Annotated in this window: 54 protein-coding genes (1 of these 54 cut by a window edge); 23 read left to right on the top strand and 31 right to left on the bottom strand. The window is 64.5% G+C overall.

From position 1 onward, the window contains the following. Positions 1–242: the end of an FMN-binding negative transcriptional regulator gene (locus G8O24_RS01790; protein WP_188095907.1), read on the top strand. 400 nt of this gene lie to the left of the window's left edge; only the last 242 of its 642 coding nucleotides appear in the window; its start codon lies beyond the left edge, outside the window; the stop codon is at positions 240–242. A gap of 47 nt (positions 243–289) precedes the next feature. Beyond that, positions 290–1,114 (top strand): pyridoxal kinase, encoded by an 825-nt coding sequence (pdxY, locus tag G8O24_RS01785; RefSeq protein WP_188095905.1) that lies wholly within the window; start codon positions 290–292, stop codon positions 1,112–1,114. 95 nt (positions 1,115–1,209) lie between these two features. On the opposite strand, the gene G8O24_RS01780 is transcribed toward pdxY, so the two are convergent. After that, the gene (locus tag G8O24_RS01780) at positions 1,210–2,544 is read right to left on the bottom strand and encodes a M15 family metallopeptidase domain-containing protein (RefSeq protein WP_188095903.1); all 1,335 of its coding nucleotides are present in this window, start codon (positions 2,542–2,544) and stop codon (positions 1,210–1,212) included. A gap of 304 nt (positions 2,545–2,848) precedes the next feature. Here G8O24_RS01780 and G8O24_RS01775 point away from each other — a divergent pair, with 304 nt between their 5' ends. The 3 genes from G8O24_RS01775 (at position 2,849) to G8O24_RS01765 (ending at position 3,916) form a co-directional block, all read left to right on the top strand. Continuing rightward, a complete protein-coding gene (locus G8O24_RS01775) occupies positions 2,849–3,019 on the top strand; it encodes a Flp family type IVb pilin (RefSeq protein WP_188096170.1) in 171 nt (56 codons plus the stop codon). Between the two features lie 199 nt (positions 3,020–3,218). Next, the gene (locus G8O24_RS01770; protein ID WP_188095901.1) at positions 3,219–3,473 is read left to right on the top strand and encodes a hypothetical protein; all 255 of its coding nucleotides are present in this window, start codon (positions 3,219–3,221) and stop codon (positions 3,471–3,473) included. Between the two features lie 50 nt (positions 3,474–3,523). Beyond that, positions 3,524–3,916 carry a hypothetical protein gene (locus tag G8O24_RS01765; protein ID WP_188096183.1) on the top strand — a complete coding sequence of 131 codons (393 nt, stop codon included), beginning with the start codon at positions 3,524–3,526 and terminating at the stop codon, positions 3,914–3,916. A gap of 27 nt (positions 3,917–3,943) precedes the next feature. On the opposite strand, the gene G8O24_RS01760 is transcribed toward G8O24_RS01765, so the two are convergent. Together G8O24_RS01760 and G8O24_RS01755 are read right to left on the bottom strand one after the other, a co-directional pair. Then, positions 3,944–4,294: a zinc ribbon domain-containing protein YjdM gene (locus G8O24_RS01760; protein WP_188095899.1), complete on the bottom strand. Its 351-nt coding sequence runs from the start codon at positions 4,292–4,294 to the stop codon at positions 3,944–3,946. A gap of 45 nt (positions 4,295–4,339) precedes the next feature. Then, on the bottom strand, positions 4,340–4,513 hold the full coding sequence (locus G8O24_RS01755; RefSeq protein WP_188095898.1) for a hypothetical protein: 174 nt from the start codon (positions 4,511–4,513) through the stop codon (positions 4,340–4,342). 136 nt (positions 4,514–4,649) lie between these two features. Here G8O24_RS01755 and G8O24_RS01750 point away from each other — a divergent pair, with 136 nt between their 5' ends. After that, positions 4,650–5,009, top strand: a complete 360-nt coding sequence (locus G8O24_RS01750) for a c-type cytochrome (RefSeq protein ID WP_188095896.1) — start codon at positions 4,650–4,652, stop codon at positions 5,007–5,009. A 13-nt stretch (positions 5,010–5,022) separates the two neighbouring features. On the opposite strand, the gene G8O24_RS01745 is transcribed toward G8O24_RS01750, so the two are convergent. Then, entirely contained in the window at positions 5,023–5,862 is an 840-nt protein-coding gene (locus G8O24_RS01745) for a PhzF family phenazine biosynthesis protein (protein WP_188095894.1), read from the bottom strand. A 135-nt stretch (positions 5,863–5,997) separates the two neighbouring features. Between G8O24_RS01745 and G8O24_RS01740 the strand changes: the two genes are divergently transcribed. The 4 genes from G8O24_RS01740 to G8O24_RS01725 all read left to right on the top strand — a co-directional run bounded on the left by G8O24_RS01740 (position 5,998) and on the right by G8O24_RS01725 (position 9,215). Next, the gene (locus G8O24_RS01740; RefSeq protein ID WP_188095892.1) at positions 5,998–6,804 is read left to right on the top strand and encodes an FkbM family methyltransferase; all 807 of its coding nucleotides are present in this window, start codon (positions 5,998–6,000) and stop codon (positions 6,802–6,804) included. Positions 6,805–6,917: 113 nt separating this feature from the next. Further along, positions 6,918–7,199 carry a hypothetical protein gene (locus tag G8O24_RS01735; RefSeq protein WP_188095890.1) on the top strand — a complete coding sequence of 94 codons (282 nt, stop codon included), beginning with the start codon at positions 6,918–6,920 and terminating at the stop codon, positions 7,197–7,199. Positions 7,200–7,488: 289 nt separating this feature from the next. After that, complete coding sequence (locus G8O24_RS01730) at positions 7,489–8,508, top strand: acyl-CoA desaturase (RefSeq protein ID WP_188095888.1); 1,020 nt, start codon at positions 7,489–7,491, stop codon at positions 8,506–8,508. Positions 8,509–8,654: 146 nt separating this feature from the next. Continuing rightward, a complete protein-coding gene (locus G8O24_RS01725; protein ID WP_188095886.1) occupies positions 8,655–9,215 on the top strand; it encodes a type 1 glutamine amidotransferase domain-containing protein in 561 nt (186 codons plus the stop codon). 27 nt (positions 9,216–9,242) lie between these two features. On the opposite strand, the gene G8O24_RS01720 is transcribed toward G8O24_RS01725, so the two are convergent. The 3 genes from G8O24_RS01720 to G8O24_RS01710 all read right to left on the bottom strand — a co-directional run bounded on the left by G8O24_RS01720 (position 9,243) and on the right by G8O24_RS01710 (position 10,402). Then, positions 9,243–9,458, bottom strand: coding sequence for a hypothetical protein (locus G8O24_RS01720; protein WP_188095884.1), 216 nt, complete (start codon positions 9,456–9,458; stop codon positions 9,243–9,245). 126 nt (positions 9,459–9,584) lie between these two features. Then, positions 9,585–9,797 (bottom strand): hypothetical protein, encoded by a 213-nt coding sequence (locus tag G8O24_RS01715; RefSeq protein WP_188095882.1) that lies wholly within the window; start codon positions 9,795–9,797, stop codon positions 9,585–9,587. A gap of 89 nt (positions 9,798–9,886) precedes the next feature. Then, on the bottom strand, positions 9,887–10,402 hold the full coding sequence (locus G8O24_RS01710) for a ParB N-terminal domain-containing protein (protein WP_188095881.1): 516 nt from the start codon (positions 10,400–10,402) through the stop codon (positions 9,887–9,889). Between the two features lie 227 nt (positions 10,403–10,629). On the opposite strand from G8O24_RS01710, the gene G8O24_RS01705 reads away from it, so the two are divergent. Beyond that, entirely contained in the window at positions 10,630–11,082 is a 453-nt protein-coding gene (locus G8O24_RS01705; protein ID WP_188095879.1) for a pyridoxamine 5'-phosphate oxidase family protein, read from the top strand. 365 nt (positions 11,083–11,447) lie between these two features. Here G8O24_RS01705 and G8O24_RS01700 read toward each other — a convergent pair whose 3' ends face one another. Together G8O24_RS01700 and G8O24_RS01695 are read right to left on the bottom strand one after the other, a co-directional pair. Continuing rightward, positions 11,448–12,230: an ImmA/IrrE family metallo-endopeptidase gene (locus tag G8O24_RS01700; protein ID WP_188095877.1), complete on the bottom strand. Its 783-nt coding sequence runs from the start codon at positions 12,228–12,230 to the stop codon at positions 11,448–11,450. Between the two features lie 235 nt (positions 12,231–12,465). Continuing rightward, the gene (locus G8O24_RS01695; RefSeq protein ID WP_188095875.1) at positions 12,466–16,233 is read right to left on the bottom strand and encodes a vitamin B12-dependent ribonucleotide reductase; all 3,768 of its coding nucleotides are present in this window, start codon (positions 16,231–16,233) and stop codon (positions 12,466–12,468) included. 767 nt (positions 16,234–17,000) lie between these two features. On the opposite strand from G8O24_RS01695, the gene G8O24_RS01690 reads away from it, so the two are divergent. Continuing rightward, entirely contained in the window at positions 17,001–17,897 is an 897-nt protein-coding gene (locus G8O24_RS01690; RefSeq protein ID WP_188095873.1) for a DMT family transporter, read from the top strand. A gap of 26 nt (positions 17,898–17,923) precedes the next feature. Here G8O24_RS01690 and G8O24_RS01685 read toward each other — a convergent pair whose 3' ends face one another. Continuing rightward, positions 17,924–19,063: a helix-turn-helix transcriptional regulator gene (locus G8O24_RS01685; RefSeq protein ID WP_311972271.1), complete on the bottom strand. Its 1,140-nt coding sequence runs from the start codon at positions 19,061–19,063 to the stop codon at positions 17,924–17,926. Positions 19,064–19,511: 448 nt separating this feature from the next. Here G8O24_RS01685 and G8O24_RS01680 point away from each other — a divergent pair, with 448 nt between their 5' ends. Beyond that, positions 19,512–20,462, top strand: a complete 951-nt coding sequence (locus G8O24_RS01680) for a helix-turn-helix transcriptional regulator (RefSeq protein ID WP_188095871.1) — start codon at positions 19,512–19,514, stop codon at positions 20,460–20,462. A 19-nt stretch (positions 20,463–20,481) separates the two neighbouring features. Here G8O24_RS01680 and G8O24_RS01675 read toward each other — a convergent pair whose 3' ends face one another. From G8O24_RS01675 to G8O24_RS01665, 4 genes are all read right to left on the bottom strand, one after another. Then, on the bottom strand, positions 20,482–22,734 hold the full coding sequence (locus G8O24_RS01675) for a CHASE3 domain-containing protein (RefSeq protein ID WP_188095869.1): 2,253 nt from the start codon (positions 22,732–22,734) through the stop codon (positions 20,482–20,484). After that, positions 22,731–23,150 (bottom strand): response regulator, encoded by a 420-nt coding sequence (locus tag G8O24_RS01670; RefSeq protein WP_188095867.1) that lies wholly within the window; start codon positions 23,148–23,150, stop codon positions 22,731–22,733. The genes G8O24_RS01675 and G8O24_RS01670 overlap by 4 nt, the downstream gene beginning before the upstream one ends. Before the next feature lie 193 nt (positions 23,151–23,343). Beyond that, positions 23,344–23,466, bottom strand: a complete 123-nt coding sequence (locus G8O24_RS45090; RefSeq protein ID WP_283815480.1) for a hypothetical protein — start codon at positions 23,464–23,466, stop codon at positions 23,344–23,346. Between the two features lie 60 nt (positions 23,467–23,526). Next, the gene (locus G8O24_RS01665) at positions 23,527–24,162 is read right to left on the bottom strand and encodes a BA14K family protein (RefSeq protein WP_188095865.1); all 636 of its coding nucleotides are present in this window, start codon (positions 24,160–24,162) and stop codon (positions 23,527–23,529) included. Positions 24,163–24,409: 247 nt separating this feature from the next. Here G8O24_RS01665 and G8O24_RS01660 point away from each other — a divergent pair, with 247 nt between their 5' ends. Then, complete coding sequence (locus G8O24_RS01660) at positions 24,410–24,817, top strand: NADH:ubiquinone oxidoreductase subunit NDUFA12 (RefSeq protein WP_188095863.1); 408 nt, start codon at positions 24,410–24,412, stop codon at positions 24,815–24,817. A 412-nt stretch (positions 24,818–25,229) separates the two neighbouring features. Here G8O24_RS01660 and G8O24_RS01655 read toward each other — a convergent pair whose 3' ends face one another. Further along, complete coding sequence (locus G8O24_RS01655) at positions 25,230–25,916, bottom strand: DJ-1/PfpI family protein (RefSeq protein WP_188095862.1); 687 nt, start codon at positions 25,914–25,916, stop codon at positions 25,230–25,232. 91 nt (positions 25,917–26,007) lie between these two features. On the opposite strand from G8O24_RS01655, the gene G8O24_RS01650 reads away from it, so the two are divergent. Next, positions 26,008–26,946, top strand: coding sequence for a GlxA family transcriptional regulator (locus G8O24_RS01650; RefSeq protein WP_188095860.1), 939 nt, complete (start codon positions 26,008–26,010; stop codon positions 26,944–26,946). Positions 26,947–26,974: 28 nt separating this feature from the next. Here G8O24_RS01650 and G8O24_RS01645 read toward each other — a convergent pair whose 3' ends face one another. Continuing rightward, a complete protein-coding gene (locus tag G8O24_RS01645) occupies positions 26,975–27,988 on the bottom strand; it encodes a Na+-dependent transporter (RefSeq protein WP_188095858.1) in 1,014 nt (337 codons plus the stop codon). A gap of 209 nt (positions 27,989–28,197) precedes the next feature. Between G8O24_RS01645 and G8O24_RS01640 the strand changes: the two genes are divergently transcribed. Beyond that, positions 28,198–29,247, top strand: a complete 1,050-nt coding sequence (locus tag G8O24_RS01640; RefSeq protein WP_188095856.1) for a DUF2155 domain-containing protein — start codon at positions 28,198–28,200, stop codon at positions 29,245–29,247. 8 nt (positions 29,248–29,255) lie between these two features. Here G8O24_RS01640 and aat read toward each other — a convergent pair whose 3' ends face one another. From aat to G8O24_RS01590, 10 genes are all read right to left on the bottom strand, one after another. Next, the gene (aat, locus tag G8O24_RS01635; protein ID WP_188095854.1) at positions 29,256–29,936 is read right to left on the bottom strand and encodes a leucyl/phenylalanyl-tRNA--protein transferase; all 681 of its coding nucleotides are present in this window, start codon (positions 29,934–29,936) and stop codon (positions 29,256–29,258) included. 61 nt (positions 29,937–29,997) lie between these two features. Then, positions 29,998–31,101, bottom strand: a complete 1,104-nt coding sequence (locus G8O24_RS01630; RefSeq protein ID WP_188095852.1) for a sensor histidine kinase — start codon at positions 31,099–31,101, stop codon at positions 29,998–30,000. Then, positions 31,098–31,538 (bottom strand): response regulator, encoded by a 441-nt coding sequence (locus G8O24_RS01625; RefSeq protein WP_188095850.1) that lies wholly within the window; start codon positions 31,536–31,538, stop codon positions 31,098–31,100. The genes G8O24_RS01630 and G8O24_RS01625 overlap by 4 nt, the downstream gene beginning before the upstream one ends. Further along, the gene (locus G8O24_RS01620) at positions 31,535–33,052 is read right to left on the bottom strand and encodes a sensor histidine kinase (protein ID WP_188095848.1); all 1,518 of its coding nucleotides are present in this window, start codon (positions 33,050–33,052) and stop codon (positions 31,535–31,537) included. Before G8O24_RS01620 ends, G8O24_RS01625 begins: the two co-directional genes overlap by 4 nt. Before the next feature lie 101 nt (positions 33,053–33,153). Then, positions 33,154–34,512, bottom strand: a complete 1,359-nt coding sequence (gene accC, locus G8O24_RS01615; RefSeq protein ID WP_188095846.1) for an acetyl-CoA carboxylase biotin carboxylase subunit — start codon at positions 34,510–34,512, stop codon at positions 33,154–33,156. Positions 34,513–34,545: 33 nt separating this feature from the next. Continuing rightward, entirely contained in the window at positions 34,546–35,037 is a 492-nt protein-coding gene (gene accB / locus G8O24_RS01610) for an acetyl-CoA carboxylase biotin carboxyl carrier protein (protein WP_188095844.1), read from the bottom strand. 36 nt (positions 35,038–35,073) lie between these two features. After that, the gene (gene aroQ / locus G8O24_RS01605; RefSeq protein WP_188095842.1) at positions 35,074–35,541 is read right to left on the bottom strand and encodes a type II 3-dehydroquinate dehydratase; all 468 of its coding nucleotides are present in this window, start codon (positions 35,539–35,541) and stop codon (positions 35,074–35,076) included. A 229-nt stretch (positions 35,542–35,770) separates the two neighbouring features. Further along, positions 35,771–36,595, bottom strand: a complete 825-nt coding sequence (locus G8O24_RS01600; protein WP_188095840.1) for a DUF1236 domain-containing protein — start codon at positions 36,593–36,595, stop codon at positions 35,771–35,773. A gap of 222 nt (positions 36,596–36,817) precedes the next feature. Continuing rightward, entirely contained in the window at positions 36,818–37,585 is a 768-nt protein-coding gene (locus tag G8O24_RS01595; protein ID WP_188095838.1) for a DsbA family protein, read from the bottom strand. A 109-nt stretch (positions 37,586–37,694) separates the two neighbouring features. Beyond that, a complete protein-coding gene (locus tag G8O24_RS01590) occupies positions 37,695–39,101 on the bottom strand; it encodes a M48 family metalloprotease (protein ID WP_188095836.1) in 1,407 nt (468 codons plus the stop codon). 176 nt (positions 39,102–39,277) lie between these two features. Between G8O24_RS01590 and G8O24_RS01585 the strand changes: the two genes are divergently transcribed. The 3 genes from G8O24_RS01585 to G8O24_RS01575 all read left to right on the top strand — a co-directional run bounded on the left by G8O24_RS01585 (position 39,278) and on the right by G8O24_RS01575 (position 42,528). Beyond that, the gene (locus tag G8O24_RS01585; protein WP_188095835.1) at positions 39,278–40,465 is read left to right on the top strand and encodes a pyridoxal phosphate-dependent aminotransferase; all 1,188 of its coding nucleotides are present in this window, start codon (positions 39,278–39,280) and stop codon (positions 40,463–40,465) included. 87 nt (positions 40,466–40,552) lie between these two features. Continuing rightward, complete coding sequence (locus G8O24_RS01580) at positions 40,553–41,110, top strand: biotin transporter BioY (protein ID WP_188096166.1); 558 nt, start codon at positions 40,553–40,555, stop codon at positions 41,108–41,110. An 83-nt stretch (positions 41,111–41,193) separates the two neighbouring features. Continuing rightward, positions 41,194–42,528, top strand: a complete 1,335-nt coding sequence (locus tag G8O24_RS01575) for a dicarboxylate/amino acid:cation symporter (RefSeq protein WP_188095833.1) — start codon at positions 41,194–41,196, stop codon at positions 42,526–42,528. 28 nt (positions 42,529–42,556) lie between these two features. Here G8O24_RS01575 and G8O24_RS01570 read toward each other — a convergent pair whose 3' ends face one another. After that, positions 42,557–43,441, bottom strand: coding sequence for an SDR family oxidoreductase (locus G8O24_RS01570; protein WP_188095831.1), 885 nt, complete (start codon positions 43,439–43,441; stop codon positions 42,557–42,559). Positions 43,442–43,532: 91 nt separating this feature from the next. Between G8O24_RS01570 and G8O24_RS01565 the strand changes: the two genes are divergently transcribed. Then, the gene (locus tag G8O24_RS01565; RefSeq protein WP_188095829.1) at positions 43,533–44,366 is read left to right on the top strand and encodes a helix-turn-helix transcriptional regulator; all 834 of its coding nucleotides are present in this window, start codon (positions 43,533–43,535) and stop codon (positions 44,364–44,366) included. Here the strand turns inward: G8O24_RS01565 and G8O24_RS01560 are convergent. From G8O24_RS01560 to G8O24_RS01550, 3 genes are read right to left on the bottom strand one after another with little or no spacing between them, the layout of a single operon-like run. Beyond that, positions 44,363–45,595 carry an NAD(P)/FAD-dependent oxidoreductase gene (locus tag G8O24_RS01560; protein WP_188095827.1) on the bottom strand — a complete coding sequence of 411 codons (1,233 nt, stop codon included), beginning with the start codon at positions 45,593–45,595 and terminating at the stop codon, positions 44,363–44,365. The genes G8O24_RS01565 and G8O24_RS01560 overlap by 4 nt on opposite strands. 16 nt (positions 45,596–45,611) lie before the next feature. After that, entirely contained in the window at positions 45,612–46,826 is a 1,215-nt protein-coding gene (locus G8O24_RS01555; protein WP_188095825.1) for an MFS transporter, read from the bottom strand. A gap of 59 nt (positions 46,827–46,885) precedes the next feature. After that, positions 46,886–48,382, bottom strand: a complete 1,497-nt coding sequence (locus tag G8O24_RS01550) for an amidase (protein WP_188095823.1) — start codon at positions 48,380–48,382, stop codon at positions 46,886–46,888. Positions 48,383–48,589: 207 nt separating this feature from the next. Between G8O24_RS01550 and G8O24_RS01545 the strand changes: the two genes are divergently transcribed. Next, entirely contained in the window at positions 48,590–49,270 is a 681-nt protein-coding gene (locus G8O24_RS01545; RefSeq protein WP_188095821.1) for a helix-turn-helix domain-containing protein, read from the top strand. Positions 49,271–49,334: 64 nt separating this feature from the next. Here the strand turns inward: G8O24_RS01545 and G8O24_RS01540 are convergent, their stop codons facing one another. Continuing rightward, entirely contained in the window at positions 49,335–52,463 is a 3,129-nt protein-coding gene (locus G8O24_RS01540; protein ID WP_188095819.1) for an Rne/Rng family ribonuclease, read from the bottom strand. A gap of 706 nt (positions 52,464–53,169) precedes the next feature. On the opposite strand from G8O24_RS01540, the gene G8O24_RS01535 reads away from it, so the two are divergent. Both G8O24_RS01535 and G8O24_RS01530 read left to right on the top strand, forming a co-directional pair. Continuing rightward, positions 53,170–54,468 (top strand): N-acetylmuramoyl-L-alanine amidase, encoded by a 1,299-nt coding sequence (locus G8O24_RS01535; protein ID WP_188095817.1) that lies wholly within the window; start codon positions 53,170–53,172, stop codon positions 54,466–54,468. Between the two features lie 215 nt (positions 54,469–54,683). Continuing rightward, positions 54,684–55,320: transglycosylase domain-containing protein (locus G8O24_RS01530; protein WP_188095815.1), on the top strand; the 637-nt coding region annotated here is incomplete at its 3' end.

Genomic DNA, 55,320 nt, shown 5'->3' with positions numbered 1-55,320 from the left:
AGCAGCCCTGGGATCTCGCGCAGATGGAGCCGGGCAAACGCGAGAGCATGCTGGCCGCGATCCGCGTCGTCGATCTCGTAGTTGATCAGGTCGAGGGGCAGGCCAAGCTCAATCAGCACAAGAGCGACGCCGACCATGTCGCAATCGTCGATCAATTGACGCATTCGGACGAGAGCGGGCACCGGAGGCTGGCGCGGGCGATGCGGGCCCTGCGGCCGGGGCTCGACTACGACATTTCGTGATCGGGCTGCGCTTGCGCCGCAACGCGATTGCTTTTACGGACCACTGCATGCTCGTCATCTCCATTCAAAGCCAGGTGGTCCACGGCCATGTCGGCAACAGCGCGGCGGTCCACGCCATGCAGGCCGAGGGCGTCAGCGTGGCCGCGGTGCCGACGACGCTGCTGTCCAATCATCCGCGCTACCCGACCTTGCGTGGGCGGGTGATCGATGCCGAGCTGCTCGCCGACCTATTGAAGGGCGTCGAGGAGCGGGGTCTCGTCGACGAGGCGGCCGTGCTCGTCACCGGCTATCTCGGTTCGCCCGACAATGCCGTCGTCGTCGCCGATTTCGTCGAGCGTGCGCTGTCGCGCAATTCGAAGCTCGTCTATCTCTGCGATCCCGTCATCGGCGACGACGGCCGCGTCTATGTCGCGGACGGCATTCTGGACGTCGTGCGGCATCGGTTGTTACGCGCGGCGCACCTGATTACGCCGAACCAGTTCGAGCTCGCGCTGCTCTCCGGCGTCAAGATTGCCGACACGGATGGCCTGCGCGCCGCGGCGGCTGCGCTTGCAGGCCAGCACCGGATCGACGTTGTCGCAACCGGCTGCACGCTCACCGATACGCCGGCAGGGCAGGTGGAAACGATTTTGTACGCGGATGGGCAATTGTCGCGCTTTGCGACGCCGCTTCTGCCGATCCGCCCCTACGGCACCGGCGATCTCCTCACCGGTCTCATCGCGGCACACCTTGCCAAGGGGCGGGCGATCGAGGCAGCGGTGCGACTTGCGGTCGGGACCGTCTTTGCGGTGCTCGTTCGCACCCAGCAGGCAGGGTCGGCCGAGATGCGCCTCGTGCCGCTGCCGGCGTCAGGCGCGTCAGACAGCGGCTAAAGCATGATCCGGAAAAGTGCGAAGCGGTTTTCCGAAAGATCATGCTCAAACAAAAACTAAAGCGCGATGGCGATTTATCCTAATCTCATCGCGCTTTAGGTCGCTCGCTTCGCCGCGGATTGCGCGGACTTCTGCGGCTTTGCCTGGCTCTTTTGCTCGCGTGCGGCCTGGGCCTTCGGCGGCTTGGCGCTGGCGACAGCGCGTGCTTTCTTCGGCTTGGCGTTGGCGGCTTCCTTGCGATCCGTCGCGCCGCCGCGCTTCGAGATATATTCCTGCCCGTCGATCGGACCGACATGCGGCGGGTCGTGGCCGAGATAGGGCCGGCCGATGCCGAGGGCCTTGCCGTTGGCGTCGACCCACTTCCACAGCACTTCAGTCGAGGCCCAACGCTGCGCGCGGTTGTTGCCCTGGGTGCTGACGATGTCGGCGGCCATGCCGTGACCGTAGCCGCCGCGAAGACTGCCGCCATGATAGGAGCGGTTGGAGGCTGCCTTCAGCCCGCTCGCAATCTCCTGGCGGTAGTCGTCACGGAACGCGCTGGTGATTCCGGGCGAGAGACCGGCGGCTTCCGCCGCGAGCAGCATGCGAAACAGCTTCTGCTTGAAGCTCTTGTCCATGCCGCCGATGACGTAGTCCATCAGCGGCATATTGGCGTGCTCGGCTGCTTTCGGATCCTTCCAGGCAAAATCCTCGTCGACGAGCTTTGTGAAGCTGCGCATCACCGTGACCATCTTGCCCTTGCGCTTGATGGTGACGGCACGGCGGTCTTCGACCTTGATCGAGTCTTCCTTGGGCGTGCGCTGATAGAGCGCCCAGAGATAGCGGTCGATGCAGGCGTCCATGACGAAGCATTCGTCAAGCACGGCCACGGTGTCGGCGGGAGGCGATGCCTTGCTTTCGCCGACGGGCCCGCTCGCGATCGCGGCGGGCGACAGCGCGTCCTGCGGCACGACGTCGCCGGGATCGGCGGATGCGAGCTTGACGGTGGGTTCCGGGGCGGGCTCGGCCGCGGCTTCACTGGCGACGGGGACGGGTTGAGCGGCTTCGCTCGCGACGAGGGCGGGTTCGGGCGCCATCTGAGGCGCTGGAGCGGCAGGCGGCACCATGTCGGATGGATCGGCCGAGGCGAGCTTGAGCGCGGGGACTGGTGTCTCGGGCGGTGGTGCTTCGACCAGCGCGACGTCCGGCGCCGCAGCGGCGGCGGCCGCGATGTCGGCCGTCAGTGCGATGCCATCCTCAATCGTTGCCGCCCGCGGGATGTCGGCAAGCTCGAGGTGGGTGAGGTCTTTTGCACGGGAGATTGCGGCGGCGTTGGCGCCGCTGTTCTCGATCAAGGCCGGGGCATAGGCAGAGAGGGAGAGCGCCAGCCAGCCGACCATCACGGCCGAGGGGCATGAGACAGCTACAAGAAGAGACCGCCGATCATTCATGATCCCTGCCTCCGAGGTTCGCGAACGAACCAGATTGCACAGCCAAGCACGCGGCGCGTCAATTGTTCGGGGGACGATGTGGCGACGCAATGGCGCATATCCCCCAAAATGGGCTTTTCAAGCCAGTGTTGCCTCCATGCAACGCCGGTTCCGATGCGGTTCCGGAAGATGGGGCAGGAAAAAACGGCATGATCGGCCCCGGATGCGTGTCAAATTGAATGACCTGCATTTACTCAATCTTGGATTGTGACGGTGCATTGCTCGCGTGCCGGCAACGTCCGGTAGATCTGGGAAGGACATGCTTGTGAAGTTGAAATGCCTGTTGATCGCATTTGCGGCCGATGAATCCGGTGCCACGGCCATCGAATACGGTCTGATCGCAGCGGGTATCGCGCTCGCGATCATTGAAGTGATTTATGCGCTCGGAACCAATCTCGTTGCGAAGCTGCAAGCGCTGGCGACGGCGCTCAAATAGGGGCGTTGCAACCTCACCGTCCCGAATGCAACGGCGTGCTTCCGCAAATGTCGGTAACGGGAGAGGGGATTCGCCCAAGGCCTTGGGCGCATTAAACATATCTCCATGCACCGGGCGCGATGTTGCGTTGCGGTATAGCATGTCGCAATGCAGCAAATCAGGCTTACATTGGCTCCGACCTTCTCTTTGGAGCATCACCATGAACAAGAAGACTTTGTCGCTCGCAGCCGTTGTCCTGGCTCTCGCGGGCTCGACGGCCACCTTCGCCGCCGAGCTGCCGACCTATGAAGCCAACTGCATTCCGGCCTCGCCCGTCCAGGTTCGCGTGCTTGGCGCAGCGCATGTCGAGCAGCAGGTGACAGCGCCCGCCACCAGCGTGACGGCGCTCCAGGCCAGCGTGCTGACGCCGCGCAAGCTGAAGACCGCGACCGTGACCACGGGCTCCGCCCGCTAAGCTGCGATCGCGCCGAGCCGAGGGCTCGGTGCAGGGGCATCCACGACATCATGGCCGGGCTTGTCCCGGCCATTTTTTTTCGCGCGATCGATCTCTGTCGCGTGCGTCCCATCTCATGTCGCGCGTTGATGCGCGGGCTGAGAATCCTTCGGCAGAAAAAGTCTCGTCACGCGCGACTTTGTGTACCGCGGTTCAAAACGACTGTGATCTTCTTAACAGTTGTTTTGCCGATGAACGTGCTTGATGCGGGCGTCGCATATTGGCGGCCAAGAATCATTTTCATAATGGAGATCGTCGTGCCCGTTGCGCAGAAAGCCGTTGTCGCCGCCTCCTCGCCGCGTGAATTCATCATGCGGCATCTTGCATTGTTCGCCGCCGCCGTGCTGTTCGTGTTCGTGCTGAGCCTGACCTACGGGCTCGATCTCAGCCCCGGCTTCTTCTGAGCGTTTCGCCCGCATCCACCCGGCGCCTCACGCCTTCTTCACAAACTCCGACTTCAGGTTCATGGCGCCGATGCCGTCGATCTTGCAGGCGATGTTGTGGCCGTCGGTTGCCTCCTGCAGGCGGATGTTGCGGACCTTGGTGCCGCCCTTGACGACGGAAGAGGAGCCCTTGACCTTGAGGTCCTTCATCACGATGACGCTGTCGCCGTCGGCGAGCACATTGCCGTGGGCATCGCGCACGCCGGCCTCCTGCGGCGCCGGGGCGGCGGCATCGCCCGCTGCGCTCCATTCATGGGCGCATTCCGGGCAGACCCAGAGGTCGCGATCCTGATAGGCGTGCTCCGATTGGCAGTTCGGGCATTTGGTGGCGTCGGTCATGATGGGTCTCGATCTCGGAGCAAAGCAGAAGACAGTGGCGGGGCGTCAGTGAAACAACGCGGCGAAGATGACGTAGAACCAGCCTAGGATCCCATGGATGATCGCCCACAGGATCGAGTGGTTGTTGGCGTAGGAGATCGCGATGGCGAGCGCCGAGCCGAAGCTGACACCGTATTTGGCGCCCTCGACGCGGACGCTGTAATAGCGATTGTCGTTCATGGTGATCATTCCCTGAAAGATTGCGCTGCATCTCTTCCTACGCGCACTGCGCCGGCCACTTGACGCAGATCAATCGGCCGGCGCGCGCGCGGCCTTACGCTTACCAAGTCACCGAAGCGAAGGCGAGGTCGGAGCGATGTCGCGTAGCGTTCGAATTTACGTCGGCCTTGCCGTCCTGATCGCGCTGTCGGTGTTGTTTCTCTTCAGCGTCGTCCACACCGCCGCCGGCGCATCCAGGCCATCGCAGCGCAAGCTCTCGGAAGGACATCGCCTCGCGCAGGCCTGGTGTCAACCCTGCCACGCCATCGATCCGCACATGGCCGGAGTCTTCGACCTGGCGCCGAGCTTCCAGGCCGTTGCCGACCGCAACGGTACCACCGCGCTCTCGCTCAAAGTGTTCTGGCGGACCAGCCACCAGGACATGCCGAACCTCGTGATCACGCCCGATCAGGCCGATGCGCTGTCGGACTACATCCTGAGCCTGCGCCGCAATTGACGCGGCATCTGCGTCAGCCCTCCATGAAGCGGGCCGTGCCCGAGACCCGGATCGAGCTGCCTTTGCTCTCGCCGATCTCCGCGCGGATCAGCGACCGTGCGCCCATGTCCTCGCCCTGGACGATGTCGATGGCGCCGCCATGCGGCCAGCCGATGTCGCGCAGATAACCGGCCAACGCGGCGGCGGCCGCGCCCGTCGCGGGATCCTCGAGCACGCCGCCGGCGGCAAAGGCATTGCGCACGTGAAACAGCTGCGGCGTCTCCACCGTCACCAGCGCAATGGTGACGAGACCGGCCTGCTGCATCAGGGCGCGGCCACGCTCGAAATCATAGGCCATGCGCGCCAGCGCCTGGCGCGATGTCAGCGCGAGCAGGGCATGATCGGCCCCGCCATGAATTCGCGCCGGCGGCAGCTTTGGATCGAGATCGGAGACGGCATAGCCGAACAGGTCCAGCAGCGCATCCCGCAAGGCTTCATCGAGCGGGGCGCTGCGGGTCGGCGGCGACAGCAGCGCGGCTGCGATGGTGCTGCCGTCGCGCTGGCCCGACACCGAAATGTCCGAGGCGTTCAGATGCAGCGCGAAGCTGCGATCGCCGTAGCGATGCGCGAGCGCCGCGCCAAGCGCGATGGTGGCGTGGCCGCAGAACGGCACCTCCATCGACGGCGCAAAATAGCGGACGCGCCAGGCTTCGCCCTCCGGCGCGGCAAAGGCGGTTTCGGAGAAGCCGACCTCGGCCGCGATCGCCTGCATCGTGGCGGCATCGGGCAGGGCCTCGCCGATCCAGACCCCGGCGGGATTGCCGCCGGCATTGCCGTCCGAGAAGGCCGCGATACGGAGGACTGTCGTCGTCATGAGGTGATCCTGTTGCGGAATGACGGGTTTCACAAGGGGTCTCCCTATCCTGCTTAGCTGGCCCCACGGCATCAGATAAGCCCCGCATAAGCTGGCCTTGGGATAGAGACATCTACTCTGAGGGGAGATTCTGCAATGCCGATCGCGGGGCAAAAGCTGGCCTTTGTCATGGCCTCGACCAGCCACGGGACGATGATCGTCAATCGTTTCGATTATCGCATGGTCGCCCCTGATCGCGGCTATGGCGTGGGCTATCAGCTCCTCGAAGCCGCCGCCTTCGACCCCGGCGAGGTCAAGATCGCGCTCGAACTTCTGGCCTTGCGGCGCAAGTATCATGGCGACGGCGTCATCGCCATCGATTGCGGCGCCAATATCGGCGTTCACACCATCGAATGGGCGTCCGCCATGACGGGCTGGGGCTCGGTGATCGCGGTCGAGGCGCAGGAGCGGATCTACTATGCGCTGGCCGGCAACATCGCCATCAACAATTGCTTCAATGCACTTGCCGTGCATGCGGCGGTGTCGTCCGAGACAGGCACGCTGCAGGTGCCGAACCCGGACTATTTCACGCCGTCCAGCTTCGGCAGCCTGGAATTGCAGCAGCGCCCGACCAACGAATTCATCGGCCAGCAGATCGACTACACCAACAACACCGTCCTGGTGCGCAAGATGACGCTGGACGAGCTCAATCTGCCGCGGGTCGATTTCATCAAGATCGACATCGAGGGCATGGAGATGGAGGCGCTCAGCGGCGCCCGTCAGACCATCGACAGATATCGCCCGGTGCTGCTGATCGAAAAGATCAAGACGGATGTCCCGCAGCTGGAGCGATGGCTCGCCGACAATGGCTACAAGCCGTTCGCGCTCGGCATCAACATCCTCGCCGTCCACCAGAGCGACCCGGGCCTGCAGGAGATCGGCGCGCCGCAGCGGGTGGGATAGGCGGGCTGAAGGCGGATGCTTGCGGCGCGCGGGGCCGCAACCAAGTCGTGATCGAAATGGGCTTGCCTTGCCTTGCATCCTTGAGCACTCTTGCCGGCCAAGGAGACCCACACATGCAGATCAAGATTCTCGCCTGCGCGCTCGGAACCGCGCTGGCGCTGTGCAGCCTGGGAGCGCCGGGCGCGGAAGCCCGGACACGCAAGGCCGTCGTCGTTCGCGCACCCCAGGAGAGGCTGATCGTCACGGCACCCGTGCTGCGGCCGACGCCGTGGGACTACAACGTCGTTCCCCGCTACCGCTATCGCCCCGAGGATGACCGCGTCGACCCCTATGGCCCGCCGCTGGTGCCGTCATACGTTCGTTATGAGGGATGGCGCTGGCCGTATTGGTGGTAGTGGCGAAGAATTCGCCGCAAGCTCCCGCGAAGGTGCGGCAAGTCTCAGTGCCGTAGGGTGGGCAAAGCGTAGCGTGCCCACCATTTTCCCTGATTGCAAGAGATCGTGGGCACGTCGCGTAGCGCCTTTGCCCACCCTACCGGATTCCGCTCAAACCGAGGCCACATCGCATTAACCCCGGCGATAGCCTGCGGCGCGGCGATGGCCGCACCGCGCTTCCACGGGTTGCCCGGATTTGCCTGCAACTGTACGGTGCGCCGCAGGAAGACCAATTTCTGGGAATGCTGACATGGCCGTCGTCGAGGGCGTGATTGCGGGAGAGGGGGCCGACCGGACGCTGCCGCCGAAAATGCCGCCGGGCGTGCTGCTCGAAGGCGAGGTGGTCGACGCCAAATTCCGCGATTCCTACATCTCGTTCACTCTCATGATCGGCGGCACGATCGGCGCGCTGATCTGGGCTTTCACCTATGGCATCGGCCGGGTCGAGACCGCGGTGTTCGCCGGCATGTTCATGCTGACGACGCTGGGCATCGGCTTCATGCATCGCTACTTCGTCCACCGCAGCTATCGCTGCGGCCCGGTGATGCGGACGATTCTGGCTGCGATCGCCACCATGGCGGTGCAGGGCTCGATCCTGAAATGGGTGAGCAACCATCGCCGGCACCATCTGCATTCCGACCGGCCCGGCGACGTCCACAGCCCCTACTATGACGGCGGCGGCAACCCCATCGCGAGCTTCGCCAAGGGCATGGGCCACGCGCAGGGCGGCTGGGTGTGGGACCGCGAGACCACCGATGCCGACTACTACGCCAGGGATATTCTGGCCGATCCGATCGCGATGTTCTTCACGCGGACGCGCTGGTACTGGTACGCGCTGTCGGCGCTGATCATTCCTGCCGCGATCGGCTACGTCTTCGGCGGCGTGAAGACGATGATCGGCTGCGTGCTGTTTTCCGGCCTGTTCCGCAGTTACCTCATGACCATGGCGACCTCGCTGGTCAATTCGGTCTGCCACAGCGACGGCCGCTGGGGCTATCGCCGCTTCGAGACCAATGACGGCACCACCAACGAGCTCGTGACCACGTTCCTCACCTTCGGCGAAGGGCTGCACAACAACCACCACCGCTTCCCGCGCGACGCCTATCTGTCGCACGCCTGGTACGAGCTCGACATCAACGGGCTGATCATTCTGGGGCTGGGGAAGCTCGGGCTGGTGACCGACATCTTCATGGCGGGAAGCAAGGCGGCTGGCTTGCGGGATGCGGACGGCGGCAAGGCTTCGACTTCCGACAAGGAAGCCGCAGCCTGAACGGCGTAGGCGCAGCGATGGGGTGATGATTGAACCGCTCGTCCCGAGTTCGGGCCGATCAACTTTAGAAGCTAACCGCTGCGGCTGAGGAACGAAACCCGAAAGCATTCCATTGATGGGCATCACCCCACACAATGGAGAAACGGATGGAACTGTCCGGCAAGAAAATCGCCATTCTGGCGACCAACGGCTTCGAGCAGTCGGAACTCGAACAGCCACGTGATGCACTCAAAGCCGCCGGCGCGACCGTCGAGATCGTCTCGCTGCAGCCTGGCGAGATCAAGGGCTGGGACAAGAAGGACTGGGGCCGCGCCGTCAAGGTCGACAAGACCCTCGATCAGGCCGCTCCCGACGACTATGACGCGCTCGTGCTGCCCGGTGGCCAGATCAATCCTGATCTCCTGCGTGTCGAACCGAAGGCGCTCAGCTTCATCAAGAGCATCTTCGACGCCAAGAAGGTCGTTGCCGCGGTCTGCCATGCGCCTTGGCTGCTGGTCGAGACCGGCATCGCGAAGGGCCGACGGATGACGTCGTACAAATCGATCAAGACCGACGTCGCCAATGCCGGGGCGAAGTGGGAGGATTCCGAGGTCGTCGTCGACCAGGGCATCATCACCTCGCGCAATCCCGGTGACCTCAAGGCCTTCAGCGCCAAGATCATCGAAGAGGTCAAGGAAGGACGCCACACCAAGCGTAGCGCAGCCTGATTGCGGCGATGTGAAATCGGCGCCCGCTCACCGTTTGGTGGGCGGGCGCATCCGGCTCGCTGATTTGGGAGCCACCAGCCGCAGCGCGATGCCGTGCTGCCAGGCGCGAGCCCTGACCGCCTTCTCGCTTCGCTTCAGGGTTCTGGCGATTTCGTCGGGGCGCAGCCCGGCCTCCGCCATCGACTTCAGCCGTTCGTGATCCTCAGCCGTCCAAAGTCTGACCAACGGCCAGGTCGATTGCATCAGTCCGTCTCTCCCGCATGCGCCAAATCGCTGTGCTCAAGGGGATAGCGACCGGCGGCCGGAGCGTATGTGCACTTGTGAACAGGATCGATCAGCGCCCCGATCCTCAGCGTCCAGCGGCGCAATTTACTTCTGCACCATGGCCTGCATGCCTGAGGCTGAGGCGGGCTCCCAGGGCGCCGGAAGGATGACGCGGACCGGACGGGCCTCGCCGGCACGGTCGGTCGTGCCTGCGGCCATCTTCGCAGGCTGATCCGGAGCGCCCTCGGCCGCAGCCACCGCGATGGATGCCAGAACGAGGCTCGCTGCAATCACCACAGCCCGCAAATCAAAGGTCATTTTCGCCGTCCTCCATTGGCACAGAGAACGAACGAGCATCAAAAAAGTTCAGGGCATAGGGGCGGTGGCCGAAGTTCTGGAGCCCACACTCAATAGCGGCCGCCGCTGCCCTTTTGCTGGTTGATCCAGGCCGACAATGATTTCGGTGCCGGTTTCGCGGTCCGGCTAGGAGATGCCTTCGGATTGTCGCGGCCACCTTTCGCCGGGCGGGTGCGCGACGCGTCCGCTGCATCGACGCGCTTCACGGCCCCCATCGCGGCCTCCGCGGCTTCCTTCTCCAGGCGCAACTGCTTCAATCGCGCCATCTTGAGGCGCTCCGCCTCGACCTCGGGTCGTTCGGCGAGAAGCGGCTTGTGTTGAGCCAGCTCGGCCGCAACGAGGACGCCGAGGATGGTCGTCTCGCCGAGCGCCTTGCAGGCCTCCAGCCGATGCAGCCCCTCGACCAGAACGAGGCGGTCGCCGTCTTGCCTGATGGAAATGGGCTCCTGTTGTCCGATCTCCATAATACTTTCCGCGACCTCCGCAACGGTCTCGGGCTTGAGGGCCTTCTTCTGCTTGGTGGGAACGAAGATTGTCTCGATCGGGAAGCTTTCCGGTTTGGGCATAACTCGACTCCGCTTCTACCGGGCCTGTCGGAACCGATGCTGGTGGGGACGGGCAGTTTAGGAGGGAAGCGCTCGATCGCAAAGGCAATTCGGGGCCAGGGTCGTGATGAACATCGAAGCCGGAACGTCTTCGCTTCACGCTGAAGCCTCGAGACTTGAGGCGCATCAACGTCATCGTGGGCGCGACCGGATATCCTTCAGCAAAAGCCGACATGTGGAGGCGTGCGATGGACAGTGCGATCAGACAAAAGATCCAGACTTTGCTGGACCAGCACCGCACCATGCGGATTGCGACCTTGCGGGCGGACGGCTGGCCGCAGGTGACCACCGTCGGCTACGCGAACGACGGTTTCACGATTTATTTCCTGTGCGGCATCGACAGCCAGAAGGCGCAGAACCTGTCCCGGGACGATCGGGTCTCGCTCGCGATCGATGACGACCCGGCGCAGGTGATGGAGATCACCGGCCTCTCCATGGCAGCGCGAGCGCGAACGCTGACCGATCCGGCCGAAATCGACAAGGCGATCGGTCTGTTGATGTCGAGATATCCGGAGCAGAAGGCCGCCGGCCTGCCGATGCCGAAGCCGTCCGAGGTCCGCCTGATCGGCCTGACGCCGACAGTGATCTCGCTGCTCGACTATTCCAAGGGATTTGGACACACCGACCTTGTGGTGTGTTGAGGCGGTTGGTTCACGGGCGCCGGGTGAGGAGGGTGTCAGCGGTTGCTTCGGCCGAGTCACGATCGCGAATGACGGCGACAGTGCATTCAAATCGACCATTAGGAGCATGGTCACCTTGATGCCACAGGATTGAGTCGCCTCATTCTATCCGCCACGGATTGCGACGAGGCGAGTTAAGTGCACTGTCACCGTAATTTAGCGCGAGTCACGATCGCGAATGACGGCGCAGTGCATTCAAATCGACCATTAGGAGCATGGTCACCTTGATGCCAGAGGATTGAGTCGCCTCATTCTATCCGCCACGGATTGCGACGAGGCGAGTTAAGTGCACTGTCACCGTAATTGGGGGTGCAGGCGGCGCTCCGCTATTGGACCTCGTCGCCGTCCTGGAAGCGGTCGTAGACCGTGTCGCAGGCTTGGCACATGAACTTGTGGCCGACGGGGAAGAGCTTCTGCTGGCCGCAGCAGGAGCAGATCTCGTTCAAGTACGAAGTCTGTGGGGAGACGGAATTTGACGACAAAATCTCCCGAACTTCGTCGGCGATCTTTTGGACCCGAGCCGCAACCGCCGGTCTCGCCAGCTCCTCCTGCACCTGCTCGAAGTAGATTCGCGCGGCAATCAAGCTCACGCCGGCCTGTACGGATACCTCGTCGGCGGAGGAGAGCACGCGCGCGGTGGCGTCGTTGATAAGGAACGCCCCGCCGAAGACCATGGCCTGGTGCTCGGCAGACTTGAACTTTGGGATCCAGGCCGGGGTCACGTTCCCCACGCGACGCCGTGGAAGTGACGCTCCCTTCAACAGCTGATCGATATGAAGAACGGCGTGGCCGAGCTCATGGGCAATGGTGTATCTCGCATAGCCGTCACCCATGAAGGCCTTGTGGCGGATCCGCCGTGGAATCTTCACGACGATGCATGTGCCGTCGTAAGTGGTCAGTCCGGAATCGTCCGGCAGTTCGGCATCGGACACGACTTCGAACCTGAACGGCTTTTTCCCGCGAACAGTCCAGATCTCGTTGACCGATTCGAGGTCGAGAGGATCGACCCGCTCGGAGTTCTCCCACCCCAGAAAGCTGCGCAGGGTCTTCGCATGCCCGTGGACTTCGAGGTCCCGCAGCGGATCGACTATGAAATCGTCACTCGACATCGAATTGGCCTCGCCGAAACGAACAATTCATCAATCAGTGGTGCCTCGGGGCACCTGGCCATTGGGCCGGTTGAGATGTCGCCGGCGAGAGGCCAATCGGGCCGCCCGCCGGCTGGAAACCCCGCGATTTGCGGGGAATCCGTGGATTTTCAGGCCCCGCGATCGCGGGCGTTAGAGTGGCAATCGCGGGCTTTCTTTGATGAAAACGACAGATCCTGGTGACGAACCTACCCCCTCACGAACACCCCGTCGTGCTTCCGCACGTATCGCACTTCATACAGGTCCCATTCCGCACCAGCGTGAAGTTGCCGCACTCGCTACACATCTCGCCCTCGTAGCCCTTGGCCTTGGCTTCCGCGCGGCGCTCGGCCTTGCTGGGAGCTGCAACCGCGGCGCTGCCGGCCTTGCTCCATTGCAGGGCTTCGAGCTTCTCCGTGGGCGAGAGGTCGTGGGCGACTTCCTGCTTCAGGGCGACGGCGCCTTCGATGGCATCGCCGACGCGGCTAGATGCGCCGTGGGCGAGGGCGGTGATCTTGCTGCCGCCTGAGGGCGCGCTGTCGTTGCCTTGGGCGACTGCGGCGCTGCCGCCGCGCATCACGACGAGGTTGTCGGTCCGCGAGCGGGTGAGGCCGCGCGAGACCAGCTTGGTGGCGTGGTGGGCGCCGTCATCGTCAGGCTCCTTGCCTTCCTCGATGCCCTTGCCGAGCGCATCAAAACCCGTCTCGTTGGGATCGACATGGGCGAGATCGAAGCGCGACATGTAGCTGACCGCGAGCTCGCGGAAGACGTAGTCGAGGATCGAGGTCGCGTATTTGATGCTGTCGTTGCCCTGCACGGGGCCCGCCGGCTCGAAGCGGGTGAAGGTGAAGGCGTCGACATATTCGTCGAGCGGCACGCCGTATTGCAGGCCGAGCGACACGGCGATGGCGAAGTTGTTGATGAAGGAGCGGAGCGCGGCGCCTTCCTTGTGCATGTCGATGAAGATCTCGCCGAGACGGCCGTCATCGTATTCGCCGGTGCGCAAGTACACCTTGTGGCCGCCGACAACAGCCTTCTGGGTGTAGCCCTTGCGCCGGTCAGGCATCTTCTCGCGCTCGCGCATCACGATGATGCGCTCGACCAGCTTCTCGACGATCTTCTCCGAGACCTGGGCGGCACGCGCCGCCATCGGCTTCTCGTAGAGCGTCTCGACCGCATCGTCCTCGTCCTCATCATCGCTGATGAGCTGCGAGTTGAGCGGCTGAGAGAGCTTGGAGCCATCGCGATAGAGCGCGTTGGCCTTCAGCGCCAGCTTCCATGACAGCATGTAGGCGGACTTGCAGTCCTCCACCGTGGCGTCGTTCGGCATGTTGATGGTCTTGGAGATCGCACCCGAGATGAAGGGCTGGGCCGCCGCCATCATGCGGATGTGGCTCTCGACCGACAGGTAGCGCTTGCCGATCTTGCCGCAGGGATTGGCGCAGTCGAACACCGGATAGTGCTCGGCCTTCAAATGCGGGGCACCTTCCACCGTCATCGCGCCGCAGATGTGGACGTTGGCGGCCTCGATCTCGCGCTTGGTGAAGCCGACGGCCTGGAGCAGGTCGAAGCCGGGGGCTGCAATGGCTTCGGCACCGATGCCGAGCTGCTCGCGGATGAAATCCTCACCAAAGGTCCACTTGTTGAAGGCGAACTTGATGTCGAAGGCGGTCGGCAGCGCCTTCTCGACCTTGGCGATGGCTTCATCGGTGAAGCCCTTGGCCTTCAGGGTCGAGGCGTTGATGCCGGGCGCGTTGGAGAGCGAGCCATGGCCGACGGCGTAGGCCTCGATCTCCGCGATCTCGCTCTCGCGATAGCCGAGCGCGCGGAGCGCTGCGGGCACCGCACGGTTGATGATCTTGAAGTAGCCGCCACCGGCGAGCTTCTTGAACTTCACCAGCGCGAAATCTGGCTCGATGCCGGTGGTGTCGCAATCCATGACGAGGCCGATCGTGCCTGTCGGCGCGATGACGGTGGTCTGGGCGTTGCGATAACCGTGCTTCTCGCCGAGCTCCAGCGCGGCATCCCAGGCCGCCTTGGCATGGGCGACGATGTCTTGTTGCGGGCACGAGGCGTGGTCGAGCGGCACCGGGTTGACGCTGAGCGCCTCGTAGCCGCCAGGCTCACCGTGGGCGGCGCGGCGGTGGTTGCGGATGACACGCAGCATATGCGCGGCGTTCTTCTTGTAGCCGGGGAATGTGCCGAGCTCGGCCGCCATTTCCGCGGAGGTCTTGTAGGTGATACCGGTCATGACAGCGGTCAGCGCGCCGCAGAGCGCGCGGCCTTCCTTGCTGTCATAGGACAGGCCCATGGTCATCAACAGGCCGCCGATATTGGCGTAGCCGAGGCCGAGCGTGCGGAACTCGTAGGAGAGCTCGGCGATCGCGCGCGAGGGGAACTGCGCCATCATGACCGAGATTTCCAGCACGATGGTCCAGAGCTGGCAGAGATGCTCGTAACCCCTGACGTCGAACTGCTTGGTCTCGGTGTTGTAGAAGGTCAGCAGATTGGCGGAGGCGAGGTTGCACGCCGTGTCGTCCAGGAACATGTATTCCGAGCACGGATTGGACGCGCGGATATCGCCTGATGCCTTGCAGGTGTGCCAGTCGTTCATGGTGGTGTTGAAGTGCAGGCCCGGATCGGCCGACGCCCAGGCGGCGTAGCCGATTTTCTCCCAGAGGTCGCGCGCCTTCAGCGTCTTCGTCACCTTCTTGGAGGTGCGGGCGTTCAGGTTCCAGTCGCCGTCGGTCTCGACCGCGCGCAGGAAGTCGTCCTTCAGCGAGACCGAGTTGTTGGAGTTCTGGCCCGAGACCGTGAGATAGGCTTCGCTATCCCAGTCGGTGTCATAGGTCTCGAACTGGATGTCCTTGTAGCCCTGTTTTGCAAATTGGATGACCCGCTTGATGTAGTTATCTGGCACCAGCGAGCGGCGAGCCAATTTGATCTCGCGGCGCAGCGCCGGGTTCTTCTCCGGGTCGAAGCAATCGTCGCCCGAGCCTTCGCAGTTGACGCAGGCCTTCAGCACCGCCTTGAGGTGCTTCTGGTTGATCTTGGAGCCGGTGACGAGAGCTGCGACCTTCTGCTCCTCCTTCACCTTCCAGTCGATATAGGTCTCGATATCGGGATGATCGACGTCGACGACGACCATCTTGGCGGCGCGGCGCGTGGTGCCGCCGCTCTTGATGGCGCCGGCGGCGCGGTCGCCGATCTTGAGGAAGCTCATCAGGCCGCTCGAGCGGCCGCCACCCGACAGCTTCTCGCCTTCGCCGCGCAGCCGCGAGAAGTTGGAGCCGGTGCCGGAGCCGTATTTGAACAGGCGGGCTTCGCGGACCCAGAGGTCCATGATGCCGCCTTCGTTGACGAGGTCGTCGCCGACGCCCTGGATGAAGCAGGCGTGCGGCTGCGGATGCTCATAGGCCGACTTGGACTTGGTCAGCTTGCCGGTGAAGGGGTCGACGTAATAATGGCCCTGGCCGGGGCCGTCGATGCCATAGGCCCAATGCAGACCGGTGTTGAACCATTGCGGCGAGTTCGGCGCGACCATCTGCTTGGCGAGCATGTAGCGGAGCTCGTCATAGAAGGCCTGGGCGTCTTCGTCGGACGAGAAGTACTTGCCCTTCCAGCCCCAATAGGTCCAGCAGCCGGCGAGGCGGTCGAACACCTGCTTTGAGGAGAGCTCGCTGACATAACGCTCCTTTTCGGGCAGAGCGGCGAGGGCCTCGGTGTCGGGCACGGAGCGCCACAGGAAGGAGGGGACGGATTCCTCTTCGACTTTCTTCAGGCGCGCGGCAACGCCGGCCTTGCGGAAGTATTTCTGGGCGAGCACGTCGGAGGCGACCTGCGACCATTCGGCCGGGACCTCGACGCCGTCCATTTTGAACACGACCGAGCCGTCGGGATTCCTGATCTCCGACGTGGTCAGGCGGAATTCGATTCCCGCATAAGGTGACTGTCCCTGGGTGGTGTGGCGCCGCTCAATCCGCATCGTCTTGCCCCGTCCTTATTTTGACCGGTCCTGCTCCTCGTTGAGAGCGTGCCGGGTCGATATTTCGCTTCGCGTTTCCTCTCGGCCCTTAGGCCTCAAAGCACCGCAGTTCAGACCGGTGGAATCCGGCCCTGTTTCTCCCGGGGATGTCGGGTGCTCGCACCTCTCATCCGCCGGCATGTCCGGATCCATCCGCCCCCAAGGGGATGAGCCCGACATGCGTTCAAACGCCCCACAACTGTCACAACGTCTATCGATGCCATCCGAGCCTGTTGCCGGCCCGTTCTGGCGCCCGAAAAATCCGCGTTCACAGGGCAGACAAGCCCTCATCCCGCTGCCTTCGTCTGGCTTGGCGGAGTGCAGTTTTGCGGACCCTTTGGGGGAGTGCCGGCGGGACGCAAACTCACTCGCGCCGAACGGTCCGAAAGCTAGGACTCTCCAAAGCGCCCGTCAAGAACTAGTGCGAGTTCCTGAATCAAATACTAAATATGGTGGATTGCGGGGGATAACAGGGGGAAAGCCCGCGCCTGTTGTGGATCCAAGTATCAGTGAGTCCTCAGGGAATCCCAACTGAAAAAATTTGTGTCCCGTGACGATACGGATGCTTCATCCCGCTGTTCACAGGGCAGGTATATTTTTAGGCAATGGGATTGCGTCAGCAAGACTCACGTAGGGGTACGGAAGCTGGGGGCAGGCATGCCCGCCGCGGTGGTGGTCCGGCACGCGAATCCGCGCCAAGCTGAGGCTCGATTTGCCGGACTGCCCTCATGCTTGATTCGACTCGCCGGGATACGCGACCGCGTATCGCCCCGGCCGGCCTGATGTTCCTCGCGATCACCTCGATCGGCTGGGGCTTCAATTGGCCGGTGACGAAATTCCTCATCGGCGAGCTGCCACCGCTGACCTTGCGCGGGGTCACCGGCGTGCTCGGCGCCGTGCTGCTGGCCGCGCTGGCGCTGGTGCGCGGCGACAGCCTGAAGGTTGCGAGCAAGGTCTGGCCGCGGCTGGCGACGGCCGCGCTGCTCAACGTCACCGGCTGGATGGTGCTGATGGGGCTGGCGCTGCTCTGGTTGCCGGCGAGCGAGGCGGCGCTGATCGCCTACACCATGCCGGTCTGGGCCTCGCTGATCGCCTGGCCCGTCCTGGGGGAGCGGCCGACGGTGTTGCGCACGCTGGGGCTGGTGATGGCCTTCGCCGGGCTCGCCTCGATCATGGGCGGCAACGGCATTGCCGCCAGTGCGGAGAAGGCGCCCGGGATCATCATGGCGCTCTGTGGCGCGTTCGGCTTTGCCGTCGGCACCGTGTTCTCCAAGAAGTACCCGATCCATTTGCCGCCGATCACGGCCGCTGCCTGGCAGATCGGGATCGGCTGCCTGCCGATCTCGATCATTGGCCTGCTGGTCGAGACCTCGCATCTGGACAGAGTGACGCCGGTGGGCTGGTGGCTGCTGGTCTATTCGACCGTGGTGCAGTTCTGCATCGCCTATGTCAGTTGGTTCGCGGCGCTGGCGCGCCTGCCGGCTTCGGTCGCCGCGATCGGCACCATGGCGGTGCCGGTCATCGGCGTCGTCGCATCCGCGATCGCGCTGCATGAGCCGCTTGGGGCAGGGCAGATCGCCGGGCTGATCTTCACGCTTGCGGCGGTGCTGCTGGCGACGCGGTAGCTAAGTGGGATGGCGTTGTCGGGCGATCAGCGGAGTACCAGCTTCGCCAACAAGGTGGCCAATTCGCTTTGGCGGGACACACCTACCTTCAAGAACACGCGCTTGAGTACGGTACGAGCCGTTTCCTCAGTGATGCCAAGCCGGTCAGCGGCTTCTTTGGGCGGAAGACCCGATCCGACCATGGCTGCGATCCGTGCTTCCCCCAGCGTCAGCCCAAGCACGTCGCGGACGACGGCTGGATCGGCGGGCTCATCGCGTTTTTGTTCGATCGCAAGGACGATTGCGCGCGTATGGGTGAGAAACTGTTCGGCCAGGCTGGTCCGTAGCGCGACCGGCAGCAGATAAACGACCAACCTGCGTTCGGCCCCGCTGGAGTGAACGAAGATTGGCTTCGGGTCGTCGAGCAGCTCGCGCGGCTCGCGGCGGAGCGTGCGAGCGATGGCCTCATCGATCGTCTCGCGAGTGTCGCCGGTGCCGATGCGCAATCGTTCGTGAACCAGCCGCAATTGATCTCCCGCCAATCGCTCTCCGGCCGGATTGGAGAAGACGACTCGGCCGAGTGAATCCAGGCCAAAGACGCCAATCCCGACGCGGGCCAGCGCCTCACCAAGCCCAATCTTGGCAAGCTCGGCATCCAGCAATCGGATCGACAGGCGCAGCGACCTCTCGATGTGCCGGCCTATTCTGCCGAGCGTTTCGAGTTCGTCGTCCGAATAGTCGTATTGATCGGCATGGCGTTGCATGCTGAGGATCACGCCGACATGCGGGTCGGGCGATACGGCAACGCAGCCAAATGGCCCAAGGCCGTGCCGCGCCCTGAACTGTGCGAAGAAAGGGTCGCCCGCGATCTCTTCCTTCGACACGAGATGCCGGGTCGTAAAAGGCTCCCCATTGAAAAAGTAACCGCGCTCAGTGGCCCGGAGCGCCGCGAGGTCGCGGCGCGTCCAACCGCCTTCTTCGTAGTCCCGTTGCGCTTCGACCAGCCTCTCGGACACCAGGGTGCCGAAGGAGCCGTCATCCCGGCGCCAAAGCAGCAGGGCACCGGCATCCTCAAAGCAATCCGCAATCGCACCCAGCGCGCGCGGCCACTGCGACGGATCCGGCGCCGCCTCGTAAATGGCTTCGATCGCCGCGAGCAGCCGACCTTCCGGCGGAGCAATGTTCACGAGACTCGACCCCCAATAGCATTCTTTGCCAGGGGCAGATTTAAGTCCGGAGCCAATTCCACTTCCTTGAATAGGGCTCCTGTCTCCTCGAATTGCATAAATCTTACGCAGATCGACAAAGCCTCTCCGGCCACCATCGTCACCCCAGACAGGTTGTTCACACCAGCATACCACAAATGGGGGATGCCTGGACTCGGCGGATTCCTAAAATCAGCGGCTTGGCTTGGGAATGAAGACTAGGTTTCGCGGCAATTGAATGGTGCATCAAACGGTCGAGTTGCCTGCGGTTTCGCGGATCTATGCCGAATTGGGGGAAGCGGCTGTCGACCCCGGTCGGTGGAGAGGTTTGCTCGAGGAGATGAGTCGCGCCGTCGGCGCTGAGGGGGCCAGCCTCAGGCAAGCAGGAGTTCGAACTTCGGACGTTCCCTACACGGCCTCGATGGAGGATTTGACCAAGGTCTATTTCCAGCAGGGTTGGCACCTGCGCGACATACGCGTCCCTCGCGTTCAAAGTCTGTTGACCGCTTCGCGTCCCATTGCTCCCGCCTTCTGTGACTCGGACATGTTCAGTTACGAGGAAATGCAGCAGCTGTTCCGCAAGGATGCATATTTCAACGACTTTCTTCGGCTGGGAAAGTTGAAATGGGGAGGTTGGATTCGATTCCCAGTCATGGGCCAGCCCTGGCTGGTTGCTTTTCAACGAACGGCCGCCCAGGGGCCATTCGAACGGGACGACATGCTTCGACTGGCGCCACTTGCACAAGCTTTGACTGAAGTTGCCGATCTGTCGGCTGCCGTAGGACGATCTGTGCTGACTGGCGTGCTCGACGGCCTCCTTCTGGTCCAATTGCCTGCGCTGGCGCTCGATCGAAACGGACTCGTCCTGGGAGTCAACGCGGGCGCCGATGCTGTTTTCGACTCCGACCTGCGGGTGCATAACTCCCGCCTGGTCGTTCGAGACGGAAAAGCGCGCCAAGCGCTCGAGCGCATCACGTCCGACGCCGCAAACGAGGGCGATCTTCTTCACCACATGACAGGACGCTCAGGGCGTGTGATCGTTGCCAGGCGTGAGACCAAGAAACCGGTGTTGTTGAAGGTGTTGCCGGTCCATAGAGCGGCAAGCACTCCTTTTCTCGGAGCGAAGTTCATCCTCACGCTGACAGACTTGGAAGGGGCGCAACGGACGCCTCTGGATGTCATTTCGGAAGCGTTCTCACTGACTCCCGCGGAAGCAAAGGTGGGCGTGATGGTTGCGACCGGCGCATCTCCCGACGAAATTGCCCGCGAACTCCAAGTCTCGCGAGAAACCGTGCGAAACCAGATCAAAGCCATCTTCGCCAAGACAGGGACACATCGGCAGAGCGAGCTCGCAGCTTTGATATCCAGGGTTCAATTGTGATTGCTGCGCAGCGACCAATCTAGCTCGCCGCCGCGCCACCCAGCGCCTTCCGGATCATCTCGGCGAGCTGGTTGCGGCGGTAGGGCTTTGTCAGCAGCAGCACGCCGTCATCCAGCTTGCCGTGATGGACGATGGCATTGTCGGTGTATCCGGAGGTGTAGAGCACCTTCAGGCCCGGCCGGCGCTTGGCGATCTCATCGACGAGCTCGCGCCCGCTCATGCCGCCGGGGATGACGACGTCGGTGAAGAGCAGGTCGAAGGCCTGGCCGGCATCGATCAGCTGCAGCGCCGCCTTGCTGTCGGCGGCGGCGACGGTCTTGTAGCCGAGGCTCTGGAGCTGCGCGGTGACGAAGTTGCGCACCAGATTGTCGTCCTCGACGACAAAGATGGTCTCGGCGCCGCCTTCCACCTGCGGCGTGATCACGGCGGACGCTTCCGCCGTGCCCTGGCCCGGCGGCAGATAGAGCTTGATCGTGGTGCCGTGGCCTTCCTCGCTGTAGATCTTGATGTGGCCGCCGGACTGCTTGACGAAGCCGTAGACCATGGAGAGGCCGAGGCCCGAGCCTTTGCCGACTTCCTTGGTGGTGAAGAACGGCTCGAATGCCTTGTCCTGCACGCTCTGCACCATGCCGGTCCCGGTGTCGCTGACGGCGAGCATCACGTAAGGGCCGGGCCGCACGTCGACGTTGGCCTGCGCGTAGGTCTCGTCCAGCACGACCCGGTGGGTTTCGAGCAGCAGCTTGCCGCCGTTCGGCATGGCATCGCGCGCGTTGATCGCCATGTTGAGCACGGCATTGGCGAGGCGCGACGGATCGATATGCGCCGTCATCGGCCCCTGTTCCAGCACCGTCTCGATCTGGATCTGCTCGCCGAGGGTCGGCCGCAGCAGCTTGGCGAGGTCGACAATGGCCGCGTTGATCTCGACGTCGTGCGGCTGCAGCGGCTGTTTTCGCGCGAAAGCCAGCAGGTGCTGAATGAGTTCCGCGCAGCGCTCGGCGGCATCGTCGATCAGGCGCGCGGTGCGCTGCAGCTCGGGCTGCCCCTTCAGGCTCGCCACCAGCGTCTCGGTATTGCCCGATATCACGGTCAGCATGTTGTTGAAGTCGTGCGCGACGCCGCCGGTCAGCTTGCCGATCGCGTCCAGCTTCTGCGACTGCTGCAGCTGCCGCTCGGTTTCGCGCGAGGCGGTCGCGTCGTGATAGACCAGCACGGCGCCGGAGATGTTGCCTTGCCCGTCGCGCATCGGCCGGCCGCTGACCATCAGGTGGCGTATATTGTTGCCGCTGTGGGGGCGGACGATCATCTCCAGCTCTTCGAACTGGTCGCCGCGCAGCACCCGCACCGATGGCAGTTCGGCGGCCTTGAGCGGCGTGACACCGTCGCCGTGGAAGACGTCGGACAGCGCGCCCAGATTGCGCAGGTTCATGCCGGCGCGGTGCAACAGCATGCGTTCCGCGGCCGGATTGGACAGCAGCACGTTGCCTTCGCCGTCGATCACCAGCACCGCTTCCGCCATACTGCGAAAGGTGCTCTGGAGCACGTTGATCGACAGGCGCAGCTCGTCATGGGCAGCGACGAGGTGCTCGGTCCGTTCGGCAACGGCGGCCTCGAGGGCTTCCTTGGCGGCCTGGGTCTCATGCAGCGAGCTCGTGAGCGCGACCTGAGTGCGCTGGCTTTCGCGCATCAGCATTACGACGAGCAGCAGGATCACCAGGGCGCCGATCACGTCGATACCGAGCAGCACGATGCCGGTCCGGCGCGAGTCCGATGTCCGCGCATTCAGCAGCCTCTGCTCTTCGCCGGCCAGGCGATCCAGATTGACCATGACCGTGTCCATGAGGCCGCGGCCCTCGGCCTTGCCCTGGAGCGCGGTGATGCCGGCCGGGTCGTTGTCAGCGCGCAGCCGCATCGCCTCGGCTGCAATCTCGATCCGGCGCAGCGCCAGCGGTTCGGTGCCCTCCATGAGTGCGATCTGCTCGGGATTGTCGCGGACGGCCTTCCTGAGGTCGGCCAGCGCGGGCGCGAGCTCGCGGCGTGCCGCCTGGAACTCGTCGGTGAAGGCCGGGGTGCGATACAGTTCGAAGCCGCGAGCCGCGCTCTCGGCGCGACGCATCAAAACGCGCAGATCCGAGATCTTCTTCAGCACTTCGACCGTGTGATTGACCCAGGCCGTATCCGACCGCGACTTGACGTCAAGGCCGATCGAGGCGGCGGTGATGATCAAGAGGATTGCAAGTCCAGCACCGAGAATGACGCGCTGCGAGGGGATCAAGGGGCCTCTTTCTTGTCCTTCTCTGCGCTCTCGCCGGAACCAGCGAGGCATTCCCGGACGGTGGTCAGCAGCGTCTCGGGCGTGAACGGCTTGCGCAGGCAGCGCGTCGCACCGAGCTCCAGTGCCATGCGGAGAAAGTCTGGAGAGGGCGAGGCGGATGAGGCGAAGGCGTAACCCGACATCGCGATCAGGGGAACCGCGGGCGCGCGCTCGTGAAAGATGCGGATGGATTCAAAACCGCGCATATGCGGCATGAAGATATCAACCAGCATCACGTCAAACGTCTGCGCTTCCAGCGCAGCGAGCCCGGTTTCGCCGCCGTCGGTCAACGTGACGTCGAAGCCCTGACGCAGGAGAAGGACTTCGATGGTCGCGCCAACCATCGGATCGTCGTCTACCACGAGGATGCGCGGCATGACATTTCCCAGCAGATCGAAGTCCCCACAGTGTCTCGTGATATAGGCGAATCGTGCGCCGGGTCAATTTTGGATTGGGCCGGGAAAGATATGCACGGCGCAATGCATAGCGCCCCTGCGGGTTTCGAGCATCGATGGCGGCGGCGCGGCGTCTGCGATCGCGCATCTCGTCGAAACTCAATGACAGATTGAATTAAATCGCCGCGACCAACTGGGCGAAGAAGATGATCGTGTCGACGACCGGCGCGCCGTTCCTGCGCGGGCCGAGGTGGTCGTTCTGGCCGCCTTGTTCGAGGGTTCCTGATTTGACGACCACATCTTGAAACGCGAGGGCGGCGCCATCAGCGCCGCCCGTGAACGAGATGTTCAGGCCGTACTACGGGCAGGGATGGCGCAGGCCATCGTAGCCGAGATAGGTGCCGGAAGCCGGATCGTAGGACTGGTAGCGCTGGGCGCAATAGGCCGACGAATCGCCGCCACCGTCGGGCACTGCGGCGACGGACACGCCGTCGTCATAGTAGCTGTCGTCGTAGTAGGAATCGCCGTAATACGGGCCGCCGTAATAGGCGTAGGAGCCGAGGCCGCCGACCGCCGCACCAACCGCGAAGCCCGGCCAGAAGCCGCCGTGGTGGTGATGCCAGCCGCCATGCCAGTTACCGCCGCCGCCATGCCAGTTGCCGCCGCCGTTCCACTGGCCTCCGGCTGCCGCGAAGCTGCGGCTTCCGCCGTTGAAAGCGGCTCCGCCGCTCGGGCGCATCGCTGCGCCGGCCGCGAAATTGCCGCCCCCGATCCGGGCGCCGCCGCCAAAGCTGCCGCCGCCGAAGCGGGCTCCGCCGCCGCCAAAATGCGCTCCGCCACCGCCGAAGGGGGCACCGCCACCGCCGCCGAAATGACCGCCGCCACCGCCGCCACCGCCGCCGTGACCGCCATGGCCTTGGGCGAAGCTGGGCGTTGCCATCGGCAGAACAAGTGCCAGCGCTGCGGCTGCACTCAAAACTCTAAGACTGTTCATGTTCAAACTCCTTTTCCCGGAAGCAAATCCCTTGAAAGGGTTGCAGTTCCTGGGATCACGCCGGTTTGCGCATGGGGGCAGATTTCCACGTCGCCGCTGTACCCGCCATGAATGGATCACGTCCGATTTGCGGCCGCCTGAGCGGCCTGTCGTCATCGTGTTTAGGCTGGGCACGGTCGCGCCCGCCGAACTGGACATTTGGCCGTCCGGATGGCATCAGGACCCCACGAAGCAGGGCCCTTGCCGCATGAAACAATTCTTCCTGAAGCTCTTCACCTGGTGGAACGGCCAGACCTTTGGCACCCAACTCTGGACCTCCAGGTTCGGGGAGCTGGTCGGCCAGGACGAGCAGGGCAACCGCTACTACCGCACCGCCGGCGGCAAGATCGATCCCACGCTCGGCTTCGAACGCCGCTGGGTGATCTACAACGGCTATGCCGAAGCGAGCCGCATTCCGCCTGAATGGCACGGCTGGATCCACCACGTCGTCGACACCCCGCCGACCGAGCTCAACTACCAGCCGCGCGAATGGGAAAAGCCGCACCAGCCGAATCTCACCGGCACGGCGAAGGCCTATCGGCCCTCAGGCTCGACCCTGGCCAGCGGCAGGCGGCCCAAGGCGACCGGCGACTACCAGCCCTGGACCCCTGGCTAGAGCGACGGCTTCTCCGCCTCGCTGGAGTGGATGCACACGCATCCTGATGACTTCGCTGTGGACAACGGGATCAGCGGGGATGCCGGCGGCCGGGCCGTTGCACCTGATCGAGCGATGCGGCTCAATGAACCCATCTTACGGAGATGGGAGACCATCGCGTTCGGTTCGGGCAACAGTTCGCGACTGACCCGAGATGCAGCGGCCGCCGAGGAAGGACTCGATCGGGAGATAGGCCCCCGGTCCGGAAGCTCCGACATCGCCCGATGAGAATGTGCGCCGCCGTGAGACAGGAAGGGCCGCTCGGGAAACCGAGCGGCCTTTTTCTTTGGAGGAGCGGTGCGTGTCCCGGACAAGCTGCAACGCGTGAAGCGTTGCGGCGCGTCCGGGGCACAAGAGCGGTCTGATCCTCACACTACGTCATCCTTGCTGCCGCCCGCCTGGCGGCATCGAGGCGCCGCGCCTGGAATGGTGCGACACGCTCCTTCATCAGCGCGAGCACCTCGGCTGGCGCCGTATCCGGCGAGCCCGCATTGAAGGGCGGCGCGGGATTGTATTCGAGGCGGAGCTGAATGGCCTCCGCGGTGGTGCGGTCGACCAGCAGCGACACCAGCGTGAGGGCGAAATCGATTCCGGCGGTGACGCCGCCGCCGGTGATGCGGTCGCGGTCGATGCAGACGCGTGTCTTCGTGGGCGTCGCACCGAACAGTGCGAGCATCTCCATCGCGCTCCAATGGGTTGCGGCCTTGTAGCCCTTCAATAAGCCGGCCGCGCCCAGCACCAGCGATCCCGTGCAGACCGATGTGACGAATTTGGCTCTGGAAGCCTGCTTGCGGACGAAGTCTAGCGTTTCCTCGTCGTTGAGGAGCGCATCGGTGCCGAAGCCGCCGGGAATACAGATCACATCCAGTTGCGGACAGTCGGCGAACGTCACGGTCGGCGTCAGCATCAGCACGGAATCGCTCGGAACCGGATCCAGCGTCTTCCAGATCAGGTGCACGGTGGCGCCGGGGACGGATGAAAACACCTGCAAGGGACCAGTGAAGTCGAGCTGGGTGACGCGCGGAAACACCAGAAGTCCGATCTGGAGCGGTGCCGACATGAGAACCTCCGATGAAGAGCTTGACGGGCGCAGACTGGCATGATGCCATCCTGTCCAAAATGGCATATTTCCCTCGCTTTCGGACATGACCATGATCGGCATCCTGATCTTCCCGGATTTCCAATTGCTCGATGCGGCAGGTCCAATCTCGGTATTCGAGATTGCCGCGCGCGCCAGCGGCAAGCCGCTCGCGTTGCGGGTACTGGCACTGACCGCCGGCGCCGTGCGCTCGTCGTCCGGCGTCGAGATGATGGCGCGCGATTTCAAAGCGGCGAACGCGATCACGACGCTGGTCGTGGCGGGCGGTGCGGGCGTGGCAGCTTCGGCGCGTTGTCCTACGACGCTTGCCTTCGTGCAGCGGCTGGCCAGGCGCGGCGTGCGGATCGCCAGCGTCTGCTCGGGCGCCTATGTGCTCGCGGAGGCGGGCCTGCTCGACGGTCGTCGCGCCACCACGCATTGGGGCCGCACCCGCGAATTCGTCGCGCGCTATCCCAAGGTGAAGTTCGAGCCGGATCAGATCTTCACCCGTGACGGCAATGTGTGGACGTCGGCGGGCATCAGCGCCGGCATCGATCTCGCGCTCGCGATGGTGACCGAGGACCATGGCGAGGAGATCGCGCAAACGACGGCGCGGCAACTCGTGCTCTACCATCGCCGCAGCGGCGGCCAGTCGCAGTTCTCCTCGCTGCTGGAATTGAAGACGCCGAACGGCCGCTTCGGTGGGCTGCTGTCCTGGGCGCGCGAAAATCTCGACACGAGGTTGACGGTTGAAGACCTTGCCGACCGCGCCGGCATGAGCGCGCGGCATTTCGCCCGCGCCTTTGCCGCAGAGACCGGCACGACGCCGTCGAAAGCGATCGAGCGGCTGCGGATCGAGGTCGCCCGCGAGCGCGTGCAGTCCTCACGCGAGGCGATCGAGCGCGTCGCCGAGACCACAGGCTTCGGCGATCCCGAGCGCATGCGCCGCGCCTTCATCCGCGCGTTTGGTCAGCCACCGCAAGCGTTGCGCCGCGCGGCGCGCGCGGGGTAGGGGACGAAATCCGGCAGCGAACCGCTATCTACGGTTCCAGCTTTCCGCCCGCGGCCGCCGTGCTGGATCTATCCGCCCGCGCCGTCAGCCGCCTCGCGACCGGTGTCAGCATGTACGGCGACAGGTGGATCGGGAACTGCGTCATCGCGAAATAGAGCCAGGTCGTGGCCGGCAGCGCGCCTGATGTCGCGGCCAGCATCAGGCCGAGATTGCGCTGTGACACCATCAGCCCGAGCGCCAGCGCGCGCTCAGTGCCGATGCGGCGGAACAGCAGGGTCGTCACCGCGAGCAGCGAGAAATAGATCGCGAAGGACAGGGCTGCGAGGCCGACGGTGAAGAGCGGTCGCGCCACCAGATCGCTGACGACATCGCCCATGACCGCGGATGCGAAAATGAAGAGAATGATGATGTTGAAGCCGTCGATCGGCTGCTTGTGGCGCTGGATCGCGTCAGTTCCGAACAGCCAGCGCGTGGTCGTTGCGGCCAGCAGCGACGCTGCGAGGATGCCGAGCAGCTTTAGTCCGAGCGCAAGCGGCGAGATGCTCAGCATGCCGCCGAGAAACAGGCTCGCAAACAGCGATGCGGTGAAAGGCACGATCGCGGTTGCGGTCACCAGCGTGACCAGCACCAGCGTCGCATCGAGGCCCATCAGCGCGGCGAGTGCCGGTGAGGCCATCATCGGCGAGGCCATGCTTTGCAGCATCAGCGCCAGCGACAGGCCGGGCACGCGATCGGCGAGTCCGGTCGCATGCGCGATCAGCCCGACGATGACAGGCACGCCGATCGTGGTCCAGGCGGTGGCGGTCGCCACCAGCGCCGGCCGGCGCAGATGGCCTGATAGCGCCACGAGATCGACCCGCATGAAGGAGATACAGAGCAGAACCAGGATCGCCTCGGTGACGTAGGGACGCAGCAGCGTGCCGAGCGGCGGCACGGCGGCCGCGATGAAGACGATGGCGGCAACCGCACGCGTGCCGTGGCTGCCGAGCCAGGTCAGGCCGCGGAGGGGAAGGGCGAAGACGGTCTGGAGAAGGGACGGCATGCGGATGAGAGCGCTGTCAGCCCGGTGGCGATCGTTTGGGGCCGTGCTCGGGGACAAGGCCCGTCGGTCCCTGGGGAGGAGCGCTTGGACTATCCCATCCGGGACTGGTCTGGCCAGCCGGCGGTGGGGCAGGGCAGGAATGCCGCCCTTTCCCCGCCGTATTCGCCGTGTTAACCCGAGGGCCTGCGAGCGGCGGTATCCCCTGTAGAATGTCCAACAAGCCCGATTCGCTGTTGAAGCCGCGCGAGATGTTCAAAACCTTTACCCTGACAGGCCTTGCGGCACTGCTGGCCGCCACCGTGTTGACGGGGGCAACGCCGGCGCAGGCGCAGATCGGCACGATCTTCTCCGATCCGCCGCCGCTGCGGCCGCCGGGGACGATTCCGCGTGGCGGGCAGCCACAACCGATGCCGACCCCCGACGACGACGAAGAGGTCCCCGAGTTGCCGCCGCAGGGGCGTGTGCTGCCGTCGCGCCCGATGCCGCCACCGGGCCGGCAAGGTAACGTGATGCCCGGCCCGGTCGAGAGCCAGCCGTTGGCACCCCCGCCGGGCAGCACCGTCGCGCCGCCGAACCAGCCACCGGCTGTCGCAGTGGCGCCCCCAGGTGGACCTGCCCAGCCGGGAGCTACGCCGGGCCAGCGCCAGCCGCAGCAGAAGGGTGCCCCACAGCAGGGCGCCGTCCCCCAGGCTCCGGCGAGCCTGCAGCCGGGCGACGAGGTTGTGACCGAGCCGCCGGCCCAGAAGATCGTGAACAAGAAGGCGACCTTCTCGGGCCTCGACAAGATCACCGGGCGCATCATCAATTTCGACGAGGATATCGGCGAGACCGTGCAGTTCGGCGCACTGCGTGTGAAGACCGACGCCTGCTATACGCGGCCCGCCACGGAAGCCGCCAACACCGATGCCTTCGTCGAGGTCGACGAGATCACCTTGCAGGGCGAGGTGAAGCGGATCTTCTCCGGCTGGATGTATGCCGCAAGCCCCGGCCTGCACGGCGTCGAGCACCCGATCTACGACATCTGGCTCACCGACTGCAAAGAGCCGCAACAGACCATCGCGACCGCCGCACCGGATCCCGCGACCAAGCCCGCGCCGCCACCACCGCCGCCGGCGCAGAAGAAGGCGGCACCCAAGCAGGCCGTGCAGCAGCGCCCGCCGCAGCCTCTGCCGCCCCCACCGCAAGCGGCCCCGCCGCCACCTCCGCCGCCGGAGCAGCGGCCGGGCCTGTTCGGTATTCCCGGGTTTGGCAGCCGTTAAGCCCTGATCTATTGCCGTGAGGCGATGATCTCGAGTGCGCGCGCCCCCGGGATCGCCTCGCCCGAGGACAGTCGCAGGAAATCGCCGGGCTCACCCGCGAGGGCCTTGTCGAGCAGCGCGGTGTAGCGCCGCCGCGAGATCTCGGCCGCGCCAAAGCTCTTCAAATGCTCGGTGACGTATTGGGTGTCGAGCAGCTCGAAGCCGCCATGAATCAGCCGCGCGACCAGATGCACCAGCGCGACCTTGGAGGCGTCACGCGCGGTGTGGAACATGCTCTCGCCGAAGAACGCGCGGCCCAGGCTTACGCCGTAAAGACCGCCAACGAGCTCGTCGCCCTGCCAGGCCTCGACGCTGTGGCAATGGCCGAGCTCGTAGAGGCCGCCATAGAGGTCGCGGATGCGCTTGTTGATCCAGGTGTCCTCACGCCCGGGCTGCGGCGCAGCGCAGCCGGCGATGGTGGCCTTGAACGCGGCGTTGACCGTGACGCGAAACACATCCGAACGCACCGTGCGCGCCAGCCGCGAGGCGACGCGAAAGCCGTCGAGCGGAATCACGCCGCGCATCTCCGGCTCAACCCAGAACAGGGTCGGGTCGTCAGCGCTCTCGGCCATCGGAAAGATGCCGCAGGCATAGGCGCGCAGCAGCACGGCCGGGGTGATTTCAGACGAGGCGGAGTCGCGCGAAGTCATAGCGTCCGATCATAGCAGGATCGCGATGCGCGTGCGATGGGGGCAATTTCAAGGATGGGGATCAACCCGCCGCAGCGCTGCTCGCCTTGCCTGATGCGGCGGGGGTGCTGCGGAACCGAAGGATGATGCGGGTTCCGGAATGGGCGGGATCGCGCTCGACGGTGGCGTCGAGCTTGGAGGCCATGGCCGCAACGATACGCTGGCCCATGCCCGTTGAGCGCGGATCGGCCTTGACGTTGTCGCCGACGCCGTTGTCGGTGATCGACAGCAGCAGATCGTCCCCATTCGAGATCAGCTCGACGTGAATCGGGCCGGCACCATCGGGATAGGCGTATTTCACCGCGTTCATCACCAGCTCGTTGACGATGATGCCGACGGCGACCGCGCGATCCGGGTCGATCTCGATCGGCTCGGCTTTCACTGTCAGGCGCGACATCCGGTTGCCTTCGGCGGAGCGACGAAGATCCTCGAGCAGGGAATCCAGATATTGGTTGAGCACCACGCTCTTCAGATCCTGCGAGGTGTAGAGACGGCGGTGCACCTGGGCGACGGCCGCGACGCGGCCCATCGCGTTGGTCAGCGCCGCCTTGACCTCGTCCTGGGCGGCGGAGCTCGCCTGCAGGTGCAAGAGCGAAGCAATGATCTGGAGCGAATTGCCGACGCGGTGATTGACTTCGCGCAGCAAGAGCTCGCGTTCGGCGGCAAGCGCGGCGTAGCGGTCGCGCGAGGCATGGATCTCGGCCTCGGCCTCCTCGCGCGCTCGCTGCAATTCGGCCTGGCGCAGTGCGCCTTCGGCGGCGACATGCAGCAGCGGGATGAAGTCGCCCTTGACGTCCTTGACCAGGTAGTCGGCCGCGCCGGCCTTGAGCGCGGTGACCGCGATGCTGGAATCCTGCGAGGCGGTGACGAACACCACCGGCGGAGCATCCGGAATCGCCATGATCTGCTCGAGCGTCTCGAGCCCGTCGAGGCCCGGCATGTACTGATCGAGCGCCACGACATCGATGCAGCCCTGACTGGCGGCACTGCGGATGCGCTCGAGGCCTTCCTCGCCGCTCGCGGCATGGATGACCTTGTAGCCGCGCCGCGTCAGGCCGCGATCGACCAGGTGCGCCAGCGCCTCGTCGTCATCGATGTAGAGCAATGTCGGTGTGCGCTGGTTCATGAGGCGGCAGGCGGGACCTGGATGACCGAGAAGAACAGGCCCAGCTGCCGGATGGCATTGGCGAAATTCTCGTAGTTGACGGGCTTGGTGATGTAGACATTGCAGCCGAGCTCGTAGCAGCGCTTGATCTCCTGGCTGTCGTCGGTCGTGGTCAGCACCACCACAGGCGAGGCCTTGAGATATTTGTTCTCCTTGATCTGCCTGAGGATATCGATCCCGCTCATGTCGGGCAAGTTGAGGTCGAGCAGGATCAGGAGCGCGTTGCCCTTTTGGCTGAGACCACTGCCGTCGGGGCCGAACAGATGCTTCATCGCCTCCGTGCCGTTGCCGAAGGAGATGATCTCGTTGTTCACGCCGGAGCGGCGGATGTTGCGCTCGATCAGCCGGGCGTGCCCTTCGTCGTCCTCGATCATGATGATGCTGACAGGCTGGGTCATTTATCGGCGTTCCGGTTGGTGGCGTTCCATGCGATGGGCAGGGTGACCGTGAAGGTGCTGCCCGCGTTCAGTTCCGACGATACCGACATCGTGCCGCCGAGGCGGCGCACAAGTGCACGCACATGGGCAAGACCGATGCCCTGGCCGGGCTTGTCCTGGGTTCCCGCACGGCGGAACAGCTCGAAAATCCGCTGATGATCCCTCGGGTCGATGCCGCGGCCGTTGTCGTTGATTTCGAAGATGGCATAGCCGAGCTTGGTGCGTCCGCGAATTCTGATTTCGCCGGGGACCCCGCTCTTAAGGTATTTGATCGCGTTATCGATCAGATTGGAGAAGATCTGCTCCAGTGCAAGGCGGTCGCTGACGATAGCGGGCAGCGGCTCGATGTGGATCTCGGCCTGCGCCTCGACCGCCTGATGCGCCAGCGTCGACACGATGGCCTCGACAAAGGCGCGGGTGTCGATCTTCTCCGGCTGGAACTCGCGTCGGCCCTCGCGGGTGAGGTTCAGGATTGCCGAGATCAGCCGGTCCATCCGGGCGATCGAGGATTTGATGAAGCCCAGCGCCTCGGCAAAATCCACCGACATCTGCCTGTCGGGGCCCGCGAGCGGAATATCCGCGACCTCGACCGGCGGGCCGCCCGCCGGCACATTTGTGAGGCCTCCGATCCGTCGAAAGATGTCCTTGCCCAATTCCTCGAGCTCGCTGGTGAAGCCCATGATGTTGACCAGCGGCGAGCGCAGGTCATGGCTGACGATATAGGCGAAGCGCTGGATCTCGTCGTTGGCTTCGCGCAGGTCTGCCGTGCGTTCGTCAATGGTGGCCTCCAGGTTGAGGTTGGAGTCGCGCAGCCGCGCCTCGGCGTCGTCACGTGCCTGTGCCGAGCGCCGCACCAGCCAAGTCGAGATCAGGGCTAGCACCACCACGAGGCCCGAGCCAATGCCGGTCATGGATGCTGCGAATGTCTGGCTTCGGTCCGCATTGACCGAGCGAAGCCGGAATAGCCGTTCCTCCTCCTGGATCATTGCGTTTGCCTCCCGGCCGATCGTGGAGGTGGTATTGGTAGATGCGGCCTCGCGCACCAGCGCCGCGGCCTTGTCGAACTGGCCCTGCCGGGCGAACTCCATCTCCTGCGAAAACTGGCCAAGCCGGGTCTCGATGGCTGCGCTGAGCTTCTCGATGCCCTCGCGTTGGGCGGGGTTGTCAGCGGTCAGGCGCGTGATCCGGTCCAGCGCGGGTACGATTGCAGCGGCAGCCTTTTCGTGGTCGGCCTTGAAGCTCTCGCCCTGCGTCAGGAGATAGCCGCGGGCAGCGCTCTCCGCCCGCCGCAACTCCAGCAGCAGCGTATTGAGCTGGTTCTCCACCTCAATGGTGTGAACCACCCATTTATTGTCGTCACGCGCCCTGTTGACGAGATAGACGGAACCGGCGCTGATCGCGGTCAGCACCAGAAGTCCCGCTGCAAACAGCAGGATCTGCCAAAATGCGCGACGTCGCTGCCCTTCGGCGGTCACGACGATCTCGCTCGATCATGTCTGAAAATCAAAACGCCCCCTTGGAACTGGCCCACCGTGCAAAACGCGATCGGGGCCAACGGGTTCCCGGGAGGCGATGATTATTTACCTGATGGTTCCGCTTTGCCGGCCAGATACTGCTCCAGCCAGTGGATGTGGTAGTCGCCGTTGATGATGTCGTCCTGGCGCACCAGATCGCGGAACAGCGGCAGGGTGGTTTCGATGCCCTCGACCACCATCTCGTCCAGGGCGCGGCGCAGCCGCATCAGGCATTCGGCGCGGGTCTTGCCGTGGACGATTAGCTTGCCCACGAGCGAATCGTAATAAGGGGGGATCTGATAGCCCTGATAGACCGCCGAATCGATGCGCACGCCGAGCCCGCCGGGCGGGTGGTATTGCTGGATGCGGCCCGGCGAGGGCCGGAAGGTCTGCGGATTTTCCGCGTTGATGCGGCACTCGATGGCGTGGCCGATGATCTGGATATCGCTCTGCCTGGCCGGCAAGTCGCCGCCGGCGGCGATGCGGATCTGCTCCAGCACGAGGTCGATGTCGGTGATGCTCTCGGTGACGGGATGTTCGACCTGGATGCGCGTGTTCATCTCGATGAAGTAGAACGCGCCGTCCTCGTAGAGGAATTCGATGGTGCCGACGCCGAGATACTTCATCTCGCGCATCGCCTTGGCGCAGGTCTCGCCAATCTTGGCGCGCGCCGCCGCAGTCAGCACGGGCGAGGGGCCTTCCTCCCAGACCTTCTGGTGACGGCGCTGCAGCGAGCAGTCGCGCTCGCCGAGATGGATCGCGCCGCCGCGGCCGTCGCCGAGGATCTGGATCTCGATATGGCGCGGCTTCTGGAGGTATTTTTCGAGGTAGACCGAGGCGTCGCCGAAGGCGGATTTCGCCTCGTTCGCCGCGGTCGATAGCGCAATCTGAAGATCCGCCTCGCTCTGCGCGACCTTCATGCCGCGGCCACCGCCGCCGGCTGCCGCCTTCACCAGCACGGGAAAGCCGATCTTCCTGGCGATCGCCATCGCGTCGTCGTTGGGACCGACTGCACCGTCCGAGCCGGGCACCACGGGAATGCCGAGCCTCTTGGCGGTCTTCTTCGCCTCGATCTTGTCGCCCATCAGGCGGATGTGCTCGGCCTTCGGGCCGATGAATTGCAGATTGTGCTCGGACAGGATCTCGGCGAAGCGCGCATTCTCCGAGAGGAAGCCGTAGCCGGGATGCACGGCGTCCGCCCCCGTGATCTCGCAGGCTGCCAGCAATGCGGGAATGTTGAGGTAGCTGTCCTTGGACGGCGGTGGCCCGATGCAGACGCTCTCGTCCGACAGACGCACATGCATGGCGTCGGCGTCGGCGGTGGAGTGTACGGCAACGGTCGCGATGCCGAGCTCCTTGCAGGCGCGCAGGATGCGAAGGGCGATCTCGCCGCGATTGGCTATGAGGATCTTGTCGAACATGGTGCCTCAGCGGGCGAAAGTCGCCACTCGCGCTTATTCAATGATGACCAGCGGCTCGCCGAACTCGACCGGCTGGCCGTCCTCGACCAGGATCTGCGTCACCGTGCCTGCTCGCGGCGAGGGGATCTGGTTCATGGTCTTCATGGCTTCGATGATCAGCAGGGTCTGGCCGACCGAGACCTTCGTGCCGACCTCGACGAAGGGCTTGGCACCGGGCTCAGGTGCCCAATAGGCCGTGCCGACCATCGGCGAGGTCACCGCGCCCGGATGCTTGGCGACGTCCGCAACTGCGGCAGCCGCGGGAGCGGCAGGCGCCGCGACGAGCGCGGGAGCCGCGGCAGCCACCGGCATCGGCATGGTCGCGGCGACGCTGATATTGCGGGCGACGCGCAGGCGCAGGCCGGCGCGCTCGATCTCGATTTCGGTGAGGCTGGTCTCATCGAGCAGCAAAGCGAGCTCGCGGACGAGCGCGGAATCATCGCTGGAAAACTTTGCGGCTGCTTTGTCGTCTGGCTGGCGCGCCATGTTCTTTGATCCGAATGTTCTGGGTGAAGAGGGGCGTCAGGCTTTGGGCTTGATGCCGAGCTTGGCAGCAAGGCCCTGGGTGGCGAGGCGGTAGCCCTCGATGCCAAAACCGCAGAGCGAGGCGAATGCCGCGCGCGCGGTGTAGGAGTGGTGACGGAAACTCTCGCGGGCGTGGATGTTGGTCACGTGCACTTCGACCGTCGGGATCTGCACCGCAAGCAGCGCGTCGTGCAGCGCGATCGAGGTGTGCGAATAGCCGCCGGCATTGATGATGATGCCCTTCATCTTGCGCGCATGCGCCTCGTGGATGAAGTCGATCAGCTCGCCTTCGCGATTGGACTGCCGGCAGTCGGCCTTGAGGCCGAAGGTCGCCGCCGTCTCCCGGCACAGCGCCTCGACGTCGGCGAGCGTCGCATGGCCGTACTTCTCGGGCTCGCGGGTCCCCAACATGTTGAGGTTCGGCCCGTTGAGAACGAGGATCGTGTCGGTTGCTGGTTCGGCCATTCCTGTCCCGGAAAGGTGTTTCGGCGTGGCGGGGGTTATAGGTAACAAAGCGCCTGAGGGGAAGCCTTGAACGGCCTCGGGGAGGGCTTCAGGTACCTCATCCAGGATGCAAAAATCTGTGCGGAAACTACGGAAATTGCTTGTTAACCAGTTCGAGGCATGAGCTGCCGGCTCAACGCAAAGGGGGCGAGCATTGCTGCCCGCCCCCCGCGGTCCCCGTTCGCCGGCTTTAGACGTTCAGGACCGCCACGATCTCGTAGGTGTCCGGATTGATGATGACGATTTCATCGCGGACCAGGACGTAGCGATAGGTCTGCCATTCCGGGTAGATCGTCACGACCCGCGACGGCAGGGCGTGCAGTTCGATGCCCTCGCGCGGAATGCGGGTCCCAACCGAGACCGAGAAGTTCACGTTGGTCACAGGCTGCACGTGTTCCTCGCGGATCACGGAGGTGATCTGCGTACGCTGCTCGGTCGAGAGCTTGGCGCCGGCGCCGGCCTGGCCGACCGTCGTGTTGGTACTGCTCTGACCCTGCGCATTCTGGTTGGTGCGCGTCTCGGTGCCCTTCTGGTTCTCGGCATTGTTGGTCGAGGTGCCGCTCTTGCTGCCCTCAGCCTTCATGTCCTTCTGGTCCTTGGCGCCGGACTTGGTGGTGTCCTGGCTCATGCTCTTGGACTTGTCCTGCTGGGACTTGTCCATCTGGCCCTGAGCACGCTCCTCGTGGCCCTTGGCAACGCCGCCCTTCTCCTCGGCCGCGTTCTTGTTCATTGCGCCCGGACGCTCGTCCTTCGCCGCGCCGGACGATTTCTCCTCAGCCGCTGCGCCTGACTTCATGGTGCTGGAGCCGCCAGCCTGGCCCACGGTGCCCTTCTGCGGGTTTGCGGAGTCCTTGCCCATGGTGCCGTGTTCGGCGCCGCCAGACGGCTGTGCGTGCTGGGTCGGCTGCGCGCCGGCGCCGCCGCTGTCGCGGTTCATGGTGCCCTGTGCGTTCGCCAGACCGGTGCCCGCCACCAGCGCGAGTGCGGCAACCGAGATCATAAAGCGGTTCGACATCGTATTCTCCTCACGTGTTTCTTCGCGTCATTGCCCGCGCCACCAACGAAAGGAGATTTGAGTTGTTCCGGAACATCTGATGTTCCCCGGCATTTGTTTCCTAAACGCGCGATGAACACGCGCGTCGCATTCCCGCCAGCTTCGGCCAACGAAAAAGGCCGGCTGTTCAAGCCGGCCTCGTTGCGTGCGTCATTGCAAACGTCGGATCGACAAGCCGCCTAGTCAGCAGGTCGCCTTGCCGCAGCGGGCGACGCCGATCTTTTCCTTGAGGCCATCGAGGCCAACGGCGCCGACGACGATCTGCTTGCCGATCACGTAGCTCGGCGTGCCGTTCATGCCCATCGCTTCAGCCAGCTTGAAGTTCTCCTCGATGGTGGCGCGCACTTCGGGGCTTGCGATGTCCTTCTCGATTTTGGCGACGTCGAGGCCGGCTTCCTTGGCCGCCTGCAGCGCGCGCGCCTTGTCGGCCGCGCCACGACCGCCCAGCAGCTTCTGATGGAAGTCGAGATATTTCTTGCCGGAGGGATCCTGCATGCGCACGGCGACCGCGACCTGGGCGGCCTCGACCGAGCCCTGGCTCAGCACCGGAAATTCCTTCAGCACGACCTTCAGCTTGGAGTCGGATTTCATCAGATCGAGCATGTCGCTCATCGCGCGCTTGCAGTAGCCGCAATTGTAGTCGAAGAACTCGACGAAGGTGACGTCACCGTCCTTGTTGCCGAGCACGACCTGGCGCGGCGAATTGAAGATCGCATCCGAGTTCTGCGCGATGCTGGCCTCGTGCTTCTTCGTTTCGGCGTCGGCTTGACGCTTGCTGAGCTCGGTCATGGCCTCCTCGAGCACCTCGGGGTGGCTGACGAGGTAATTCTTGATGATCGCCTCGATGTCGGTGCGCTGGGCATCCGAGAAGCTGTCGGCCGAAGCCGGTCCCGTTGCGCCAAATATGGCGAGCGCAAACAGCGCGGGAGCTAGCAGGCGCAGCGAAGGCATTGGCAAATCCTCTTATCCAGAGCAGGTTTCAAAAAACGTCCCGGCGGACTTAGATTGGTGTCGTGACGTCAAAGTGGCGGATGTCGTCAGCAGGCGAAGGGCTAGTTGTCTAGTTGCGCGGCGGTTTGGACGCCACGATATCGTCGGCCTTGACCCATCCGGGCGTGCCGACGGCGAAACGGGTTTTCGCGCGCGTGGCGAGCTCGCGCGCGGTCTTGTTGTCGCCGCGCAAATACGCGGCCTGGGCGGAGGCGAGATCCGCCTCGGCATAGTCGCCCTTCCGGCCATAGGCCATCGCGAGCTGGGTGTAGCCGATCGGCGCCTCTGGCTCGCGTGCCACTGCGGCACGGAGAATCCTGACGGCGTCGTCGGTGTAGGCCTTATTATCGGTTCCAACCAGAGCTTGCCCAAGTAACATCTCCATGAGGGCTGAATTGTTTGAGAGGGCGACAGCCTTGCGCAGGGGCGCGATCGCCTCGGCCGGCTTGCCGCTCTCCAGCAGGGCCTGACCACGGACCTCGTAGAAGTACGGGTTATTGGGCTGGACCGCGATCAGCGCGTCGATCTGGGCGAGCGCGCTGCGCAAATCGCCGTGCAGATAGGTGCTGATGGCGCGGGCATAGCGCGCCGGCATGCTGTCATTGGTCAGGGGATAGCGGCGGTACACCAGCTCCGGCCGCTCCATGAAGGCCGAGATCTTGGCGCGCACCATGTCGTGGCGAAGCTGGAGCGCGGGATCGTCCTTCTTGTCCCAATAGGGGCTGGTGCTGGCGAATTCCTGCAGCGCGGCGACGCGCTCGGCGGGCATCGGGTGTGACTGCAGATAGGGATCGGCGCCGCGCGCCGCGAACAGGCTCTCGCTGGTGAAGCGCTTGAAGGTCTCGTACATGCCCCGCGGCGACTGCTGGGTCGCGGTCAGGAATTTCACGCCGGCGCGGTCTGCGTTCTCTTCCTGCTGGCGCTGGTAGGAGAGCAGCGTGCGGCGAATCATCTCCTGCGGTCCGCTGATCGCGGCCGCACCGGCATTGGCAAGGCCGTTATTGGTGCTGCTGGAGCCGCGACTGGCGCCGACGGCGAGGGCGCCGGCGCCGAGCAGCATGGCGATGATCATCTGGGTCTGGGCATTGGCGAGCTGCTCGCGCAGCTTGGACAAATGGCCGCCGGCCAGATGCCCGGTCTCGTGCGCCAGCACGCCGATCAGCTGGTTCGGCGTCTCGGACTGCAGGATCGCACCGTAATTGACGAAGATGCGGCGACCATCGGCGACGAACGCGTTGAACGAGCTGTCGTTGATGATCACCATCTGGATATTCTGCTTCTCCAGACCGGCAACGCGCAGGATCGGGCGCGTGTATTCGCGCAGCAGCTGCTCGGTTTCGGTATCGCGCAGGATCGGCGGACCCTTGCCGCCGTCCTGGGCTCGCGCCGCCGAGAACGGCGCCATCACCATCGCCGCCGCCGTGACGAGAGCGGTCAGCGCCGAGGCCTTCTTGCGCAATGCGATCTGGAGCAACATCAAACGGTCGGGGTCAAACGGGCTTTGGATGCAGTCTTGTGCTTGGTTTTGGCGATTGGCGGCGGACCGGATACGCGATATGCCCTTATGAGCCGTATAATGCGGCTAGTCTGGGGCGCAAGCGCCCTGTTTTCCGGACCGAACGGACCGTTCCGCCAGCGAAATAGCAGAAATCGATGCACGATGCGACATTGAGGAACCGGGTGGGGCAGTGGCTCGAACCCTCCCGCCGCAGTGATGTTCCACCGTTCATGGTGATGGATGTGATGGCGGCCGCGGCCCGGATCGAGGCCGCCGGCGGACATGTCATCCATATGGAGGTGGGCCAGCCCGCGGCGGGGGCCCCGAAGACCGCGATCGCGGCGGCGCAGGCCGCGCTCGCAACGGGGCGGATCGACTATACGTCGGCGCTCGGCATCCCCTCCTTGCGCGAGCGCATCGCGCGCCATTATCGCGATGCCTATGGCTGCACGGTCAGCCCTGATCGGATCGTGGTGACCACGGGTTCCTCTGGCGGATTCATCCTGGCCTTCCTGTCGATGTTCGAGCCCGGCGATCGCGTCGCGGTGACGGTGCCGGGCTATCCGCCGTACCGCCATATCCTCACGGCGCTCGGCTGCGAGCCGGTGCTGATCGAGACCACCAACGACACCCGCCACGCGCTGACCGGCGAGGCGCTGCTGGCTGCCCACCGCAAGGCGCCGCTGAAGGGTGTGCTGGTCGGCAGTCCCGCCAATCCGACCGGGACCATGATGTCCAGGGAGGCGCTCGCCGGCTTGATCGCCGCGGCGGAAGACGCCGGCATCCGCTTCATCTCCGACGAGATCTATCACGGGCTCGATTACGCATTCCCGGCGGTGACGGCGGCCGCGCTGTCCGAGCACGCAGTCGTGATCAACTCGTTCTCGAAGTATTTCTGCATGACGGGCTGGCGTATCGGCTGGATGGTCGTGCCTGACATCCTGGTGCGTCCGATCGAACGGCTGCAGCAGAACCTGTCGATCTCGGTGCCGTCGCTGTCGCAGATCGCGGCAGAGGCCGCCTTCGACGGTGCGGCCGAGATGGAAGACATCAAGCACGGCTATCAGGAAAACCGGCGCATCTTGATCGAGGGATTGCCCGGGGCGGGCCTGGCGAAGTTCCTGCCGGCGGATGGCGCATTCTATCTCTATGCCGACGTTTCGGACTTCACGTCGGACAGTTTCGACTTCGCCAAGAAGATGCTGGAGCAGGCGCATGTTGCTGCAACGCCCGGGCTCGATTTCGATCCGATCCATGGCCGCTCGTTCATCCGCTTCTCCTACGCACGTTCGGCCGAGGAGATGCGGGAGGCGGTTGACCGGATCGCTCACTGGCTTAAATAGCCGCCAGTTTTCGCGACACTTTGGGAGTGCATCTTGTCTGATCGAACCATCCAGCCCGCCGCCACGCATTCTCCTCTCGCCGCCGTGATGTGGCCGGCCCGACCGGGCGAGACCGTCGGCCATTGGCGCGCCGCCGTGCTGATCGCTCTCGGCTCGGCGCTGATGGCGCTGTCGGCCAAGGTGAACCTGCCGCTGCCTTATGTGCCCATGACATTGCAGACGCTGGTCGTGCTGATGATCGGTGCCGCCTACGGCTGGCGCCTTGGCAGCGCAACCATGGTGGCTTACCTCGCCGAAGGCGCGATGGGGCTGCCGGTGTTCGCCGGCCCGATCGGTGGCATTGCACCGCTGGTCGGTCCGACCGCCGGTTATCTCTACGGCTTCGTGCTCGCCGCCCTGGTCATCGGTTGGTTCGCCGAACGGGGCTGGGATCGCAACGTGATGCTGCTTTTTGCGGCGATGGCGATCGGACATTTGGTGATCTTCGTGGCCGGCTTCTGCTGGCTGGCCTACGGCATCGGCCTCGGCGCGACCAAGGCCTGGATGGTCGGCGTTGTGCCGTTCATCGCCGCCTCGGTGGTCAAGAATGCGCTCGGCGCTGCATTGATGCCGGCGGTGCGCCGGATCGTTGACCGCCGCGGCTAGATTTCACCATACGGAATGTTCCAATTGACAGGGCCGGCCAAGTTGATCTTGGCTGGCTCTGTGTTTGAGGGGGAGTGAAACAAATGACAACGACAACGATGGCCGGGACGCCGGCCGCGCCTGCTGCGGCCAAGCCGTGGTACAAAATTCTCTACGCCCAGGTCCTGATCGCCATTGTGCTCGGTGCGATCGTCGGCTCGTTCTGGCCGTCCGTTGCCACCAACGACTGGATCAAGGCCCTCGGCGACGGCTTCGTCAAGCTGATCAAGATGGTGATCGCTCCGATCATCTTCTGCACCGTCGTCTCCGGCATCGCCCACATCCAGGATGCCAAGAAGGTCGGGCGCATTGGCGTCAAGGCGCTGGTCTATTTCGAGATCGTCTCCACCTTCGCGCTGGTGATCGGCCTCATCATCGGCAACCTCGTCAAGCCCGGCGCCGGCTTCGGCAGTGCGGCAGCCAACGCGCAGGCGGTTGCCAATTACGCAAAGCAGGCCGAGGGCCAGAAGTCGGTCGACTTCATCCTCCACATCATTCCCGACACGGTGGTCGGCGCGTTCGCGCAGGGCGAGATCCTCCAGGTGCTGTTGTTCTCGGTGCTGTTCGGCTTCGCGATCATGAGCCTCGGCGAGCGCGGCCACACCATCCGCAGCTTCATCGACGATGCCGCGCATGCGGTGTTCGGCGTGATCTCGATCGTGATGCGCGCGGCGCCGATCGGCGCCTTCGGCGCGATGGCCTATACCATCGGCAAGTTCGGCACCGGCGCGATCCTCAATCTGATCGGACTGATCGCGACGTTCTACCTGACCGCGGCGTTGTTCGTCTTCGTGGTGCTCGGCATCATCGCACGGCTCGCCGGCTTCTCGATCTTCAAGTTCCTGGCCTACATCAAGGACGAGCTGCTGATCGTGCTCGGCACCTCGTCCTCCGAGAGCGCGCTGCCGTCCTTGATGGAGAAGCTGGAACGGCTCGGCTGTTCGAAGTCGGTGGTCGGCCTCGTGGTGCCCACGGGCTATTCGTTCAACCTGGACGGCACCAACATCTACATGACGTTGGCGACCCTGTTCATTGCGCAGGCGCTCGGCTTCGATCTCACCTTCGGCCAGCAGCTCACCATCCTGGTCGTGGCGATGCTGACCTCGAAGGGAGCGTCCGGCATTACTGGTGCCGGCTTCATCACGCTGGCGGCAACGCTCGCGGTGGTCGATCCGCGGCTCGTGCCGGGCATGGCGATCGTGCTCGGCATCGACAAGTTCATGAGCGAGTGCCGCGCGCTGACCAATCTCTGCGGCAACGGTGTCGCCTGCGTGATCGTCGCCTGGTGGGAGGGCGAGCTCGATCGCGACAAGCTCAATGCACGGCTGAGCCGGCAGATCGATCCGACCGACATGGAAACGGCGATCACGACAGACTGATTCGGATTTGGCAGCGCGAAGCGGGCTGTCAAACCTTGAAGTAATAGGGCTGGTCGAGATCCTCGATCAGCCCTTTTTCTTTCGGCGTCCAGCCGAGCGCCGCCCGTGTCTTCGCGCTCGAGGTCGGCACGTCGACGGCTGCAAAGCGCCCGAACCAGCCGAAATGCGCTTCGGCGTCGTCAGGCGATTTCGAGACAACGGGCACGCCGAGCCTTTTGCCGATCACTTCCGCAATCGCTTTGAAGGGCACACCTTCCTCGGCGATCGCATGATAGCGGCGGGCCGATGCGCCTTGCTCGAGCGCGAGGCGATAGACCCGGGCGGCATCGAGGCGATGCGCGGCCGGCCAGCGGTTGCTGCCGTTGCCGATATAGGCAGCCGCACCTTTCTCGCGCGCGATCGCGATCAGGCGCGGCACAAAGCCGTGGTCACCTTCACCATGGGTCGTGGGCGGCAGCCGCACGATGCCGGCGCGGACGCCTTGCTCCGCGAGATCTTCGGCCGTTGCTTCCGAGACTCGGGGGAAATGACGCGCCGCCGCGTCGTCCTCGGTCGCGAGGCGTCCAGGTGCGAGCAATGCCACGCCTGATGTGACGATGAGCGGTCGGTCGGATCCCTTGAGCTCCTCGCCGAGCGCCAGGATGGCGAGGCGGTCGAGCTCGCAATTCTCGGCGAATTTGGAGAAGTCGTGGTTGAAGCCGAGATGCAGCACGCCGTCGGATGTGGCTGCGCCGCTGCGCAAGGACGCGTGGTCCTCCAGCGAGCCGCGATGCACCTTGGCGCCCATCGCGGTGAGGGCGGCCGCGCCCGCGTCCGACCTCGCAAGGCCGACGATGCTGTGGCCGGCGGCGATCAGGTCGGCAACGACGGCAGAGCCGACGAAGCCGGTGGCGCCAGTGACGAATACACGCATGAGCAGGTCTCCAGTGTTGGTGGAGAGAAGCATCTGCGCTAGGATTATCCGGGTAAAGTAGTGACATTATCAGGGTATAATAATTAACAGGATGAGCGAGACGGCCAGCGAGAATCTGCTCGGGACCTATTTGAAGGACCGACGTATCCGGCTCGATGCCGCAGCTTTCGGCTTTGGCGGCAGCCGTCGGCGCACGCCGGGGCTGCGGCGCGAGGAGGTGGCGCAGCGGGCCAATATCAGCCCGACCTGGTACACTTGGCTGGAGCAGGGGCGGGGCGGTGCGCCGTCAGCCGACGTGCTCGACCGGATCGCTCGTGCGCTGATGCTGACCGACGTCGAGCGCGAGCATCTGTTCCTGATCGGTCTCGGCCGTCCACCTGAGGTCCGCTACCAGGCAAGCGAGGGTGTCTCGCCGCGGCTGCAGCGCGTGCTCGATGCGCTCGAGATCAGCCCCGCCATCATCAGGACCGTGACGTGGGACGTCGTCGCCTGGAATCGGGCTGCCACGATCGTGCTGACTGACTACTCGAAGCTTGCGCCCGAGCGACGCAACATCCTGCGCATGATCTTCTGCGAGCCACAGGTGCGGGCCGCACAACATGATTGGAACAGCGTCGCCCGCTTCGTGGTCGCGGCATTCCGCGCCGATGCGGCCCGTGCCGGTGCGGTCTCGCATGTCGCCGACTTCGTCAGCGAACTCTGTCGCGACAGTCCCGAATTTGCGAAGCTGTGGGCCGACAACGACGTCCGCTCCCACGCCGAGGGCGTCAAGCATCTGCGCCATCCCGTGCTCGGTCCGATCGCGTTCGAATATTCGGGCTTCGCGGTCGACGGAAGGCCCGATCTCGGCATGGTGGTCTACAACCCGGCGACAGCAGCGGATGCCCAGCGCATCAGGGAGGCGCTGGCCAAGCAGGACGCCTAAAACCGCTCCGGCCGGTAGGGCGTCGGATCGATTGACGGCGTCTCGCCGTTCATCATCTCCGCCAGCAGGCGTCCGGTGGCGGGGCCGAGCGTGAAGCCCTGGTGGCCGTGGCCGAAGTTCATCCAGAGCCCGGGATGGCGCGGCGCGCGTCCGAGCACGGGCACCATGTCGGGCGTGCAGGGACGGGTGCCGAACCACGGCTCCGGCTCGGCGCGCTTGCCGAGATCGATCAACTCGCGCGCGGAGGCTTCGGCACTGGCCAGCTGCACTGGCGTTGCCAGCGCATCGGGTCCTGTCAGCTCCGCGCCTGTCGTGATGCGGACGCCCTTGGCCATCGGCCCCATGGCGTAGCCCCGGCCCTTGTCGACCAGCGGCAGATCGAGCGAGGCGCCGCCGCTGTAGTGCATGTGGTAGCCGCGCTTGCGCACCAGCGGGATCCGGTAGCCGAATTTGTGCAGGAGATCCGGTGACCATGGCCCCAGCGTGACGACCGCGTTGGCCGCATCGATGCGGCCATTGTCGGTCTCGACCGACCATCCGGTCGCGGTCTGCTGCAGCGACTGCGCATCGCCGAGCACGATGTTGCCGCCGAGGCGCTCGAACAGATCGGCATAGGCTGTCACCAGTGCGCCGGGATCGGACACGGTCCAGGTGTCGAGCCAATGGATCGCGCCGGGAAGGTCGTCGCGCAGGATCGGCTCGGCTTTTGTCAATTCGCTGCCCGAGAGCACGCGGAAATTGACGCCGAACTCGCGGCGGTCTGCTTCAGCGTCCTTGATCGAATGGTCGAGCGCGGCGGCATCGCGAAACACGACGCGATAACCGGCGCGGCGGATCAGATTGTCGGCATGGGCCTCGCGGATCAGGATATCGTGCTCTGGTGTCGCATAGGCGATCAGGCGGGCCCAGGCCGCGATCGCTTCGCGATGCCGCTTCGGTGCCGAGTGCCACCAGTAGCGGAGCAGGGGCTCGATGTGGCGATGCAACGATGAAAAGCTGTAGCGCACGTCATTGGTGCGGCCGGTCGCGATGTTCAGGAGCGAGGTGAGGTCGCGCGGCATCGGATAGGGCCGCACCGCCTCAGCCTGGATCATGCCGGCATTGCCATAGCTGGTCTCGCGGCCAGGCTCTCTGCGGTCGACCAGGGTGACCGTCCAGCCGCGTTGTCGCAGGTGGACCGCGGCGCCCACACCCACCATGCCGCCGCCGAGAATGATTGCGCTGTGCATCAGCAGAACTCTCCTGTCAGGCCGGCTGCGGCGTGAGCTTGGGTTGCGCCGTGTTGATGGTCGCGGCGACGACGACCGACATCGCTGTCATTGCGACCAGAAAGCCGAAGGCCGCATCGAACGATCCTGACCCGGTCACGATGAAGCCAATGGCCGCCGGTGCGACGAAGCCCGCACTGTGGCCGCCGAGATTGACCATGCCGACGCCCGAGCCGATCTGGTCGTCGCGGAGCAGTTTGGTCGGAAGCGCAATCACCGAGGCCAGCACGAAGGATTTGAAGAAATAGACCAGCGACTGATAGACGATCAGCACGGTAATCGTCTCCGCCTTGTACATGGCGTAGAGGAAGATGCCGGTCAACGCGGAGCTGCCGATCAGGAGATATTTTTCGCGCTCGGCAAAGAACGTCGTCATCACCCAGCCGCCCATCGCAGTTGCGATCGTCGCCATCACGAACGGGATTGGCGCCACCACGCCGACGGTCTTCAGGTCAAGCCCGCGCTGCTGCAGCAGGTAGAGCGGCATCCAGGAATCCAGACCCTTGTTGACGCAACTGAGCCCGAACCACACCACCATCAGCTGCCACAGCAGCGGGTTCTTCATGAGCTCGCGCATCGGCGCGCGTGGCTTTGCCGTCGCGGGCCCCACCCCAATACGCGAAAGATGCGGAACGAAGACAAAATAGACCACCGCGAACAGGACACCGGCAATGCCGATGGCGTTAAAGGCGTGACGCCAGCCCAGCCACAGGATCAGCGGCGCCATGATCAGCGGTGCGACCATGCTGCCGGCATAATTCGACGACAGCAGCAGCGCCGACATCTTGGGCCGGTTGTCCTTGTTGAACAGCTCCGCGATGGCGCGAATGCTTGCCGGGGGAAAGCCGCCCTCGGCGATGCCGAAGATGAAGCGGATCGCGATGAGCGAGGTCAGTGACCAGGCAAGGCTCGTGAACGCGGTGAACAGCGACCACATCACGATGGTGACGATGACGACATATTTCGAGCCGAAGCGGTCGGAGAGCCAGCCGCCGGGCACCTGCATCGCGGCATAGCCGAGGAAGAACGCGCTGATGACGATGCCGAGATCGGCAGCCTGCAGATTGAAATCCTTGCCGATCTGCGCCAGCGCCAGCGAGATCGCGGCGCGGTCGATATAGGAGATGCAATAAGCGAGATAGAGCAGGACGAAGGCGACGATTCCGGTCTTGCGGTTCGACAATTCGGCCATGCTGATCTCCGCGATGCCGGCGACCCGGCGCTCATGCCTGCTTGGTTGGTTTCGAGGCTCTATTCCCAGGCGAGGAAGCCGGGCGCGGCCGCCAGCGGCGGCGCGGCGGCGAGCCGTGCGAGATCGGGCACTGGCCGGCACAGTTCTGGATCGTTCGCGAACGCAGCCTCGAGGCTCGCAGCGACCGACAGCACGATGGCGTCGCCGCCGCGCGGGCCGACGATCTGGAGGCCGAACGGCAGACCGGCCTCATCGAGGCCGAGCGGAAGGCTGATCGCGGGGTGGCCCGGAAGCGTCACGGCGTAGGCGAGCGCGAGCCAGTGGAAGTAGGATTTGGTCGGCACGCCGTCGATCTCGGCGGGATAGAGTTCTGACCACGGGCGCGGGCTGAGCGTGATGGTCGGACTGATCAGCACGTCGCAATTGGCGAAGAAAGCCTGGTAAGCGCGATAGATCCGCGTCTGGATCGTAGCCGCGCGGGCGTGGTCTTCGAGCGAATAGCCGAGGCCTTCCTCGACGTTGGCGCGGACATTGGGGCCGAGCATCTCGGGACGCTCCTTGTAGTTCTTGCCATGGGTCGCCAGGAACATGCCGGCGCGCAGCACGGCGAAGGCTTCGTCAGCGCCGGTGCAGTCCGGTGTGGCTTCGCGGCTCTCGGCGAACAGCGGCGCGAGCTTGCTCACGCGATGGCGGAAGACGCGGCGGATCGCCTGCTCGGTCGGGGCGAAACCAAAATCCTCGGTGAAGGCGAGACGCAGCTTGCCGAGGTCCGCGGGGCGCGGCGCGGCCCAGCGCTCGGCGCGCGCGCGCAACGGTTCGCCGGGCAGGGTGTAGGCCAGCGGATCGCGGGCATCGTCACTCGCCATCACCGACAGCATCAGCGCGGTGTCGGCCACGTTGCATGCCATCGGTCCGTCGGTCGACAGGTTCGACCAGCCAAAGATGCGCTTTTCGCTGGCGACGAGTCCGTAGGACGGACGCATGCCGACGATGCCGGAGAAGCCGGCCGGATTGCGCAAGGAGCCGCCGGTGTCGGAGCCCGAAGCAAGCGGGGCCATGCCGCAGGCGAGCGCAACCGCCGAGCCGCCGGATGAGCCGGCCGCCGAGCGCATGGGATCGAACGGATTGCCGGTCGCGCCGAACACGGGATTGCGGGTGTTGCCACCGGCCGCCCATTCCGGCGTGTTGGTCTTGCCGAAGATGATGGCGCCGGCCGCGCGCAGGCGCGCGACCGACCCTTGGTCGCCGGCGGGGACGTTGTCGCGAAGCAGCGGGCTGCCATAGGTGGAGCGCATCCCGGCGGTGTCTTGCGTGTCCTTGATCAGGACCGGGAGCCCGTGCAGGGCGCCGCGATCCTCGCCGCGCAGGATTGCCGTCTCGGCTTGCTTGGCCGCGGCGCGTGCGCCGGGCTCGTCGAGCGTGACGACGGCGTTGACGGCGGCATTGGTCGCGGCGATGCGCGACAGGCAGGCGTCGAGCAGTTCGACCGGCGACACTGCGCGTGCGGTCAGCAGGCGGCGCAGCTCAACAGCATCAGTGTCGCAAAGTTCGGCCACGCCAATCCCTTTCAGAATATGAAAACGATTTAGCATATCGGAAATCAGGGTTCGCGCACCAATATTCGTCAGATCAGGGCGTTTCGTGCACAAATCCTGGCTTGCCTGCCTAGGAGCCCGCCAAACCCGCTGCAAATGATCGTATTGGCTGAAAAAATTAGGCGGATAGACCAACAAATTTTTCCATCGCCGTGGTAGGATTACTCCATGAGCGAGATCACAGCGGCTGAGGGGGCCAATTCCCAGCTCGGCCAAAGCCTCAAGGCCGCCCGCCAGGCACGTGGCCTGACGCTGAAGCAGGTTGCTGAACGGACGGGCATGGCGCTCTCGACCCTCTCGAAGGTCGAGAATGGCCTGATGTCCCTGACCTACGACAAGCTGCTCCAGCTCACCTCAGGCCTGAAGATGGAGATCGCCGAGCTGTTCAACCCGGCGGTCGCAGCGCCCGTGCAGGGCCGGCCGGTCACGGCGCGGCGGAGCATCAGCCGGGCCGGGCAGGGCCAGCTGATCAATACGAAGTTCTATACTTACACGTATCAATGCACCGACCTGATCGGCAAACGCATGGTGCCGATCATGGCCGAGGTCCGCGCGCGCTCGCTGGACGAGTTCGGCCCGTTGCTGCGCCATGCCGGCGAAGAGTATTTTCTGGTGACGAGCGGACGCGTCGCGGTTCACACCGAGTTCTATGCGCCGGAAATCCTGGGCGAGGGCGACGGGATTTACCTCGATAGCACCATGGGCCACGCCTACCTCAATGCCGGCGAGGCGCCGTCCGCCAAGGGCGTCTGTCTGTGCACCAGCGAGGCGCCAGATCTCTACGATCAGCTTCGCCAGATCGCTTCGCGCGAGGCTGCGCCGCTCGGTGATGACGAGCTGCCGCCGTAGCAGTCGATGGGCTGAAACGAAAAACGCCCGGCCAGGCCGGGCGTTTCGATGTTGGGGGCTCGTCCTATTCGCCGCCGCCGAAACGGCGCGACCACCAGCCGGCGCGACGCGGGGCCGCCGGCGTCTCGGTTGCCGGTTCCGGCGCGGGCTCGGGGACGGGCGGCGCAACCGGCTCCGGCGTGGCCGCGACCGGTGCTGCCGGCTCGCTCGGGCTGTTCGTCAGGAAGCTCACCTTCTCGCGCACGGTGGAGCGGCGTCGTGCCGCCTTCTCGTCGGCGGCGGGCTCTTCCTCCGCGACCGCAGCAGCAGTCGGCGCAGGTTGGACCGGCGTTTGAACTGATGACCGAGGCTCGGGCTGCGACGTTTCAACCGGGGCGATATGCTCCGAATGCGCGATCGACGGAGCAGATTCGCCGCCAGAGGCGCCATCGAAATCGGCCACTGCGTCGGTTGCTTCCGGCGGCGGATTGCCACCGAGTTCGTCACTGATGGATCCGGCGAGACCTTCCTCGCTGCCGCCGCGCCGGCGACGCCCACCCCGACGGCCGCGCCGGCGGCGGCGCGCGTCTCCGCTCTGCTGCTCGCCACGAGCGGCCTGCTCCTCGCTGTCCTCGCCGTCCTGCTCGGACTCGACTTCCTCTTCGCCTTCGCCAGCGGCCATGGCTGCCTCGGGCAGCGTGGCTGGGCTGTCCTCGCGAAGCTCACCGTCGCGCTGACCGCCGCGACCCCGGCGACGGCGGCGGCGCTTGCGGCGCTGACCGTCCCCTTCGGATGCGGCGTCACCGGACGCCTGCTCCTCGCTGAGACCCTCAGTCTCATCGGTCTCGACTTCGGATTCGGTCTCGAGGTCGAAACCGTCCTCGTCCTCATAGGCCTCTTCGGCCAGCGGTGGCGGGCTTGCGGCCGCCTGTGCCGCCAGCAATGCCTTGGCGGCTTCGAGCGTGTGCACCTGCTCGCCGCGATCGATCAGATAGGCCTGCGGTCCCGAGACGCTGGGATCGGCGATCACCGATAGCGTGACCTTGAAGCCGTTTTCGAGATCGCGCAGATGGCCGCGCTTGTGGTTGAGTACATAGAGCGCCACGTCGGTGCGGGTGCGGACCACGAGATTGTGGGTCGCACCCTTCATCAGGATCTCTTCGAGGCCGCGCAAGAGCTGCAGCGCCACGGAGGACACCGAGCGGACATGGCCGGTGCCGCCGCAATGCGGGCAGGGATCGGTCGAGCTCTCGAGCACGCTGGCGCGGATGCGCTGGCGCGACATCTCGAGCAGGCCGAAATGCGAGATCCGTCCGACCTGGATGCGCGCCCGGTCCTGCCTGAGGCAATCTGACAGCTTGCGCTCGACCGCACGGTTGTTGCGCTTCTCGTCCATGTCGATGAAGTCGATGACGATCAGGCCGGCGAGGTCGCGCAGGCGGAGCTGGCGGGCGACCTCTTCGGCCGCTTCCAGATTGGTCTTGAGCGCAGTGTCCTCGATATGGTGCTCGCGGGTCGATCGTCCGGAGTTGACGTCGATCGAGACCAGCGCCTCCGTCTGGTTGATCACGATGTAGCCGCCGGAGCGCAACTGCACGGTCGGCGAGAACATCGCATCGAGCTGGCTCTCCACGCCCATCCGCGAAAACAGCGGCTGGCCGTCGCGATATTGCTTCACTGCGCTGACATTGGCGGGCATCAGCATCTTCATGAAGTCGCGCGCTTCGCGGTAGCCGGCTTCGCCCGCCACCTGAATCTCGTCGATCTCCTTGTTGTAGAGGTCGCGCAGCGAGCGCTTGATCAGCGAGCCTTCCTCGTAGACCAGCGTCGGGGCCTGCGACTTCAGCGTCAGATCGCGCACCGTCTCCCACATCCGGATCAGGTACTCGAAGTCGCGCTTGATCTCGGGCTTGGTGCGGGCGGCACCTGCGGTGCGCAGGATAATGCCCATGCCCTCGGGCACGTCGAGATCCTGCACCACTTCCTTCAGACGTGAACGATCCTGCGCCGAGGTGATCTTGCGGCTGATGCCGCCGCCGCGGGCGGTGTTCGGCATCAACACGGCGTAGCGCCCGGCGAGCGACAGATAGGTCGTCAGCGCCGCGCCCTTGTTGCCGCGCTCTTCCTTGACGACCTGGACCAGCATCACCTGGCGGCGCTTGATGACTTCCTGGATCTTGTACTGGCGGCGCGGGCGGAAGGTACGCTCCGGCACCTCCTCCAGCACGTCGTCGCCGCCGACGGACTCGACGACTTCCTCCTCGGCTTCCTCGCCGTCTTCATCGTCCTCGTCGTCGTCACCGGCAGCTTCCGCAGCCTCGCCATGGGGCGCGTCGACCGTTTCACCGGCAGCGTAAACGGCATCGGCCGGTTCGGGGGCCGAGGTCACGATTTCGGCAAACGCGTCGCCATGCGCTTCGAAGGCGGGAGCTTCGTGAGGCTCGGCAACCGTTTCGGTCGCAACCGCGGGTTCGGCGCCTACCGCTGCGACGGGCGCCGGTGCTTCGTCGGCATGATGCTCGTGGTCATGATGATCATGCGCATGCTCATGACCATGGTCGTCATGATCATGCGCTTGGTCGTCGTCATGGGCATGAGAATGATCATGGTGGCCGTGATCATCGTGCTCATGATCGTCATGCCCGTGATCGTCGTGATCATGGTCATGATGATCGTCGTGCCCCTCGAGCTCGTCGTGATGCTCGGCATCGGCGTGCAGGTGCTCGCCTTCATGGGTCGAGCCCTCAGCGTGCTCGGGCAGGGACTGACCCTCGACCGGCTGGGCGGCTGGATCGGCGCCGGCGTCGAGACCTTCGACGATGTCGCTGCGGACGCGCTCGCCATGACCACGGCGGCGAGCGTTGCGATGGCGCGAGCGGCGGCGGCCGTGGGAGCGGTTCTCGCTCTCTTCCTCGGCTTCGCGATGGGCCTGTTCCTCGGCCTCGATCAGCGCCTGCCGGTCGGCGACCGGGATCTGATAATAGTCGGGATGGATTTCGCTGAAAGCGAGGAAGCCGTGGCGGTTGCCGCCATATTCAACGAAGGCGGCCTGGAGCGAGGGTTCGACCCTGGTGACCTTGGCGAGGTAGATATTCCCGCGCAGTTGCTTGCGTTGCGCGGTCTCGAAGTCAAACTCTTCGACGCGATTGCCGCGGACCACGACGACCCGGGTCTCTTCCGGGTGGGTGGCATCGATCAACATCTTGTTGGGCATGTCTTAACTCTTGGCGGCGGCGGGCGCGGTTCACCGTGGGCGCGAAGAGCGCTGCCGGGTGACGCGACGGTCCACCTGATTCGGGGGTGAGGGGAAGGCCGAAACGCCGTCTCTCGCGCCTTGCCGAACCGGAAGCTTCAGGACTGAAGCGGCGCGCGGGATTTTCACTCCGCAGCGTCGCGAAAGGTCCTTCAGAATTCGTAGGCACAGTCTGGCGCATCAAGCGTCGGCCCGTATGAAACATTGGGCGGCGGGGCCGCCCCTCAATCAGTTGCCGCTGGCCAGGCTCGGCGCGAGTGCGCTCGCCTTGGGGATGATGAACCGCCCCCTTGGGATCAAGGGACCGGGTAACGGGTTACGTCGCTGTCAGAACTGTCCCGGAAACACAGTGGTAACCGGAAACTGTCCGCCGCCGGAGCTTTGCCCCGTTCCATCTCGCTGCCGCGCACCGCGCTGGTCTTAGAGGGGGAACGGAAAACGCTGGAATTCCCAAACCTTGGGCGTTCCGGCGCTGCACCGGGAGGCTGAATGCGACACAACCGGAAATATCGGCCGTCAGCACTCCGTACATACGAGGAATGGGGCATCGGTGCAAGGGAGCGTCGCACGCCGGTCACAGTCCAAGAGTTTCGCGTGAGTGTCATTAAGGATCGATTAACCCTGTGGTTCTATTGCGTTAAAAGGGCTGCTCGGAGGCACGGAATCGGTGGCGAGCCGCGCAAATCAAAGGGTTTTGCTGGGATGTGCGTTGTTGTGCGCCGCAGCATTGCCGTGCGCCGATTCCTCCCGCCTGAGCGCGGCCGAGAGCCCGTCGCAACTCTCTGTTGCCGCGGCGAATTTTCCTGTTGCGACGGCTGCGCGCCTGGCCGGTGACAGCAAGCAGACCCGCTTCATTCTCGACCTCGACCAGACCGTCAGCTTTCGCGCCACGACACTCGCCGATCCCTATCGGGTGGTGGTTGACGTTCCCCAAGTGAATTTTCAGCTGGCACCGGGAACCGGCGCCGGGCGAGGGCTGGTCAAGGCCTTCCGCTATGGACTGGTGATGCCCGGCGGCTCCCGAATCGTGTTCGACCTGGCCGGGCCGGCCAAGATCACCAATTCCTACGTGCTGGAGGCGGCCAATGGCCAGCCGGCCCGGCTGGTGCTCGAGTTGGAGGAGGTCGACCGCGCCGCCTTCGTGCAGACGCCACCGCCTGACAATCGGCCCGAGCTGCGGCCGACCATCGCTGCGGTCCCGCCGGCGAGCGTTCCTGCCGCCCCCGACCCGGCGCCGCAGAAGCCGGGGACGGCTTCCGACGGCCGTCCGGTCGTCGTCATCGATCCCGGCCATGGCGGCATCGACAACGGCACCCAGTCGAGCGGCGAGAGCGAGAAGAACCTCGTCCTCGCCTTCGGCCTTGCATTGCGCGACCGGTTGGAAAAGTCAGGCAAATACCGGGTGGTGATGACGCGGGACGACGACACCTTCATTCCGCTCAATGACCGGCCCAAAGTGGCTCGTAATCTGAAGGCTGCGCTGTTCGTGTCGATCCACGCCGATGCGCTGCCGAAGGCCGAGGGCGATGCCCAGGGCGCCACCATCTATACGCTTTCAGACAAGGCGTCCGACGCCGAGGCGCAGCGGCTGGCCGACGCCGAGAACCGCGCCGATGCGATCGCCGGCTTCAATCTGGCGGAAGAGCCGACCGACGTCGCCGACATCCTGATCGACCTCACGCAGCGGGAAACCCGCACATTTTCAAACCGTTTTGCCCATCTGCTGATGGGCGAAATGAAGTCGACCGTGCGGATGCACAAGCATCCCCTGAAGTCGGCCGGCTTCCGGGTGCTAAAAGCGCCGGATGTGCCGTCGGTGCTGGTCGAGATCGGCTATGTCTCGAACAAGGGCGATCTCGAGCACCTCGTGTCCGAGGGCTGGCGGTCGAAGGCCGTGAGCTCGATGGCCCAGGCGATCGATACGTTCCTGGCCAAGCGGATGGCGACGGCGGGGGCCGGCAATTGAGAAGGGAACGCCTCGGCTGTTAAGCCCTAGTTTGGCCACAGCGGGCGCCTTATAGAAACGGCGCAGGGGGTTCCGGAATGGAAGAGAATCCCGTTCGGCGAGCGTGTTTCGGTCCGGCATTGATGGCGTGGCGTAGGCCGGTGAGTTCGCGACGTGAGGATGGCACCCGTTGGGGTGCTTTGGGCTGATCCTGAGATTGGACGGGTAATCACGTCATGCGTTTGCTTGTGCGGTTCACAGGCTTCCTGTTCACCGCGGGAACCGTGTTGTTCCTTGTCGGTGTCGGGGCCGTGGCAGGCCTGATCTGGCATTTCTCCAGGGACTTGCCCGACTACTCTCAGCTTCAGGATTACGAGCCGCCGGTGATGACCCGCGTCCATGCGGTCGACGGCTCGCTGCTCGGCGAATACGCCAAGGAGCGGCGGCTGTACCTGCCGATCCAGGCGGTGCCCAAGCTCGTGATCAACGCCTTCCTCGCTGCCGAGGACAAGAATTTCTACGAGCATGGCGGCATCGACTACACCGGCATGGCGCGCGCGGGCCTGCTGTACTTGCAGAATTTCGGCTCCAACCGCCGCCCGCAGGGCGCCTCCACCATCACCCAGCAGGTCGCCAAGAATTTCCTGCTGACCAACGAGGTCTCGTTCGCGCGCAAGATCAAGGAAGCCTTGCTGGCGATGCGGATCGAGAAGACCTATTCGAAGGACAAGATCCTCGAACTGTATCTGAACGAGATCTATCTCGGCCTTGGCGCCTACGGCATCGCCGCCGCCTCGCTGGTCTATTTCGACAAGTCGGTGAACGAGCTCACGGTGGCGGAAGCTTCCTATCTCGCGGCGCTGCCGAAGATGC

Source organism: Bradyrhizobium campsiandrae, from assembly GCF_014529705.1.
In the GTDB taxonomy this organism is placed as follows: domain Bacteria; phylum Pseudomonadota; class Alphaproteobacteria; order Rhizobiales; family Xanthobacteraceae; genus Bradyrhizobium; species Bradyrhizobium campsiandrae.
This window is presented reverse-complemented; position numbering and strand designations above follow the sequence as displayed.

Excerpts from the sequence above, each read along its gene's own strand:
- G8O24_RS01575 (WP_188095833.1), top strand. The coding sequence starts at position 41,194 with ATGACAACGACAACGATGGCCGGGACGCCGGCCGCGCCTGCTGCGGCC.
- G8O24_RS01565 (WP_188095829.1), top strand. The coding sequence starts at position 43,533 with ATGAGCGAGACGGCCAGCGAGAATCTGCTCGGGACCTATTTGAAGGAC.
- G8O24_RS01725 (WP_188095886.1), top strand. The coding sequence starts at position 8,655 with ATGGAACTGTCCGGCAAGAAAATCGCCATTCTGGCGACCAACGGCTTC.
- aat (WP_188095854.1), bottom strand. The coding sequence starts at position 29,936 with ATGACTTCGCGCGACTCCGCCTCGTCTGAAATCACCCCGGCCGTGCTG.
- G8O24_RS01590 (WP_188095836.1), bottom strand. The coding sequence starts at position 39,101 with ATGTTGCTCCAGATCGCATTGCGCAAGAAGGCCTCGGCGCTGACCGCT.
- G8O24_RS01695 (WP_188095875.1), bottom strand. The coding sequence starts at position 16,233 with ATGCGGATTGAGCGGCGCCACACCACCCAGGGACAGTCACCTTATGCG.
- G8O24_RS01650 (WP_188095860.1), top strand. The coding sequence starts at position 26,008 with ATGATCGGCATCCTGATCTTCCCGGATTTCCAATTGCTCGATGCGGCA.
- G8O24_RS01730 (WP_188095888.1), top strand. The coding sequence starts at position 7,489 with ATGGCCGTCGTCGAGGGCGTGATTGCGGGAGAGGGGGCCGACCGGACG.
- G8O24_RS01750 (WP_188095896.1), top strand. The coding sequence starts at position 4,650 with ATGTCGCGTAGCGTTCGAATTTACGTCGGCCTTGCCGTCCTGATCGCG.
- G8O24_RS01705 (WP_188095879.1), top strand. The coding sequence starts at position 10,630 with ATGGACAGTGCGATCAGACAAAAGATCCAGACTTTGCTGGACCAGCAC.
- accB (WP_188095844.1), bottom strand. The coding sequence starts at position 35,037 with ATGGCGCGCCAGCCAGACGACAAAGCAGCCGCAAAGTTTTCCAGCGAT.
- G8O24_RS01600 (WP_188095840.1), bottom strand. The coding sequence starts at position 36,595 with ATGTCGAACCGCTTTATGATCTCGGTTGCCGCACTCGCGCTGGTGGCG.
- G8O24_RS01765 (WP_188096183.1), top strand. The coding sequence starts at position 3,524 with ATGGCCGGGCTTGTCCCGGCCATTTTTTTTCGCGCGATCGATCTCTGT.
- G8O24_RS01640 (WP_188095856.1), top strand. The coding sequence starts at position 28,198 with ATGTCCAACAAGCCCGATTCGCTGTTGAAGCCGCGCGAGATGTTCAAA.
- G8O24_RS01660 (WP_188095863.1), top strand. The coding sequence starts at position 24,410 with ATGAAACAATTCTTCCTGAAGCTCTTCACCTGGTGGAACGGCCAGACC.
- G8O24_RS01690 (WP_188095873.1), top strand. The coding sequence starts at position 17,001 with ATGCTTGATTCGACTCGCCGGGATACGCGACCGCGTATCGCCCCGGCC.
- G8O24_RS01665 (WP_188095865.1), bottom strand. The coding sequence starts at position 24,162 with ATGAACAGTCTTAGAGTTTTGAGTGCAGCCGCAGCGCTGGCACTTGTT.
- accC (WP_188095846.1), bottom strand. The coding sequence starts at position 34,512 with ATGTTCGACAAGATCCTCATAGCCAATCGCGGCGAGATCGCCCTTCGC.
- G8O24_RS01655 (WP_188095862.1), bottom strand. The coding sequence starts at position 25,916 with ATGTCGGCACCGCTCCAGATCGGACTTCTGGTGTTTCCGCGCGTCACC.
- G8O24_RS01780 (WP_188095903.1), bottom strand. The coding sequence starts at position 2,544 with ATGAATGATCGGCGGTCTCTTCTTGTAGCTGTCTCATGCCCCTCGGCC.
- pdxY (WP_188095905.1), top strand. The coding sequence starts at position 290 with ATGCTCGTCATCTCCATTCAAAGCCAGGTGGTCCACGGCCATGTCGGC.
- G8O24_RS01580 (WP_188096166.1), top strand. The coding sequence starts at position 40,553 with ATGTGGCCGGCCCGACCGGGCGAGACCGTCGGCCATTGGCGCGCCGCC.
- G8O24_RS01630 (WP_188095852.1), bottom strand. The coding sequence starts at position 31,101 with ATGAACCAGCGCACACCGACATTGCTCTACATCGATGACGACGAGGCG.
- G8O24_RS01595 (WP_188095838.1), bottom strand. The coding sequence starts at position 37,585 with ATGCCTTCGCTGCGCCTGCTAGCTCCCGCGCTGTTTGCGCTCGCCATA.
- G8O24_RS01570 (WP_188095831.1), bottom strand. The coding sequence starts at position 43,441 with ATGCGTGTATTCGTCACTGGCGCCACCGGCTTCGTCGGCTCTGCCGTC.
- G8O24_RS01760 (WP_188095899.1), bottom strand. The coding sequence starts at position 4,294 with ATGACCGACGCCACCAAATGCCCGAACTGCCAATCGGAGCACGCCTAT.
- G8O24_RS01540 (WP_188095819.1), bottom strand. The coding sequence starts at position 52,463 with ATGCCCAACAAGATGTTGATCGATGCCACCCACCCGGAAGAGACCCGG.
- G8O24_RS01560 (WP_188095827.1), bottom strand. The coding sequence starts at position 45,595 with ATGCACAGCGCAATCATTCTCGGCGGCGGCATGGTGGGTGTGGGCGCC.
- aroQ (WP_188095842.1), bottom strand. The coding sequence starts at position 35,541 with ATGGCCGAACCAGCAACCGACACGATCCTCGTTCTCAACGGGCCGAAC.
- G8O24_RS01745 (WP_188095894.1), bottom strand. The coding sequence starts at position 5,862 with ATGACGACGACAGTCCTCCGTATCGCGGCCTTCTCGGACGGCAATGCC.
- G8O24_RS01700 (WP_188095877.1), bottom strand. The coding sequence starts at position 12,230 with ATGTCGAGTGACGATTTCATAGTCGATCCGCTGCGGGACCTCGAAGTC.
- G8O24_RS01735 (WP_188095890.1), top strand. The coding sequence starts at position 6,918 with ATGCAGATCAAGATTCTCGCCTGCGCGCTCGGAACCGCGCTGGCGCTG.
- G8O24_RS01585 (WP_188095835.1), top strand. The coding sequence starts at position 39,278 with ATGCACGATGCGACATTGAGGAACCGGGTGGGGCAGTGGCTCGAACCC.
- G8O24_RS01645 (WP_188095858.1), bottom strand. The coding sequence starts at position 27,988 with ATGCCGTCCCTTCTCCAGACCGTCTTCGCCCTTCCCCTCCGCGGCCTG.
- G8O24_RS01770 (WP_188095901.1), top strand. The coding sequence starts at position 3,219 with ATGAACAAGAAGACTTTGTCGCTCGCAGCCGTTGTCCTGGCTCTCGCG.
- G8O24_RS01625 (WP_188095850.1), bottom strand. The coding sequence starts at position 31,538 with ATGACCCAGCCTGTCAGCATCATCATGATCGAGGACGACGAAGGGCAC.
- G8O24_RS01755 (WP_188095898.1), bottom strand. The coding sequence starts at position 4,513 with ATGAACGACAATCGCTATTACAGCGTCCGCGTCGAGGGCGCCAAATAC.
- G8O24_RS01720 (WP_188095884.1), bottom strand. The coding sequence starts at position 9,458 with ATGCAATCGACCTGGCCGTTGGTCAGACTTTGGACGGCTGAGGATCAC.
- G8O24_RS01715 (WP_188095882.1), bottom strand. The coding sequence starts at position 9,797 with ATGACCTTTGATTTGCGGGCTGTGGTGATTGCAGCGAGCCTCGTTCTG.
- G8O24_RS01710 (WP_188095881.1), bottom strand. The coding sequence starts at position 10,402 with ATGCCCAAACCGGAAAGCTTCCCGATCGAGACAATCTTCGTTCCCACC.
- G8O24_RS01545 (WP_188095821.1), top strand. The coding sequence starts at position 48,590 with ATGAGCGAGATCACAGCGGCTGAGGGGGCCAATTCCCAGCTCGGCCAA.
- G8O24_RS01555 (WP_188095825.1), bottom strand. The coding sequence starts at position 46,826 with ATGGCCGAATTGTCGAACCGCAAGACCGGAATCGTCGCCTTCGTCCTG.
- G8O24_RS01670 (WP_188095867.1), bottom strand. The coding sequence starts at position 23,150 with ATGCCGCGCATCCTCGTGGTAGACGACGATCCGATGGTTGGCGCGACC.
- G8O24_RS01740 (WP_188095892.1), top strand. The coding sequence starts at position 5,998 with ATGCCGATCGCGGGGCAAAAGCTGGCCTTTGTCATGGCCTCGACCAGC.